The sequence below is a fragment of the Corynebacterium sp. HMSC071B10 genome (assembly GCF_001814825.1).
GTDB lineage: Bacteria > Actinomycetota > Actinomycetes > Mycobacteriales > Mycobacteriaceae > Corynebacterium.
Genome location: NZ_KV817997.1, coordinates 44,893 through 85,661, shown reverse-complemented (window position 1 = coordinate 85,661; position 40,769 = coordinate 44,893). Strand labels below are relative to the sequence as shown.

Sequence of the window (40,769 nt, the reverse complement as noted above, 5' to 3'; positions counted from 1 at the left end):
GGTGCCTCCGCCACCGTCGTCACCGGTGCCGAAGACGACGACTACTTCGACGAACGCACCGCCAACGACGACTTCGACCCCGAAAAGTGGCGCAACCTGCCCTAAACTACGATGGGCGTTTAACTTCGTCAGGTTGGAGGAGACCCTATTCATGCCCGCTTTCAGTGCCGAGCCCGGAATGCCCTACTGGCAGGACCTACTCACGCCGGATCAACAGAAGTCCACGTACTTCTACTCCAAGCTCCTCGGTTGGGAGACCACTGGCGAGACCTACCGGGTGGCTAAGAAGGAAGGCCTCCCAGTCGCCGGCATTGTCCCCGGGGAGCAGGCCGCGTGGGTGACATACTTCCTGGGTAACGCCGATGTGGAAAAGTTTGGCGGAAAAGTTGTCGCCTCCTCCGAGGTGTCGCTGGGCCGGATGCACGTGTGCCAGGATCCGGCTGGCGGCGTCTTCGGCCTGATCGAGCCCGCCGGCGAGGAACAGTTCGTCGCTGCCGGCGAGCCGGGGGTGCCGGTTTGGTACGAGTACAGCGCCCCGAACATGGAAGCAATCGACTTCTACGGCGACCTTTTCGACTGGGAAATCAAGGAGTCGGAGGGCTACTACCTCGCGATGGTGGAGGGTTCGCCTTTCCTCGGGATGCGCGTGGAGGAGAACCCGGCCGGCTGGCAGAGCTTTTTGGGAGTCCCGAATATTTCCGAGGCGCGCCAGCAGGTGGAGATGCTCGGCGGCAAGGTCCTCGCCGGCCCGGGGGACTCGCCCTTCGGCCCGATGCTCGCCATGCAGGACCCGACCGGCGCCCACGCCTTCCTCGTCGAGGCCCCCGAGCCCGCCCCGGAGGAGTTCAGCGAAGCGGACTCGGTCCTCGAGCTCTAGTTCCGGAAGAAGTCGGCGAGGTCGCGCACTTTTCGACGCGCCTCCGCCGGCGTCTGAATGTAGTGCGTCGAGTGGTAGGTCTCCGCGCCCTCGATTTTCGCGCCGATGGAATCTGCAGTTCCGACCTGGGTAAAGGTGGGCACATCCAGGGGCACAACTTTTGTGGGAAAAGTGAGGGCGACTTTGTCGGCACCATCCGGAATGTATTCGCACCCAGAGGAAAACGCCCACACGGCAACTGTCTTTGCGCCATTATCGCGGGCGAAAGTTACGGCGGAACTTGCGTCCTTAGCGTCATCCACGTCCAACACCGCGCACCCGGAAAGCTGCGCGAGTGCGGCTGCCTCCGGGCGGAAGAAGTGCTCCTTGGCCACCTTTGGTCCATCCCACAGGCTGATGATCCAGGATGTGGACTCGCCGAAGATCTCACCCAACTCGCAACTTTTCTGCGAAATGTTGTCCGTGTAGGCCACCCCGGGCATCGTGTGGTCGACCGCGGAGCCGAGCATGAGCATCGCCGCGTGTGTGATCCGGTCCGGTAGCAGGGCGAGGTACTGGGGAGACTCCGGATCGTAGGTGGACTCGATGTAGCTGCGTAGCTGCTCGAGTTGGAGGTCGTCGGGAAGCTGGCGGTCCACGCCGCCCACGTTGAAGTTCGGGTCGCCCTGGATGTTCTCCGGGTACTCGTCTACCAAATCCTCACCCGCTTCTCCGGGGCGATCCACATCTTGGAATCCGGCTCCACATCAAACGCCTCGTAGAACTCGGCGACGTTGGCTGCAATGACGTTGCAGCGGAACTCGTTCGGCGAGTGCGGGTCGATGGCCAGCAGCTGCGCAGCCATCTCCGGGCGGGTCTTCGAGCGCCAGACACGCGCCCAGGCGAGGAAGAGGCGCTGGAAGCCGGTGTACTCGCCGTCGAGGTCGCCGAAGGGGGCGAGTGGGCCGTCGTCAAGCGAACGCTCCTTGAGGTAACGCTCATAGGCCACGACGGCGATGCCGAGGCCGCCGAGGTCGCCGATGTTTTCGCCGAGGGTGAACTCGCCGTTGACACCGCGGGAGTCCTCGCCGAGCACGGACGGGACCAGGCCGTCGAACTGGTCGACGAGCTGCTTGGTCAGTGCCTCGAAGTTCGCGCGGTCCTCATCGGTCCACCAAGAGTTGAGGTTGCCCGCGCCGTCGTAGCGCGAGCCCTGGTCGTCGAAGCCGTGGCCGATCTCGTGGCCGATGACCGCGCCGATCGCGCCGAAGTTCTCGGCCGCGTCAGCTTCCGGGTCGAAGAACGGCGGCTGCAGGATCGCGGCGGGGAACGTGATGTCGTTGATCACCGGGTTGTAGAAGGCGTTGACCGTCTGCGGGGTGGTCACCCACTCGGAGCGGTCGGCGGGCTTGCCGATCTTGGACAGCTGGTAGTCGTGCTCGAAGGCGCTGCCGCGGCGAACATTGTCGACCAATTGTTCCGGGTCAAATTCCAAGCCCTCGAAGCTGCGCCAGCGGTCCGGGTAGCCGATCTTGGCCTGGAACTGGCCGAGCTTCTCCAGCGCGCGCTCGCGCGTGCCCTCGGTCATCCAGTCCAGCGCGCTGATGCGCTCGCGGTAGGCGGCGAGCAGGTAGTCCACCAGCTCGAGCATGTGCTGCTTGCTCGAGGGCGGGAAGTGCTTCTCGACGTACACCTGCCCAATCTCCTCGCCCACCAAAGACTCCGCGAGGCCCACGGCGCGCTTCCACCGGTCGCGCTGCTCGGTCGCCCCGGAGAGCTTCGTGCCGTAGAACTCGAAATTCGCCTGCCCAATCTCCTCGGTGAGCACGCCGGCGCGGGCGCGCAGGATGTTCCACGCGGCCCACAGCTGCCAATCTGCCAGGGTTTCGGGGCGCAGCATGGCGTCCAAGTCTTCGATGTAGGAGGGCATCATGGCGATGACTTTGCCGTCGATAAGCCCGGAGGCGCGCAGCAGCGCCTGGACGTTTGAGGGGAGCGCATCCAGCGTGGTCGGGTTGTAGGTGGCCATCGCGTCGCGGGAGCGGACCACGTCCCAGTGGCTGCCGGCGAGGCTGGACTCTAAGTTGACGATGCGCTCGGCGGCCGTCTTTGGATCCAGCCCCAGCAGGTACATCGGCGGCAGGAAACCAAGCATGCGCGCGACGTGTTCCTTGTACGCGGCGAGTGTTTCCGCGTGCTCCTCGGCGCGGTAGTAGGCCTCGTCCGGCAGGCCCAGACCCGATTGCACCAGGTAGGCGACGGCGTCCTCGGATTGCGAGTCCTTCTCCACCCAGTAGGTGAGCGGCGCACCGATGCCGACCCGTTCCAGATCCCCGAGCGCGCGGGCGAAGTCCTCCACACTTTTCACCGAAAGTTTGGTCAGGTCCGCATCCAGCGGAGATACACCGGCACCGTTGACGGTGTCGGTGTCCATGAAGGAGGCGTACAGGGTGGCGCCGAGACTGTCGCCTTGCTGCAGCAGGGCGCGGACGTCCTCCTCCGACTTGTCGCGCAGGGCGTAGAACGCCCCGTCGATACCGCGGTCGGCGGGAATCTCGTGCTCGCGCACCCAGTCGCCGTTGACTAGCTCAAATAAGTCATGCATGCCCCCACTCTAACGGGTTTAGGCGTGCGAGATAATCCAATCCGAGGCCTCGCGCTGGTCCCACAGCGTGTAGTGACCGTGCGCCCCCATCCCGCGGAACACGCCCAGGGAACCGAGCCCAAGAGAGCGGAACAGTTCGTTGAATTGCTGTGCTGGCAGCTGGCCGGCGCGCAGGTTCGTCTTCAGCGCGGGCGCAACCAGCGGGCGGTAGCTTTCCTGGGTGGAGCAGACGATGTCGGCGGAGTTGCAGATCTCAAGTACCCGCGGGCCGAGCTCGCCGTAGCCGCCCTTGAGCTCGCCGAGTGCGCCACGGGATGCAGGCGAGGTCACGCGGGAGAGCTCTGCCCCGTTGCCGCCCTGGTAGGGGTTGGCAAAGAGCGCTGCGGAGTCCACGTGATCCGGGTCAATCGGCCCGTGGCCGTGGGCAATATCGCGCAGCAGGCGCGCAGCGATGTCCGCGCCGAGCGAGTAGCCCGTGAAGCTGAAGGTGGCACCGGGGCAGGCATTCGACAGGCGGCGCACGGTGCGCACCGTCTCGTTGTAGCCGTCGGCAGACGAGGCATAGTAGTTGTTCGCTGCGAACGGGGTGGCGTGGTAGGACACCCACAGCGGCTGGACCTCCCCGCCCGTTCCCAGCTGGGTGAGGATGCCGGTGAGGAAGACGTTGCCGCCGTGCGGCATCGCGTTCGGGATACCGGGGGCGGTGTTCGCCCCGCCCGGCACAGCGATGAGGTACTTCTTGGTGCACCCCTGCTGCTCAACCAGCTGGTCCGCATTTTCGGAAGGTTGAATCGGGGCGGCGGTCGCTGCAGGTGCCGAGGTGAAGGCGAAAAGCGCAGCGGCGACCGCCGCTACCAGACGGGAACGGCGCATGGGTGTTTTTACTCTTCCGGATCGCGGATCTTCATCGGGCCCGGAGTCCACCAGCCCGATCGGACTACCTCATCGTAATCTATCTGCGCGTTTTCTGGGATATCGCCAACAGAGTTCGTACGGCGCTCGTACTTCGCGATCGAGCCCCAGTCACGCTGCCAGTCGGTCTTGAGGTAGCCCGGGATCTCGTAAGAGTAGTTCACGGCCTCCGCGGTCGACAGCGCGCCGCCGCCCAGGAAGTCCATGAAGTCCGAGAGCTGCTGCTTGCCGGGGGCGTCCGGCATGATGCGGTACTCGGGGATCTCGGTCACGCCCGCGTAGTGGCTAAACGTGCGCTGGCAGGGGTACTGGAAGGCGACGGACCAGTCGAGCAGGCCGGGGGTCTCGGCGTCGAAGCGCTCGCCCAGCGGTGCCAGCTGCGGGTTGCGCAGCGGAGTGACCGCCAGCCAGTCCTTCTCTGCCAGCGAGGTGTCCTCGGCGGCCAGGCGGACCACGTTGGCGTCTTCCGGCAGGTCTGCGAGCGGGTAGCGCAGGTTGCGCCACAGCGGGGTCGGGCCCTGGTCGAGCATCTCTGCCTCGCCAAGCTTTTCCACACCGCTGTCGGTCCGCTTGCCGTACTCCAGCTTCAGCTCGGTGCCCTCCTGCTCCACGCCGTTGATGTCGTGGTGGGCGATGCGCCCGGCGACCGAGGCGACGAGCAGCGGCGCGTTGTCGTTGGCTTCCGGCAGCTCGTACCAGGTGGTGGTGAGCTTGGCTCCGGCGGAAGGCTCGTCCTCAAAGGTGCCGAGCACCGGCACGCGCGTGTAGTCGAGGTTGAACGGCAGCCGCACGGTCGAGCCGTTCACACCGCGCATGGACTCGGGGCGGTTGCCCTGCGTGTTCGTGGTCGTCGTCGACTGCTTCTCTTCGCTCAAGTCGGCCTGCGTCGGCGCGTCGTCAGTGTCAGTGGAGCCATCGCTTGTCGACGCCTCCGTGTCCGCCAAATCCGAAGCGTTCGCATTCTCGCTCACGATGAAGGCAGGCACGCCGTCCGGGGTGAACCCGCGGGACTCGCTGCCTGCGTCGAGGGAGCGGCCGAGCGGGACGCCGTCGATAGGCGTGAGGAAGGAATCGTTCGTGTCCTCCTCCAGCAGGACCTCGTTGGCCAGGGCGCAGTGGTCGCCGGCAAAGCTCCGCACGTTGCCCATGCCCACCGAATACGCCGGTGCCTGGGAAGCAAACGCCTTGACGAAGGTGAGGCAGGAAAACGCGACCATGGCGATCGCCATCACCGCGATCGGCGCCGACATGACGCCGACCCACTTGCCGCCCACCTTGTACTCGGTCTGGTCCTTGCGGAAGGACTGGAACACACCCACCAGCGCGATGAGCAGGGAGATGGCGAGCATGATCGTGTTCGCCTCCACGCCCTTGAGCTGGACGGTCTTGTCCCACCACGGCACACCGAAGGAGGAGACGTACCACCAGGCGTTCCACCCGGCCAGGGTCATGGCCATGAGGAAGCACACCGCCGCAATGGCGAGGGTGCGGTTGCGCTTGGACTGTAGCGCGATGTGCGAGAGCACTACCGCACCCAGAGCCGCGACCGCGCCGCCCAGACCGGCGTAGATGCCGAAGTGGTGCGTCCACTTCGTGGGCGTGAACATGAGGAAGAAGGTGGCCAGGCCCACGATGTAGAGCATGCGGCCGGTGACGTCCTTGGTCACGCCCGGCACCTTGCCGAAGCGGGTGACCGCCCACCCGATGAGGATGAGGCAGAAGAGGAAGACGAACATGGGGAAGCGGCGCGTCATCGAGCCGTCGACAGACTGCTGGAACAGGGTGCCGTAGCGCACCCACTCCGAGTACCACTCGAGCGCCGGGCCGACCTCGGAGCGCACCGCGGTCGCCTCCAGCACGGTCGCCAGCGTCTGGTCCTTGAACACCGGCACGAACACGGCCAGCCCCGCGCCCAGGAAGACGGCGACGTACGCCAGGCCGGGCGCGATGTGGCGACGCGCGTTCATGATGCGGAAGACCTGCGGCAGACACACGAGGAACACGCCGACCGCGGCGAGGCCGGTCGGGCCGCACGCGAGCGTGATCGCCGCGGTGACCGTGCCCCACGCGGCGGGCGCGAGGCGATCAGTGGCGATGGTGCGCTCAAACAGTGCCCACGTGGCGATGATGCCGAGCGCGATGATCGGCTCCGGGCGCGTGCCGTTGTTGTAGGGCAGCCAGAAGGCCAGGAAGACGAAGGCGGCCGTCCAGTGCGCCATGCGGCGATCCGCCACCGCGGTGCCCAGACGCGGCAGGATCTCGCGCGAGAGGATCCACCAGGTCAGCAGGGCGGCGACAAGCGTTGGCAGGCGCATCCACATCGACGCGGTGGTCACGTACGAGAGCAGTGAGAGGATGTCGTAGAACGGAGAGCCGAAGGGGGCCTCCGGCACGCCGTACCAGCGGTAGTAGTTCGCCATGTAGTCCGACTCGGTGGCCACGCGCGCCATGGTGAGCAGGAAGCCGTCGTCGGAGGTGTTCGCGCCGAAGACGTGCCAGAAGCCGAGGATGGCGATAACGACGCCGTCGAGCGCGGTGAAGGTGCGCCAGCGGGAACCAAAGGCGGGCAGGTTGCGCCCGTCGTAGCGGTCCAGGCGGCGCAGCGACCACAGGCCGATCAGCGCGGCGATGAGCCCGCCGCACATCGCAAGCAGCTTGACCAGGGTGGGCGATGACGTGAATCGGGAGTTGATGTCGACGGAGGCGTTGAGGCCGGCGTCGATAAGCATGCCCGAGGCCTCGGGCTTGAGCTCGGTGTATAGGCCGGTGAACTGCGGGCGGTAGTCATCCTCGGACTCCTCCACGAAGGTGGTGCCCGGGATGGCGACGGTCATGCCCTCGTCGGTCTGGCGGACCTCAAGCACGGCCTCGCGCGGCAGGGCGCGGACCTCCTCGGCGCTGAGCTCGAAGACCACGTCATCCAGCGCGGAGACCACCAGGCCGCCGTCGGGGGAGGTGACAAAGAGGCCGCGGTAGGTCGCGTCCTCGGAGGATTCCGGCAGCGTCGACAGGATGGTCGACTGGCCGTCGCGCAGCTCATCGACGGCGCTGATCGGGATCGTCAGCGACACGTCCTGCGGGGCCAGCGAGATCAGCGGCGCGTTTACCGACGCCACCGTGTCATTCTGCGGCCAGGACACCTTGGACTGGACCTGGTTGACCGGCAGGAAAGGGGTGAGGACGAGCAGCGCGAAGGCGAGGATGCCCGACACAATCGCCGTGTTAATCAGCGACTGTGGAGCCTTGGATTGCACATCAGTAACAGTTGCCACGTGAAGTCACCTTACTGTGACTGGCCCGTTATGTACGCACCACTACCGCAAACGGGCCGATCTGTTCCACGTCCCACTCGTCGTTATCGAAGGCTTCCGCGTTGAAGAACAGGCCCTCGTAGCGCACGTTCGGCTCGTTGGGGAAAATGTCGTGCGCCACGTGCGTCTTGAACCCGTCGTCGGGCTCCTCGACGTCGCCGCGGAAGATGAAGGCGACGGGCGGGGCCCACTTGGACTCGTCGATGGCTTCCGTGAGCGCCTCCGGGTCGTCCCAGGACAGCTGCGACCAGGCGATGAGTTCTTCGTTGCGTAGCTCGAACTCGCCAAGCGGGTTGGCGTAGTGGCTGGTAAAGGCGTTGAAGCCGAAGTAGGGGTTATACGCCATGTAGTTGATCTCGTCGGTGTAGATCACCGCCTCGTTCGGCTCGTAGCCGTGGGATGTGAGCAGCTCGGTGATCTCGCCGTAGTACTGGGCGGCGTCGGGCGGGAAGCGGTCGGCGCGCTCGCCGTAGCCGTCCGTGTCGGCGTAGGCCTGGTCGATGTGGGACTCGTTTTCCGACGGGATCTGCTGCACGTAATGCAGGCAAGCGGACGTCACCACAATCGCGATGATCGCGATGATCGTCTGGTTCGCCGCCAGGTTGAAGCGGGAAGGGAAGAAGTAATCGATGCCCACCAGGATGATGTCGGACACCGCGAGGATGCCGGCGGTGATAAACAGCAAGATGATCAGCACCTCGACACGGAAGCCCAGCAGCGAGGTGCCGAGCAGCGTCGCCGCCATCGAGGCGAGGCACCACACGTAGCAGACGATCGCGCCCACGCCTAGCGACGCCACCTCACGCTCTCCGGCGCGCACCACGATAAAGATCAGGCCAAGCAGCGACAGCAGGCCGATGATGGAAAACGAGAAGAAGGGCAGCGGGTAGATGGTGCCCTCCTCCGGCAGGAAGTGGTTCGCTGTGGACTGGACCTCGTAGTTGCCGGAAAGCACCGCGAAAATATAGCGCCACCAGGTCAGCGCGGCAATGGCCAAAGAAGACACGCCGATGATCAGCAGGCGGACGATGGGGAGCGCATCGCTGGTGACCAGGAGAGCAACCAGGAACGCCATCGTCACCACAAACAGCGCCGCGATCGCGGTAAACAGCGTGTAGAAGCTGGCGGAGATGCCCAGGTAGAGCGCCATGAAGATGATCGCGTTGCGCGAGCCGAGCATCGCGCGGTACGTGATCACGGTGGCCGCAGGGAAGAACATGGCGACGATCGCCGCGTAGGGCTCATCCGGCGTCTCGGTCAGCACGACCGCGGTGGTGAAGGTGGCGATCGCGCAGGCGATCGGCAGCGAGCCCACAATCTTCTGCCACACCGGCACCAGCATCGCCGCGCCCGCCGCCAGCGTAATCAGCGCCCAGGGTTGGAAGACCTCCCAGCCCGGTACGCCGAGCACATCCGCCACGCGCCCGCCCAGCCAGAACCAGCCAATGGGGTAGAAGGACGGCAGGTCCACGTAGTTCATGTCCGCGTTGGCGGCAGTTTCCGTCATCCGCGACAGGAACTGGGTGCGGAAGCCCTGGTCCACCTGGATACCGTCGAGCCACAGGCGGGTCGCTGACAGCGGGATCCCCAGCGCGGTGACCACCCGGGCCGGGGCCGTGAGGTGCATGATGATGCCGTTGACCCATTTTCGGGTGCCCCGCAGCCAGAGGACCACGCAGATCAGGCTCACGATGAGCACGATCAGCGAGCCGGCAGAGGACAGCGCCCGGATCGCCATGGAGGTGTTGTAAGCGGGCAGGGAGACCGAGTGCAGCACGAACCAGACGAGCGTGGTGATAAGCGCACCGAGCCCGCCAGCAAGCAGCGTGCGAATGAGGGTCTGCTGCGCGGAAAGCGGATCCGGGGCGTAGCCGGTTGTGCGCAGACCCTCCTGGGTCTCCTCAACGGTTGCTGTCGTGGTCATGCCCTCTAGTTTCGCATAACTCAGTGCGTAACTAGTCCACACCTCGCTCGGAAAGGAACATCAGGATCGCGCGGACTCTCCGGTTGTCCTCGTCCGGGGTGAGCCCCAGCTTGGAGAAAATGCTAGAGACGTGCTTGGCCACCGCCGCCGACGAGAGGAAAAGTTTGGCCGAAATGTCGGCGTTGGATAAGCCTTCCGCCATCAGTTCGAGAACCTCGAGCTCCCGCGGGGAAAGTTCCCGCAGCCACGGGGCGCTCGTGTGCATGAGTGAGCTGGCCACCTCCGGGTCGATTACCACCCCGCCGCCGGCGACGTTCTCGCAGGTGGCGATGAAGTCGGCGACCTCGGCGACCCGGTCCTTGAGCAGGTAGCCGGTGCCCCCGCCAAAGTTTTGGCCGAAAAGTTCGCGAGCATAGGGCGCTGCCACGTATTGCGACAGGACCAGCACGTTTAAGCCCGGGTGGCGGGTGCGGAGCTCTAAAGCGGCCGTAAGTCCGTCGTCGCGCATGTGCGGGGGCATGCGGACATCGGTGATGAGGAGGTCGGGCAGCGGTGCGGCGTCGATAAGCGAGATGAGCTCATCGGCGCTTGAAGCCTCACCGACGATGTCGTGGCCGCGCCGGGTGAGCAGGCCGGCGACGCCTTCGCGCAGCAGGGCGGAATCGTCTGCAACCACGATCTTCATGCGCCCACCCCGCTTTCGCCGCGGAAGAGCAGCAGCGGGATGCGCGCGGCAACCGTGGTCGGGCCGCCGGCCGGCGAGTTCAGCTCGAGGGTGCCGCCGAACGCGGCGACGCGCTCGCGCATCCCGTCGAGGCCGCGGCCGGGGGTAAACTCCGCGCCCCCGTCGCCCTGGTCCGTGACCACGACGTTGAGCGTGTCGTCGCAGGTAATCAGGACGTGTACGGGGCAGCCTTCCGCATACTTCGCCGCGTTGGTGAGCGCCTCGGTGGTGAAGAAGTAGGCGGCGGCGAGCACGGACGCGTCGATCGCAGGCAGCAGGTGCGGTGCGCGGACCCGCACGTGCGGGCCGTATTGGGCGGCAGCCGTTTCCACCGCGGCGACGAGTCCCCGGTCGGTCAGCTCGGAAGGGTGGATGCCGTGGACGGTGCGGCGCAGGGTTTCGAGGCCACGCTTGAGGTCGGTGGCGGCGGCGTCGAGAAGCGCGAGTGTGTCGCCCTGAGCATCAAGCTTTGCCTCGCCCACCTTCATTGCGGCGGCGACGAAGTGCTGCTGCGCGCCGTCGTGCAGGTCGCGCTCGATGCGCAGCCGCTCCACCTCGTAGGCCTCGGCGATCTTGCGACGCGACGCCGTGAGCTGGTGCACGCGTTTCGCTGCACTCTCCTCGTGGTTGGCTCGTTTTCTCCACCTCATAGATGCATAGACTAGCGAGGTAGTGCTAGCACTACCCGTTTTCGGGCGCGAGCACCATGGTGAAACTTTTCGGCCAAAAGTTGAATGGAAGCATGCTTGAACTGCAAGACATCACGAAATCATTCACCCAACAACGCGTGCTCGAAGGCGTGAGCCTGAGCGTGCCCGCCGGCGAATCGCTCGCCGTGATGGGGCCGTCGGGTTCCGGCAAGTCGACGCTTCTGCACTGCATGTCCGGCGTGCTCACCCCAGATTCTGGGCAGGTACTTTTCGAGGGGCAAAACATCGCAGCGCTTGACGACGCCGCGCGTTCCTCACTCCGCCTCAACCACTTCGGCTTCATCTTTCAGGACGGACAGCTTTTGCCCGAGCTCACAGCCACCGAAAACGTCGCGCTGCCCCAGATCATGCGCGGCACCCCGAGGAAGGACGCGCACGAGCAGGCGAACGAGATGCTCACGAGGCTCGGTTTGGGGAACTTTGTGGGGCGCTTCCCAGGCCAACTTTCGGGCGGGCAGGTGCAGAGGGTCGCGATTGCACGAGCCTTGGCAGGACCGCCGAAAGTAGTCTTCGCCGACGAGCCGACCGCGGCGCTTGACCAGGCGACAGGGCACGAGGTGATGCAGGAGATCGTCGCGGTGGCGCAAAAGTTCGGCGTCACCCTGGTCTTGGTCACGCACGACCCGAAGATCGCGGCCTGGTGCAACCGGCGCATCGAGATCCGCGACGGCCTGATCCACTCGGAGGTGGCAGCATGAGCGCGACCACACTGATGACGGCAACGAGGGTGCGCTCCAAAGAGGCCTCTTCTCAAAGAGGGTCCGGCGAGCGCTGGGTGCGAAAGCTCTCCGTGGCCGCGCTAGCGGTGGCGACGTGGATGCTGTGCACACTCGCCGGCGGCACCTGGATGTTCGTGGAGCGCGACAGGCACTACCCGAACCTCGGCGGCGACATCGACATCCCGCTGCTCTACATCGGGCTCGCACTCTTCGCGTGCGCGCTGCTCATCCCCACCCTGCTCACCCTGCTCACACAGGCGGCGCGGGCGGACCTGAGCGGGCGCGAGCAACAGCTCGCGGTGCTAAGGCTCATCGGCGCGACCGCAGGCGAGGTGCGCGGCATGATGATCCTGCAGGCGCTACGCAGGGCCTTCGTCGGGTTGAGCATCGGCACGGCGGCGTACGTAGCGAGCGTGCCCGCCTGGTCAGCCCTTTCCTTTCAAGGGACGAAGATCGGCACCTGGGAAATGTTCACCTGGTGGGTCGTGCCGATCGCGTGGGCGGCCGTCGCGCTGCTCGCTGCGGGCTCCGTGTGGCGCGCGCTGCAGCAGGTGGCGGTCACACCGCTCGGCGTGACCAAGCGAGTGCCGCACCCCGGGCAGAAAGCAATCACGACTGTGTGCGCCGTCGCCGCAGCAATCGGTCTGTACATCTGGCTTGCTAGGCACCCGATCGCGCCGGAGGCCGATATCGCGGACGTCCTGGTTGCGCTCGTCGCCTTCACCGGGTTCTTGGTGGTGAATACGCTGATCGCCGTCGGGGTGATCCAGGTTGTGGCGCGCTTCAGCTACCGAATCCCGGGCGCGTACAACTACGTAGCGACGCGCCGGGTGAGCCGCGGCGCGAAGAACACGTGGCGCAGGTGCAGCGCGCTGTTCTTCGTCGCGTTCACCGCCGGGGTGGCCGGGGCATTCCAGAGCATCGCGGAAAGTGAGGTGGCTCCCGAGGAGGCGCTCATCGTGCAAGATCTGCCCAAGGGCATCGCCATCACGGTGCTCTTCGGCGCGATCCTGCTGGTGCTGTTCACCCTGCTGACGCAGACGCTTGCGGTGGTGGAGCAGAAGCAGCTGACCAAGTCGCTCCACTTCATCGGTGCGGCACCAACTTTTCACACAAAAGTTGCGGTGCGCGAAATTGGGGTGCCGATGGTGGTCGCAGCGCTGCTGGGATTTGGACAAGGCGCGCTCGTCGGCCTGGCCATGGTCGGGGCAACGCCCGACGGGATCGCAACCGTACTGTTCTTCGGCGCACTCATCGCACTCGCCCTGGTCGGCTGTCTGGCCGCTGTTGTTGCTTCCGGCCGGCTCCGCGAGAAAGTACTCGTGGAAACCGGCCGGTCAAACGACTAGAAGCTCAGCTTCCGCATGATCGGCGCCGGGATCGCCTTGAGTACCAGCGAGATCGGGCCGAAGAGCTTGTGGACGAACACGTTGGACTTGCCGCCCAGCGCGGCGTCCACCGCAGCCTGCGCGACCTCTTCCTTGTCCACGGTCAGCGGTGCCTCGTCGAGGCCCTCGGTCATCTTGGTGCGCACCTGGCCCGGGCGGACCACGGTGACGTTGACGCCATAATCCCGGAGCGCCTCGCCGAGCTGGAGATAGAAGCCGTCCATGCCGGCCTTGGAGGCACCGTAGACGAAGTTGGAGCGGCGGACCTTCTGGCCGGCCACCGAGCTCATCGCGATAATGGTGCCGTGACCTTGGGCTTTAAACTTTTGGCCCAAAAGTACGCCAACCGAGATCGGGGCCGTGTAGTTGGTCTGGGCGGAGGCGACGGCGGCGGCCTGGTCCTGCCAGAGCTGCTCCTGGTCGCCAAGCGTGCCGAAGGCTACGATCGCGACGTCGACGTCGCCGTCCTCGAAGGCGGCGTCGATCACGCCGGGGTGGGAGTCGAAGTCGGTGGCGTCAAAGTCGATAAGACGCACCTTGGAGGCACCGGCGGCGGAGACTTCCTGCACCGCGGCGTCGATACGCGGCGAGCCCTGGCGCGCGGCGAGGGTGACGGTGGGGTTGCCGCCGCGGGAGGCGAGTTCGGAGACGATGGCGAGGCCGATCTCCGAGGTGCCGCCGAGCAGCAAGATGTTCTGGGCTTGGCCAACTGCATTCAGCATTGGGGTTCCTTTCTAGTGCAGCTCGAGGCGGCGGGACATGTCGGAGGCGAAAACGCCGGTCGGGTCGATCTCGTTGCGGGTCTTCAGCCAGCCGGGAAGCTCCGGGTACATCTTGTGGAACTTCTCGGCGCTGGTGCGGGACTCCTTGGCCAGGTAGAGGCGGCCGCCGAACTCCATGACCTGGTCGTCCAGGCGGTCCAGGAAGGTGTTGAGCCCGTCGCGGATCGGGAAGTCCACGCACACGTTCCAGCCCTTCATCGGGTAGGACAGCGGCGCGCGGTTGCCCTCGCCGAACAGCTTGAACACATTCAGCGCCGTGTAGTGGCCCGAGGATTGGATCTGGTAGATGATGTCCTTGAACGGCTCGACCGCGTTCGTGGGCACCACGAACTGGTACTGCAGGAAGCCGGCGGAACCGTAGCCGCGGTTCCACTCGCCGATCAGGTCGAGCGGCTGGTAGAACTGCGTGAGGTTCAGGATGTCGTTCTTCGATGGGGAGCCCATCATGTAGTACGCCTCGCCGATCGCGGACAGCGTCAGCTTGTTCATGGTCCAGGACGGGAAGATGTCCGGCACCGTCATCAGCTGCGGGGCCTTGAACTTCAGCGGGTCCTTCGCCAGCTTCGGCGCGTACTCCTTGAGCTGGTCCAGGGTGGCCAGCGAGCCGCGGGAGATCGTGGAGCGGCCAGTCTTCGGCGGCGCGGAGATCGCGTCGAACCACGCCGAGGAGTAGGTGTAGCCCTCCTCCTGCCCGTGGGAGTGCTCCTCAATCGTCTCGTCGAGCGTGCTGGTGCGCACGGTATCGGAGATGAAGTAGGCGGTCTCCGTGAACGTCATCTGGATGCGGGCGCGCAGGATGATGCCGGTCAAGCCCATGCCGCCGACGGTGGCCCAGAAGAGCTCGGAGGTTTCGCCTTCTGGCTCGAGGTGGAGCACGCGCCCGTCGGCAACCAAAAGCTCCATGGAGAGCACGTGGTCGCCGAAGGAGCCGGCGGAGTGGTGGTTCTTGCCGTGGATGTCCGGGCCGATCGCGCCGCCGATGGTGACTTGGCGGGTGCCGGGCAGGACGGGGACCCACAGGCCGTAGGGCAGCGCGGCCTTCATCAGCTGGTCGAGGGTCACGCCCGCGTCGACGTCGACGATGCCGGTGTCCGGGTCGATGGAGTGGATCTGGTTGAGCGGCTGCATGTCGACGACGAGTCCGCCGCCGTTCTGCGCCGGGTCGCCGTAGGAGCGGCCCATGCCGCGGGCGATGACGCCGCGACCGCTCTCGGCCGCGACCTGCACGGCCTTCGCGATGGTGTCTACGTCTGGGGTGGACACGACGTGCGCCGTCGATGGGGCGGTGCGGCCCCAGCCGTAGAGGGATTTCAGTTCGGTGTGAAGTTCCATAGCTCCGCTTCTGATCAAACTAAAGGTGGAAAAGCTTCTTCGTGTTCGAGCCTACCCACAACGCTTGGAACTTCCGGTATTGAAAGGTGTGATCTTAGACAGATTTTTTAGAGGTCCATGATCTGCCTGATCTCCTCCGGCAGCTCCTCCTGCGAGGTGATGACGGGTTTACCTGCCTCTTTGTGCTCGCGCAGCAGCTCGTAGATGCGCCCGCGGCCCACCGAATCCACGAACGGCAGCTCCTCGACGAACAGCCGCACCATGAAATCCGACAGGGGCGCGTCGACGCGCTGGGCTGCCTCGTGGATTGCGTCCGGGTCGTCGCCTTTGTAGTGCTTCCTCATGCGACTCACCATAGCGCGCGCGAAAAACCTCTATTGTGGGCGCCATGGGCAGCACGCTGTACACGGAGCACCTGGCGCCGGTGATTCAACTTTCACCCGGCGCCACGCTCATGGTGCGTATTGCGCTTACCTCTGACGAGGAGGTCTACCGCTGGGTCGGCCTCGACTCGTCCACCACGATCGAGCAGTGCCGCGAGCTCGTCGCCGCCCTCTTCGGCATCACGGAGACGGTCGGCTCGCCAAGCCAGGGCCTGCTTGTCGACGTGCTTACGTCCCCCGGCGACACCGCCACCTTCACCTGGGGTCTGTGGCAGTTCACCATGCTGCTTGCCGACGTCTACCCCGGCGGTAGCGACGGCCCCGTCTGCGTCGCGGGCGACGGGTCCTTCGCCGGCAACGAGGTGGACCTGGACTTTATAGGAAGCACGGTGAGACCCGAGGTGCGCGACGTCATCAGGCGCGCCGAGTCCTTCGACTTCGTGCCGCTTCTGCAGGTGCTCGCGGATGGGGAGCGAACGCTGCCGGCGGGGGAGCGGGCGCGGTTGGCGGGGCTCGTTCCGGCGTCGAGAGGCAAAACGAGCGATGCTTTTTGGGTCCATGTGCTGGCGATGGCGTGTTTTGAGGATTGCCCGACGACGCGACGCCTCGTGCTCAGCCTCATGCGGGCCCTGGGCTGGGAGGACACCGATGCCGACGAGGTGTTCACGCTGAGCCGGGCGGGCGAGGCGTTCGTGGGAGATTTGTCGGCGGTGGATCGGCTGGAAATTCTGCGCGAGCTGCTCCACGGGTAGACTAAGCGGCCGTGTCTTCCTCTTCCGCAGTATTCAAGCAGCTCGTGCCGTTTTTAATCATCGGTATCGGCTGCGCGGTCATTGACTTTGGCATCACGTATTCGCTCACTGAGCTCGTCGGCACTCAGCGTGACATGGCCAAAGCCGTTGGCTGGGTCTTCGGCACGCTGATCGCCTACCTGCTCAACTCCAGGTTCGCCTTCCAGGCCGAGGTCAACGCCAAGAAGGCGGGCGCGGTCTTCTTCCTCTACGCGGTGACGTTTGTGGTGCAGATCCTGCTCTACCGCTGGACGGAGGGCCCGCTGATCGCCATGGGCATTGACACGAACCCGTGGAAGGACGGCATCTCCTTCGTCATCGCGCAGGGGGTGGCCACCGTGACCAACTTCGTGCTGCAGCGTCGCGTGATCTTTAGGAAAGAGACGAAGATCATCGCCGAGCAGGACCCGCGCTAGGAGCGGCGGAAGTCCTCGCGCGCCCCGCGGCGCAGCAGTTTGAGCCACTGGAAGAATTCCCGCGGGTTCTTGCGCTCGATGAGGAAGAACCAGCCGAAGCGGACTACCTCCTGCAGCTGCATCTTCTTCATCCCGCGCTGGTTAATGATGTAGCCGCGGTTGCGGTAGGTGAAGTAGCGCTTCGTGGGGTTATCCGGCCACTGCGCGTGCGCGCGCCCGCCCATGATCGGGTGGAACTCGCCGGAGCCGTCCGGGTGCAGGTAGCTGGTGGTCAGCGCCGTGCCGTACTTCAGCCCCGACTGTGCGAGGCGGCGGTGGTACTCCACCTCGTCGCCGCGGATAAACAGGCGGTAGTCCGGCACGCCGATGCGCTCCATGGCTTTCGCGCTGATCAGTGCGCCGTTAAACAGCGAGGCGTACTGGGGGAGGAAGTCGCCCTCCAGCTCGTCGACGCGCCGGTGCCACACCGTGCCTTGGCGCAGCGGGAAGGCGAGCTTCTCGGGGGCGTCGATATTCGCCACGATCGGGCTGACCTCGTGCAGTTCGTGTGCTTCGGCGACTCGGTAGAGCTCGGCGAGGACGTGCTCGTCGGCTGGGCGGCCGTCGTCATCCGCGCACCAGATCGCGTCCGCGCCGAGCGCGAGCGCGTGGAGGAAGCCGTAGGCGAAACCGCCCGCGCCGCCCAAGTTCGTGTGGCTGGGCAGGTAGACCCCGTTGTCCAGGGCAGTGACCATCTCCCTGACATGGTCTTCTGCGCCGTTATCCACCACGATTACCCAGTCAACCGGGTGCGTCTGCCCCGCCACCTGGTTGAGGGAGTGCCGCAACAACTCGGCCCGCTGATGCGTCACGATTACCGCCGCGGTCGTGCCATTCGGATCCAACAGTGCATTGTGCGCGTGCTTCATGCTGTGTATTGTGCCCTGTCTTTCCCGCAGCGAGGGAACCGGCGCGGGGTGCGCAACGTCTAACAAGGTATGAGGCGTTTGCACGATGGCATGGAGGTCGAGGTCAAAAGCGGTCTTCTGGGCGACATCAACCTGCCCTTGGCACAGATCACCGACCGCTTTGGCGTTCTCCTACGCGACGTTCTGCCGCCAGAGGAAGTTCGAGCCAACGCCGCCCGCCACCCCGAAAGGGTTGCCTACCCGGTCAGGGCGGTGCACCGCGCGCTGGCCTTCGCCATCGACCGCCCCGGCACCGTGGTGGTGGGGTTTGGGGCGCTCGCGTTGTACGGTTTGCCGTTCTTTGTCGAGGGGCAGGACACCGTGCTCATGGACAAAAACTGCCGCGAGCATCAGGCGGCGGGGGCGCACCGGCCGTCGATAGTTCGGCAAACTGGCGCGGTGGGCGAAGTCTGGGACCTGAGGCACAGCGGCTGGAAACTTCGCGCGAGTGAGCCGCATGCTGCGCTGGTGCAGTCGCTCAGGCTGTTGTGGCGGGAGGAGGTGGCGTGGCACGTGCAGGCTATCGAAGGACTCGACCGGCGCACGGTACGGGCTATCCAGCTTGTTGACGCCTCCCGGCGCCACCTGGGCCTCGACCCCGCAAGAGTCCTCCGTGCCGCAAGGAGCCAACTCAATCAACGCTGGATCTGCGATGTCCTGGCGCATTCGAGTCCCTACGCGGACTCGCCGAAGGAAACGGAACTCCGGTTGCTGCTCGGCGACGTCATCCAAAAATATGGCCTTACCCTGCAGGAACAGGTGGTTGTTCGGCGTGGGAAGGAGATCGTCACCACGTTGGACCTCGCCATCAAAGAACCCCGGATCGGCGTGATGTACGACGGCGCCCACCACGGTGAAGACCGCCAATGGAAGAAAGACGCCTACATCAACTCCATGCTCGTTGCCGAACAGTGGGCGCCCCTGAGGTTCACGAGCGTCTCATTGGCAACTGCGGCAGCGGTGGTTGAAGAAGTCGTCGTCAAGCGGCTCGGAATAACTTTGTAACGATTCCACCCGCTCCTGGGGAAACGCCACAAAATGGAATGATGTCGTCATAGATTGCCGGCAGCTTATCGACGGTCCCCGTGGAAACGCTCCACCAGCTCCGCGACGTACTCGCCGGTTTCCGGCCCCTCGTAGGCGCCCACTACGTCCGAGACCAGGCCCGCCTGCCGGATCTCGCCCTTGTCCACCCACAGGGCGGTGTTGCATAGCTGGGCGAGGAAGTCGTTGGAGTGCGAGGCGAACACCAGGATGCCGGAGCGCTCCACCATCTCTGCCAGCCGGACGCGTGCTTTGGCCATGAAGGCGGCGTCGACGGCGCCGATGCCCTCGTCGAGAAGCAAAATCTCGGGCTCGATGGAGGTGACCACGCCGAGCGCGAGGCGCACGCGCATGCCGGTGGAGTAGGTGCGCAGCGGCATGCTGAGGTAGTCGCCGAGCTCGGAAAACTCGGCGATCTCGTCCATCTTTGCCTTCATTTGTTTGCGGGTCTGGCCGAGGAAGAGGCCGCGGATGATGATGTTCTCGTAGCCGGAGATCTCCGGGTCCATGCCGACGCCCAGGTCGAAGACGGGCGCGACGCGGCCGCGGACGTCGGCAACCCCGCGGGTCGGCTCGTAGATGCCGGAGAGCAGGCGCAAAAGCGTGGACTTGCCGGCGCCATTGTGGCCGACGAGGCCGACGCGGTCGCCCTCGCGCAGGTGCAGGTTGATGTCCTTGAGCGCCTCGACGACCACGGTGTTGGAGGCGTTCTTGCCAATCTTGCCGCCGGCCGAGGACATGACGGCTTTCTTCAGCGAGCGGGACTTGGCGTCGAAGATGGGGAAGTCGACGCAGGCGTTGTAGGTGTCGATAGAAACCATTTGTGGACTCCTTCTTAGACCCAGTACGGCACGCGGAAGCGCATCTGGCGCATCGCCAGCAGGGTGATGCCCAGGCCGATGACGGTGCAGATGCCGACGATGCCCCAGTGGTAGGCGGCCACCGGCTGGTCGATCATGGGGGCGCGCACGATCTCCAAGTAGTGGTAGAGCGGGTTGATCTCTGCGAGCAGGGCGCGCTGGGCCACCTCACCGCCCTGCTCCTTGAGCGTCTGGGTGGTCCACACGATCGGAGTGACGTAGAAGAGCAGCTGCACGAGCGCCTCGAGCAGGGGTGCGACGTCGCGGAAGCGGGTGGCGATGATGCCGAAGAGCATGGTCACCCACACGCCGTTGAGCACGAGCAGCAGCATCGCGGGCACCGCGAGCAGCGTCTGCCAGGTCAGCGGGATGCGGAAGATGATGACCAGCAGCACCCAGATGACAATGTTGTGGGCGAAGAACAGCAGCTGGCGCCACACCAGGCGGTAAACATGCACGGAGAGGGCGGAGGGTAGCTGCTTGATCAGCCCCTCGTTCTCAATGAATACGTTCGCGCCGTCCTTGATACACCCGGAGATGAAGCCCCAGACGATGAAGCCGACGGTGACGTGCGGGAGGAACTCGCGGACCTCGATCTGGAAGAGCATGGAATACAGCAGGCCGAGCGCGAGCGCCATCACGCCGGTGGCGATGGTGATCCACAGCGGCCCGAGCGTGGAGCGGCGGTAGCGCTGCTTGATGTCCTGCCAGCCCAGCTGCAGCCAGAGCTCGTATTGGCCCCAGCCGCGAACGAGGTCGTGGAAGGCCATGCCCACCGTCTTCGACTTTGACGGTGGGGTGTCGTGGTCTGCGTCGCTGGTCATGCGCGTGACGTCCGCGCGGAGTTGTTGAAAGTCCTGCACCTTTCTCACCCTAGCGTCAACTGTCCGCTTTGCAGCTTTTCGCCCCGGAGCAGGCAGTGTGCGCGCCGGGGGACAACCGGGCATAATTGGGTGCGTTCTCATGCCGTCGATGCAAAGTAGAGGGGTGTGGCATGGCGTTCGATGTTGCGAGTGTGCGCGGGCTGTACACCTCGCTGGGTGACGGTTGGACCTACCTCAACGCCCATGATGCGCCGCAGATCCCGGAGCGGGTGTCCGCGGCGGTGGCCCGCTCGTTCCGCCTGTCTGCCTCGGTCGCGCCGCCGGAGCCGGGCTCGGGTTCGCATTCTCGGGTCTCGCTGGGGCGTCCGGAGGGCGAGTCCTACGTGCAGCAGGCGCGGTCTGCGGTCGCGGACTTGGTGGGGGCGACGCCGGGGCGCGTCGTCCTCGGCCCGAGCTTGCCTGCGCTGTATATGTCGCTGGCGGTGGCGCTCAAGCCCCTCTTCCGGCACGATTCGGCGCTCGTGCTCAACCGGGTGGACCGCCCGCAGTTGACGGAGGAACTGCGCCGTATTGGCGCGCCCACGAGGTTCGCGCAGGCCGACCTCGCCACGGGCGATTTGCCCGCCTGGCAGTTCGCCGAGCTTGTCGACGGCGCGACGCGCCTGGTCTCCGTACCCGCGGCGCACCCCGAGCTCGGCACCATCATCGGCGTGGGTGAGATCGTGGAGCGGGTGCGGGAGCGCTCGCGGGCCTGGGTGCTTGTCGACGTCACGTCCTACGCCCCCTACAAACCGATCACCTTCGACGCCTGGGGTGCGGACATCCTCGCCGTTGACCTCTCGGAGCTCGGCGGGCCGCAGCTGGGCGCGCTCGTCTTCCGTGACGAGGCGATGTTTGGGCGCCTTGACGCGGCGGCCCTCGACATGGAGGTCTCCGCGGGGCTTGCGGGCGGGGTGCCCGCGGTGGTGGAGCACTACGCCTCGCTGGTCGAAGGCGCTCAGGGAAGACCCACCCGCCGCAACCGCCTGACACATTCGATGGGGCAGACCGCCACCTACTTTGACCGGCTGCGCGAGGACCTGGATACGTTCTTGGGTACCCTGCCTGCCGTGCACATTGTCGGCGTGTCCGGCGAGGCGGCGGAAGGCTCGGCGATTGAGCGGATTCCCCGGTTGATGTTCGGGGTGCAGGGCGTGCCGTCGGCAATGGTGCACCAGCGGCTCTTGGCCCACGGGATCGTCTCGACCCTGGCTCGGCCGAGCCAGCTGCTCACCGACATGGGCGTCGACGAAATGGGCGGCGCGGTGACGATCGGGCTCGGCCCCTTCAACACCGAGACCGACATCGAGCAGCTCATCCGCACCGTCGCGTCGCTGGCCTAACTTTTCGGCGAAAAGTTACTCACCCACCGTGAGCACGACTTTTCCGGTGTGGGCGCCGGAATCGAGGTAGTCGTGGGCCTCAGATGCCTGGGCGAGCGGGAAGGTCTTGGTCACGTTTGGCGCGATCTTTCCGGACTCGATGAGCGGCCAGACGTGCTCGACGGTGTCGGCGACGATGCGCGCCTTCATCGGGCGCGGGCGGGCGCGCAGGGTGGTGGCGTGGACGGACTGGCGGCGCGGCATCATCCGCCCCAGCGACAGGGTCCCCTTGGGTCCGCCCTGCAGCGCGATGACGACGAGGCGGCCGTCGACAGCCAGCGACTTGATGTTCTGCTCCAGGTACGCGCCGCCGACCACGTCCAGGATGATGTCGGCCCAGCCTTTCAGCTCCTCCGCGAAGTCCTGGGTGCGGTAGTTGATCCCGATGTCGGCACCCAGCTCGCGGCAGTAGTCGAGCTTCTCCTCGCTGCCCGCGGTCACGGCGACCTCCGCGCCGAGCGCCTTGCACAGCTGGATGGCGAAGGAGCCAATGCCGCCGGCCCCGCCGTGGATGAGCACCTTGTCGCCCGCCTGAAGCCCAGCGACCATGCCCAGGTTGGACCACACGGTGCAGGCCACCTCGACCACGGCGGCGGTTTCTTCCAGGCTCAGGTTCTTGGGTTTCGGCGTGAGCTGGCCTTCCGGCACGGCCACGTACTCGGCGTAGCCGCCGCCGGCGAGCAGGCAGCCGACCTCTTCGCCTTGTTTGCGGTCCGTGGTGCCCGGGTCCACGATCACGCCGGCGCACTCCAGGCCGATGGTCTCCGGCTCGCCCTTCGGCGGTGGGTACTTGCCCTGCGCCTGGACGAGGTCGGCGCGGTTGACGCCGGCGGCGGTGACGCGGACGAGCACGGTGCCGTCGTCAAGCGAAGGCTCCGGCACGTCAGTCAGTGCGAGCGAGCGGGGATTATCTGGGTCTGTCAGTGCAATTGCTTTCATGCCCACCCAGGATAACGGAGTCTTTGGGCCCATACGGTAGACTTTGCACCCGTTGGAGACGTGGCAGAGCGGCCGAATGCACCGGTCTTGAAAACCGGCGAGGGTCACACCTCCAGGGGTTCAAATCCCCTCGTCTCCGCCAACTACTTTAAAGCGCGTCCAGCACGTCGATGAAGCGCTGGGCTGCGGCCTGCGGGTCGGCCCACTTATCCAGGCCGAACAGGCCGATGCGGAAGGTGGAAAAGTCCTCCGCCTCCCCAATCTTCAGTGGTACGCCCGAGGCGATCTGCAGGCCATGGGGTGTGAAGGCCGCGCCCGACTGCTGCTCGGGGGTGTTCGCGTACAGCACGACCACGCCGTTCGATTCGAAGCCGTCGGCTGCCACGGAGCGGTAGCCGCGCTCGTAGGCAGCCTCGCGGACCAGTCGGCCGAGTGTCTCCTGGTTCCTTGCCAGCGTGTCCAGGCCGACCTCAGTCGACTCCTTCATGACCTCCAGGTTGTGCAGGATCGTGTCGGTGGGCAGGGTGGAGTGGTAGCCGGCCTGGCCTGCGCGGTAGCCGTCGAAAATCGCGAGCCACTTCTTTAAGTCCAGGGTGAACGAGTCCGAGTCGCTGGAAAGCACCGCCTCGCGGCCGCGCTCCGAGAGCATGACGTAACCGGTGCCAGGGGAGCCGGACCACGATTTTTGCGGCGCGGAGACCAGCACGTCGATGTCCTGCGCCGCCATGTCGGGGAAGGCCGCGCCCGCCGCGATGCAGTCGAGCACGAACAGCGCGCCGTGCGCCTTCGCAATGCTTCCCAGGCCCGAGATGTAGTCGTCCGGCAGGCTCAGGCCCGCGGCGGTTTCCGTGTGCGCGGTGACAATCACGTCGGGGGCATGCTTATCGACGGCACGCTGCACCTCCTCCAACGCCGGAGGCGCAAAAGCAGGCTGCGCATCCTGGCTGGTCGGCTGCGCATTGAGCACGTGGACGGAATCAGTAAGTTTGCCCGCCTCGATGATCTGGCTCCAGCGGAAGGTAAACAGGCCGGAGCGTAGGATGAGCACCTTCTTGCCGCGGAAGAGCTGGCGCGCCACCGCCTCCATCGCGCCGGTGCCGCCCGCGGGGACAAGCGCGGCCGAATCGGCACCGTAGGTAGAAGTCAGTAGCGTGAGCATCTCCTGGGCGGCGGAGATGAACTTCTGCGACATGTGGTTCAGCGAGCGATCAGTAAAGACGACCGAGTACTCAAGCAGGCCGTCGGCGTCGATGTCAGGGCGGGGAAGATGTGTCATGCCCCACAGTGTAGCTGGGCTTAGAAGAGTTCCGGGGTGGTATGGAACTGGGGCGAGAGTTCTGTGTCACGCAGTGCGTCCTGCGCGCGCCTGACCGTTGCGCGCTCGACGCCAACGATGCACGCAACGTCGGAAAGTTTCAGTGGCGCGGTAGGGGTGACCGAAGCGTTGCCCGGGTGGCGCGGGTCCACCCCGTCCAGATCCGCGCCGGGGAACTGCCCGAGCGGGACGCCGAGGAGCAGCGTGCCTGCGTGCAGGCGCTCGGGTGCGGCGTGTTTGGGGGAGAGGTACAAGGGGGCGTCGAGAAGCAGGCGGGGCGAGAAGGACTCGATGTCGACGAGCGCCCACACGATCCAATCGGCGCGGTCAGCTGCGGCGGGTCCCAGGTCGCTGCGAGTAGCGACACCGGCTTTGAGGTCAGTGTTGAGCTTCATGCGGCCCACTATACGGGCCTTATTTGGAAGTCGCGGGCGCACTGGGTAGGATGAGCAAAGGCCTGGAGACGTGCCAGAGCGGCCGAATGGGGCTCCCTGCTAAGGAGTTGCCCTCTTTGCGGAGGGCCGCAGGTTCAAATCCTGTCGTCTCCGCCACCGCGCCCGTAGCTCAACGGATAGAGCATCTGACTACGGATCAGAAGGTTGGGGGTTCGAATCCCTCCGGGCGCACCAAACAAAAACCCCAGCTCACAGTGTTTGTGAGCTGGGGTTTGTCGTTTGTTCGACTACTGCTCCTCGGTGGGAGTAGCCTCTTCGGTCGTTTCAGTCGGCACAACCGGGGCAGGCTTTGCCGAGCCGAGAGAGACCGCGGCACTGTCGACGTTCGGGATGCAGTTGGCGCCGCCTGCGATCGCGACGATCGCAGCGAACAGGCCGAGCACACCGCCGCCGATGCCGGCGAGAGCCTCCGGGGTGGTGCCGGCGGCACGTGCGGCGTCGGTAAGCGCGCGGCTCAGCTGGTTGCCCACAGCGCCCAGGCCGGGAGTCGCGAGCTGGGTCGACAGCGCGAGCGGGATGATGGCCAGCAGCGGCAGGCCTACGCCGACCAGGGTGGCGACGCAGCGCGGGTCGGAAGAGCCGCGCTGCAGGCCCACGTTCGCGTCCACGGTCGGGCCGCCCTGACCTGCCTGACCGCCCGGCTTGGAGGAACCACCGGAGGAGCCCGGGATACCCTCGACCTGCACGTCGGGGTTGCCGTTGTTGTTGGCGTTGTCCTTGACGTCGACCTTCGCGTTGTCGGTGATGACAACGGTGGCCTTGGCATTGTCGGAGACCTTTACATCCGGGTTGCCGTTGTCCTTGATGTCGACTTTCGGGTTTGCATTGTCCGAGATCTTCACGTCCGGGTTGCCGTTGTTATTGGCGTTGTCCTTGATATCGACGTTTGCGTTGTCGGTGATGACGACGGTGGCCTTGGCGTTGTCGGAGATATTTACTTCCGGGTTGCCGTTGTCGTGCGGGTTGATGTTGTCCTTGATCTCGACGGTGGCCTTCGCGTTGTCAGAGATCTTGACGTTGTCCGAAATCTTGATGTCAGGGCTGCCGTTGTTGTTGGCATTGTCCTTGATCTCGACATTCGCGTTGTCGGTGACCACCGGGTTGAAGTTGTCGGAGATCTTGATGTCCGGGCTGCCGTTGTTGTTCCCGTTGTCGTGCGGGTTGAAGTTATTTGTAATCACCGGGTTGCCATTGTTGGAAAGGTTGTCCTTGATCTCGACGGTGGCCTTGGCGTTGTCCGTAATGATCGGGTTGCCGTTGTTGGACAGGTTGTCCTTGATCTCGGCCTTGGCGTTGTCCGTGATGATGATGTTCGGATTGCCGTTGTTGGACAGGATGTTCAGGCCACCGCCGCCCGCGCCGCCTGCGCCGCCGGTGAGCCCGCCGAGCAGACCGCCACCGACCTTGCCAATGAAATCGGCGACCTTGTCAGCAATTGTGCCGCTGGGCGTGGCCGGGTTCTTCGCGCTGATGCGCAGGGTGCGCTCGACTTCCGACTTGCCGTCTTTGAACACAACCGGAATGGTGAAGACGCCGGGGATGAAGTTATTCGGTGCCGTCACCTGGATCTTTCCACCTTGGGTTGCTACACCCCATCCCAGAGGGCTGAGCCCCTTCTTTTCCACCGACACGCCTTCTGGCAGATCAAAATCGTCGATGACCTTGGTGATGTTGCCCTCGAAGTCAACGTCGTAGACGCCGCCAAAGTCTGGCAAGTCGTTTTCCCACTTTGCCTTCGGCATCTCGTCAATCACCGAAAGGTTCAAGGTAGAGGTGTAGGAGGAACCGTCACCGCGGGTGATCTTGACGGGAATCGAAACGTCGCCCTTCTTAAAAGCTGCTGCGGACTGTGGGCGCTTCACTTTTAGGGTGCCGTTGTCGTTCACAAAGTTCCAGTTGAAGATGGTGTTTGCGGTGGGGGTAAAGGTGTAGTTCGGGTCAACCTGAAGCCCCTTGATCGCGGCGGTGTCCTCGTTCCAGAAGTTTTCCGTCTCGTAGCGACGCGCGAGGTCGGGATCTGTCCCCTGGGCGTCTGAAGCACGCTTAGCGACAGTGACCTTCAGTGTGTTCTTGATTTCCTTCCCACCAGGCAGCGTCACAGTGACAGCAACATCCTTTTCGCCTTCGGTGAAAGAAAGATCTGCGGATGGGCGCGACAGCGCCACTGAGCCGTCCTCATTTGCTTCAACCTGCCAGTTGAAAATAGTGGAGGTGTTTGCCGTGATAGTTGAGCCAGCAGGCAGCATGAAGCCTTCTACTACTGCCGGAGCATCGCCGGTAAAGGTTACGGCATGGCGCGAGTTCCAATCGATCACCGCCGGCTCGGAGGCCGGGCTGGTGGTAGTGGATGCACCTGTGGTGGTTTCTGTCGTCGTTGCGGCGGTGCTCAGATCCTCCGCAACGCCCTGCGGCACTACGATCGACGGAGCCACAAGGGCGAGAGTGAGGGCGCTTGCAGCAACGCCGCGAGAAAAAATGGCCATGTGACCTTCCTTTATGTGTAGGTGGGCAGCGAATGATGAGCTATTGCCAACGTCCGGTTTCGCTTACCCCAATGTTTCTATCACCTTCTTGCCAATTTCAGTAGGGTATCGCGAAAAATTTTCTGTCCCGGGCGCCTGGGTAGCGTCGCTGGGGTGACGGGTAAAAAGGTGGCTAAAAGTAGTGTTGCAATGGGGTTTTGGTGCTTGCGAGGTTGCGGTGTAAAGTATCTCTTCGTTGTCAACGCAGAGCTTTGATAACAAGCGCCCGTAGCTCAACGGATAGAGCATCTGACTACGGATCAGAAGGTTGGGGGTTCGAATCCCTCCGGGCGCACAGATCAGAAACCCCGCTCCGGCGGGGTTTTTGCATGTCGGGGGGCCTTGGGCGGCGAAAGCTATATTAGCGCAGCCTAAGAGTGGACTTAAGTCCAAAAGTTGGCATACGCCTGTCTACGGCATTAGAATCTATAAGAATTGTAAAGAGTTTTCCCAGCTCTCGTAAAAACCTAAGTGCAACCTTACGTATTGGAGACAACTATGCGCGGAACCCCCAAGCCATCACGCGGGCTGTTTTCCGGAATGAAAAGGACCGTCATCGCCTCGGCGACAGCGCTTTCGCTCGCAATTGGCGGCATGGCCGTCCCTGCACTTCCGACACCGGTAGGGGAGAGTGCTTTGCCTGTCGCGGAGGCCCAGGCGCAAGAGGGCACGACACTGCGTTACATCGCGGAGTTGGATAGGCTTCCGTTTAAACGCTGGACAAAAGCCGAGCGCAGAAGTGCGCCGGAGGTTCTGAAAAAACTCTATGATTCCGGGGTGAAGGGCTGGCGCGCACAGTTGCGTAACGACGGGACCCGGGACCTCTCTGTAAACACCATTACTTTAAAAAAGCCAGCCACGGGGGATTACAAAGACTTTGAGAAGTCGTATGAGTACTACGTGTGGGTGGAAAACATCTATCGGGGGACCTCTGTCTCTGGGGAGGTTTACAAGGTTGAAGGTAAGGGCGATGGCTCTTATATCACGCTGAACCTTCCTGGGGCATTAACACTGTCGGGGAGCCGTTATGGAACGGCGACAAGCCAGTTAGTGGTTTTCGGCGAGCGACTGAGTAATGCGCCGGAGCCAAGAATGTCGCATAAGGGGTACGGGACGCTTTCGGTAGCGCCACAGACGGGAACCGTCAACGCCTACGTGACTTCCGGCGGCTCCGGTGTTTCAGGTGCCGAAATTAAGATTGATGGGAAATCTTACGGTACGACCGGGAATGACGGTCGTCTTTCCATCCCCGACCTGAAGGAAGGTAGCTACACAGTCAAGGTCGGCGAAACCGACACGACGAGGAGTGGATCCACAACCGTCAAAGTCATCGCAGGTAAAAGCGCCGCTGCAGAAGTACAGGTAGCAGCAAAAACTGGCACCGTAACGGGCAAGCTGAACGCACCTGTGAGCTTTATCGGCGAGGCACGAGTTGAGCTCCAAGACGCAAACGGCAACTACCTTGAACATAGGTCCGTGCGTCGTGGTCAGACGTTTACTTTCGCAGACAAGCCAATCGGGGACTACAAGCTCAAAGTCCACGACACCGGCGGTTTCACCGGGCAGACCACTTCGACGTTCCCCCTGCGGAACAATACGGCTGAGCCCCACGACCTCACGTTGACTGCCCAGAAGGCGTCGGTGTACGGCTGGGTCAAGGACGAGGACGGGAACGCAGTTCGCAACGCCGAAGTAAGGATTCCGGGGGCCAACCTTGAGGGACGGACGAATTCCAATGGCTATTTCAGCATCACCAACATCCCTGACGGGCAGTACACCGTCGAGGTAGCGGCGACTGATCGGACTGTTGGCACCAATGCATCGGTGACCTTGAAGCCGGGTGACAACAAGAACCTGGATCAGATTTTTGTAAACCTTCACCGCCGCAACGCGACGGGCCGAGTGCTGGATGAGCAGAACAATCCAGTTAGCGGCGCGGAGCTGAAGCTCAGCGGTAATGGGCAGGCCGAAAAGACTGTGAAAACTGATGCGGAAGGCAACTACCGTTTCGAGGGTCTGAAGCCGGGTACCTACACCGTTGAGGTGAAGGGGTCTACGGCGTACGGATCCGGTGGCGGTCAGCTGAATGTCCAGCCGGAACGCGACGCCAATCAAGACTTCAAGGTAAGCAAGAACAAGGCGACCCTCTCTGGGTGGGGTTCCGTCGTAGGCTCCGATGAAAAACCTGCAAATGTCGAGCTTAAGCTTTGGGGTAAGGACGCGGACGGCAAGGAGAGGGTCGTCAGTACAGCGACGACCTCCGAGGACGGTACTTTCAGTTTTGCTGGCGTAGAGGCCGGAACGTACGCCATCGAAGTTGTCGAGAGCGACCGCTTCCAGGGCGGCCGGACAGACGCGAACATCGACGTCAAACCGGGTGAATCCAAGCGTTTCGGCCTGCAGATGGTCTACAAAACGGTGACGGCAACCGGCCTGGTGACGTTGGACAGGGAACAGCTCAAGAACGTCGACGTCACGGTGACGCAAAAGGCGACCGGGAAGACTTTCAGCACGAGGACCGATGGCCAGGGGCGCTTCACGATCATGGGCCTCGACCACGGTGCGTATACGGCTTCCATCGCAGCCAAGCCAGGTTCGTACAAGGAGAAGCAGTCCGCCGAGGTCAACATTGAGCCGGGCAAGACCGGCGACCTGAGCATCTCCCTGGCCAGCGAGCCTGGCAACGTAGAGGGCACGGTCACCGACAACTTTGGCAAGCCGGTTGCTGGCGCCAAGGTCACGGCGGGCAACAAGAGCGCGACCACTGGCAAGGACGGCAAGTACCGAATTGAGGGCCTGAGCAAGGGCAATGTGACGGTTACCGTCGCCCGCAGCGACCAGGAAAAGTACTCGAGTGCCTCGAAGTCAGTCGAGATCCAGCCTGAAAAGACTCGGACCGTCGACCTCCAGGTTGCTCGTGACAGCGGCACGATTATCGGCACCGTGAAGGACGATGGTGGCACGGTGCTTGCTGACGGCAAGGCCCGCGTCACCGGTCCCAACGGGTTCAACAAGGAAGTCACCATTTCCGGTGGCAAGTACGAGCTCGGCGACCTTGTCGCAGGCAAGTACACGGTGACGGTCGCGAAGACTGCGCTCACTGATGCGAAGAGCGAAGAGGTCAACGTTGCCCCGGGCCAGACGGCCACGAAGGACATCGAGGTGCGTCGCTTCCAGGGCGCATATCAGATCCGTGTCTTTGACGACCTGGGCAAACCCATCCAGGGTGCCACTGTCGAGGTCACTGGCAAGGGCTTCAAGCAGCAAAAGCAGACTAACGCCAACGGCGAGGTCAGCATAGAGAACGTCCCGCCGGGCCGCTACGCCTACAAGGTGCTCGCTGCCGACGAGTACGGCCAGGCATCCGGCGACCTCAACTCGATCGTGGAGGACAGCCGGGAAGCGCTGAACGTCGGCGTGCCGCCGACCGATGGCCGCGTCGAGGGCACTGTGCTTGACGACGCCGGCGCTCCGGTCGTTGGCGCGACCGTCAAGCTCGACGGCAACCGCCGCAGCGGTAACAAGGAAGTGTGGTCCGCAACCGCCACCACTGATGACAACGGTAAGTACGCTATTCCTGGGGTCCCACCGGGAACCTTCACTGCGAAGGTCGATGCGACCGATACTCGCGGTGGCGACTCCACCGAGGTGACGGTGCGTCCGAACGCAGCGTCGACAGGCGATCTGGAGCTGAAGCGCAACGACGGTTCCCTCGGTGGCCAAGTCACCGACGACACCGGCACGGCCGTTTCCGGCGCGAAGGTTGTGCTGAAGGACGCCGCAGGCAAGGAGATCGGCTCCACCGACACAAACGATGACGGCGTGTACGAGTTTGCGGGCATTCGCCCCGGCGAGTACCTCGTCGAGGTAGTCGGGACCGAGAAGTACGGTGCGGCGTCGGAAAACGCGCAGGTCGAACCTGCTGCGAAGGGTAACCGTGACCTCCGTGTCAGCCGCGCTGACGGCAGCGTGGAGGGCAAGGTTGTCGACGAAGAAGGTGTGGCTGTCGAAGGCGCGAGCGTGACCATCTACGGCGACGGCGTTGAGGAGAAGGTCACCACGAACGCTGAGGGCACCTTTACGGTTTCCAACCTGCGCCCGGGCAGCTACCGGGTCGAAGTTGCCCCGACCAAGGAGTACGGTGCCGCGGCCAGCGCGTTTACGGTCGAGCCGGGCGCGACGGCAACCGCGCAGCTCGAAGTGAACCGAAGCAAGAGCACGGTGACTGGCCAGGTGTCGGACGATGCCCACCAGGTCATCGAGGGCGTTGAGGTTAAAATCACCGACGCGCAGGGCACCGTAATTGCGACGGAGACCACGGGCGGGGACGGCACGTTCTCGGTGACGGATGTTAAGCCTGGCACGTACACCGCCGCCGTCGAGAAGACCGACACCCACGCAGGTGACTCCCAGGAATTCACGGTCGTGGCTGGCGAGTTCCCGGACCCGGTCACGCTGACCATGGGCCGCATGGCAGGCACGCTGCGCGGCCAAGTGGTGGATGCCGATACTGGCAAGGCCATCACCAACGCCACGCTGACGCTTGTCGCTGCCGGTGAGACAGAGGGCACGCCCCTTACGGTTAACGGCAAGGGCGAATTCCAGGTGTCGGTAGACGCAGGTGAACACACACTGCGCGTCCAGTCGCCGGAGTTCTACGAGCCGTACTCGGGCCAGATCTTCGAGGTTGGTGCGGCAGAGCGCGTCGACCTGGGCAAGATCGAGCTGACCTCCACCGTTGGCTCCATCGAGGGCACCGTGACCGATGGCGAAGGCAACGCGCTCGAGGGCGTCGAGCTGAGCATCCGCAACCTGGAAAATGGTGCGGAAACTCCCGCGACCACCAACGCAGAGGGTAAGTACCGCGCAGGTAACCGCACTGTTGGCCGCTACGAGGTCGCGGTGACCACGGTGCCGCAGGGCTACGACGCACCGGAGACGCAGGAGGTTCCTGTCGAGCGCAGCAAGACAGCAACCGCAGACTTTAAGGTCAACAAGACGCCGGAGGCACCGCAGGTCGGATCCGTGTCCGGTGCGGTGCTGGATACCGCCGGCGAGGTCGTCGACGGAGCGACGGTAGCGCTGAAGCACCGTGAGTCCGGCGAGGCCTACCCGGCGACCGTGAATGCGAAGGGGCGCTTCTCCGCGAAGGAGCTGCCCGCCGGCGAGTACTCCGTGATCGCCAGTGCTGACGGCTACAAGGCCGAAGGCCAGCCGCGCGTGAAGGTCGAGGTTGGAAAGAACCGCGACATTGGCCGGATCAACCTGGTCAAGGATGAGGCCCCACAGGGCACCTTCCGCGTGGTTGTCCGTTCCAAGGATCAGCAGAAGCCCGTCGCTAAGGCGGTCGTTGTGGTATCGCAGGGCGAGGATCAGCGCTCCTACGTCACGGACGAAAACGGTGAGGCCAGGGGCCAGCTGGCGGAGGGCACCTACTCGGTGCGCACCACGCCGCCTGCTGGTAGCGCCTTCATCGCACCGGAGCAGGACGCGACGGTCACGATCAAGCGCAACGAGCAGACGGATGCGTTTATTGACCTGGATCGACAGACAGACGCTCCGGAGGACGCGCCGACCGGGCGTGTCACCGGCAGCATCGCCGATGAAAACGGCGAGCCGGTAGAGGGCACGACCGCGAAGCTGCGCGGCGAGGACGGCACCATCATCGACATCAACGTTGATGAGAACGGCAACTTCGTCGTCGAGGACGTGCCGGAGGGCAAGTACACCCTCATCGTCACGCCTGGCGAGGGCCATCGCACCCCGCGTTACAAGACGGTTGAGGTCAACCGTGGTGAAACCACAGACGTCGGGCGCATTACGACCCCGTCGTCGGTGAAGAAGCTCGACGAGAGCGACAAGGGCGAGCCGGGCACGATCAACGGCTGGCTTGTCGACGAGAAGAACGAGCCGATCCCGGGCGCTACCGTGATCGTTCGCGGCAAGGGTACGGACACGGATCCGGACGGTAACCCGATCGATACCCTGCCTGCCGTGACCGTGGACGAGAACGGCCGCTTTACCACCGATGTGCTGCCGGAGGGCGACTACGAGATTGATCTCGAGCTGCCCGAGGGCTGGGACAAGCCGGAGGGCTGGCCGAAGAACGTCAACGTGACGAAGGACAAGCCGGAACACCAGGGCGTGATTAACGTCGTGGCTCCGCGCTCGGAGATCAAGGGTGCCGTCGTTGATGGCAACGGCAACCCGATCGATGGTGTGGTTGTCACGGTCACCGACTCCCACGGTGATACCAAGGAAGTCCCGGTGGACGAGAACGGCAACTACAAGCTCGACGTCATTCCGGGCGACGCTGTCGTCGAGGTCTTCACCCCGGAGGGCGTCCAAGAAGTGGATCCGATGTACATTCCGGTTCGCCCGAAGAACGACGTCGCACTGCCGACGGTGAACCTGACGGAGAAGACCCTGGACCTGAAGAAGCGTGTGCTGGGTTGGGACGCGGATACGCCGGAGGATGCTCCGGGGCTGCCGACGAACGAGGACCTGATCTACGGCTTCGTGGTGACCAACGATTCCGATGAGCCGGTGCACAACGTGAAGATTGAGGACCCCTTCGCGGGGCCTGCGATCAAGGCACCGGAGAACTGGGACGGTACGCTGCAGCCGGGCGAGACCAAGGTGTTCACTGCGGTGATGAAGCCGCCGTTCGGCAGTGGTGCGTTTGCAAACATCGCAGTCGCCCGTGGCTTCCTCAAGAACGAGGACGGGTCTGAAGGTGCCATGGTCGCCTCCACCCCGGACGAGGCATACCTCACCTTTATGGACATGTCGCTGATGAAGAAGGTCAACGCGCAGATCGCGAGCGACCCGAAGAAGGCCGTCCGCATGGCGGCTGAACGCAACCTCTACTTCACCTACGAGGTGGTCAACACCGGTTCCACCCGCATGGAGAACGTGAAGGTCACCGACATGATCTACGAGGGCGACAAGGATGACTTCGACCCGGACAACCCGGGCAAGGGCCGGCCGATGAAGATCATCCCGCCGAAGGGCTTCACCGGCACCCTGCTGCCGGGCGAGCGCGCCGTGTTCAAGGGCGTGCTGCCCCCGCTGAAGCCGGGCACCCGCCACCACAACGCGGCGGAGGCCTCCGGTGAGGCACCGCCGGCGCCGAAGCGCTCTCGGATCTTCGAGGAGGAGCCGGACTACGGCGACGATCCTTCCGGCCTGCTGGTGATCTCCCCGAAGGAGAACATCGACGGCAACGCTCACATCGTGGTCGAGGAAGGCGCGGCTCTGCCTGCGGTTTCCGATCTCCTGGGCAAGCTGTACATCGACTCCAACAAGAACGGCAAGCTCGATGACGGCGACGAACCGTACGGCGGCATGGATATCACCCTGCAGTCGCGCGACGGCCAGCCTGCGGTTGGCACCACGAGCCTGAGCGATGGCAGCTTCGAATTCAAGGGCGTGCGCGAGGGTGCCTACATCCTGCAGATGCGCAACCCGGGTGGTGTGATTCTTGCGGAACCGCTGGATCCGGAGAAGAACGACAACGGCATCGGCGCGCTGCTGGAGACGAAGGAACTCAAGATCAGCGGCGACAACGACACGGAGAACGTCGAGTACCTCCTGCTCGATCGCCCGCTTGAGTTCCCGGAGGAGTCGCCGGCCGACGGCAGCTCGCTAGGCAAGTGCATCAGCGAGACCTCCTCGGTGTCCAACCCGGCGACCTGGTTGATCCCGATCGGCATCCTGATCGCGGCGATGGGCGGCGCGGCAGTGCTGTTCGAGGACCAGTTCAACGCTGCGGCAGCCGAGTTCAACAAGGCGATGCCGAGCCTGAACATCCAGCGTCCGGCGTGGATGAACCAGATCTCCCGCCAGCTGGCGGAGATCGACCCGGCCGTCCCGGCCGCAGTGCTGGCAGTCGGCATCATCGGCCTCGGTGCCCTGGCGCTCGGCCTGACCTACGCCGCCTGCGAGTCCGGCAAGGACCTGAGCAGCAGCAAGGGTGGCGGCAGCTCGGACAAGGACAGCAAGGACAAGGATAAGGACGGCGAGAAGAGCCAGGAGCTGAAGACAGCGGCTGAGCCTTCCCCGGTCAACGCCTAGTCTGCGCCTACTCTCTGTCCAGCCAGGGAGCACGTCTGAAAGCCCGTCGCTAAGCGGCGGGCTTTTAGCGTTTGTACAGCTTGAAAATTGGCGGCGTTGTGTATTGAGAACAGCTGCCAACACGGATACATTAGTAATGGTTTGGGCTGGATGCGCCCGATTGAGCCGTGCAAGAAAATTGCAGATCGTTGAGAGGTACCACATGACATTGAGCAAGCACACCGGCAAGCTGAGTTGCGTCGCGCTCGCGGCGGCGGTCGCTGGCACGTTCGCCATCACCCCCGTCGCTACCGCGCAGCAGCCGTCGTTGCTCTCTCAACTGGCGGACCTCGCGCCGAAGTCCGCGCCGCAGGACCCGGCCGGTTCTGGCTCGTACGCCGCGCACTTCGCCTCGGCGGGCTGGGCGTACACTGCACTCGCGCTCAACCCGGTCAACGACCGCGTCTACGCCCTGTCCAAGGGCGGTGCCGGTAAGCCCGCCGGCCACCTGCTGCGCATCCACCCGATCACGGGTGAGCTGCGTGATTTGGGCAAGGTGCTTGTCGACGGGGCGCTGGACCCCTCCACCACCTCCGCCGCCTTCACCCGCACCGGCACCCTCGTGCTGGACGCTGGCGATACGCTGCACACGCTCGATCTGTCGAGGGACGCATCCGGTACCCCCTTCGACGGCCCACTGAAGTTCGACTCCCAGGAGCTTGCGGTCAACGGCAAGACCGATGCGGAGTTGCCGCGCGCATGGGGCTCGATTAGCGACGGCGACGCGGACACCCTCTACGCGGTCAGCTCCGACGAGGCTAAGGGCGAGCCTTACCTGTGGACCCTGGACGTCGATTCCGGCCGCATGAGTGCCGCCCCGCTGAAGGTGGCGCGCGGCGTGGACGCCTCCAAGCTGGGCGAGCTGCACTACGCCTACACCAACCGCGCAGGCAACCTCGTCTTCGCGGACGATCAGGCTGGCACCGTCGAGGTCAAGGACGTAGACACCAACCCGCTGCTCGTGGCTACGGCCAAGGGAAAGAGCATTACGGAGAACTACCTCAACCTCGCGGGTCTGCGCGCGGGTGCCTGGTACCGCCCGTCCTCGCAGCCGCAGACCACGACCGCGGAGGCGAAGACGCCTGCCGCAGAGCCGTCCAAGGCCGCTGAGCCGAAGTCTCCGAGCGTGCAGACCAAGCCCGCAGAGGCCACCGAGCCGAGCGTGCAGCAGGCACCTGCTGCGCCGGCCGCTCCCGTTGCGCCGGTTGAGACCACTGAGGCCACCGAGGATACAGAGACGACTGCGGCCGCAGCCCCGCGCGACGTGCTCGTCACCGTTGCCGACGAGGAAGGCCGCGCCGTGCGCGACTACGACGTCATCGTGGACGAGGATCCGTCCATCTACGCCAAGACGGACCGCGAGGGCCAGGCGCGCCTGTCCCTGCCTGCAGAGCTCGGCGACGTGCAGGTTGCCGCCGGCGGCGAGCTGCACCCGGTCAGCGCGGGCGAGACCACGCTGCGCGTGCAGTTCCACGCGGACGAGGAGGGGACGTCGACGGAGACGCCGACGGATTCCACCGAGACCACTGATCCAACTGAGCCCACTGAGCCGACCGAGCCGACTGGGGCAACGACCACCACCACAACGCCATCCGGGACAACCCCGCCCACCGCAACCGATCTCGCGGCCGTGAAAGTCAAGATCAAGCTGGTGGACGCGGACTTCAAGGACCTGCGTGGCATCGCCGTGATGGACCAGAACAACGACAAGATCGGCGAGACCAACAGCAAGGGCGAAGTGCGCCTGACTATTCCGGAGGGCGAAGAGTCCATCCGCGTGAAGGCGAATGAGAAGGACTTGCCGTCTGGTTACGAGGCCGCTTACTTCACCGTGGATCGCTCCATGGACGGTGAAGAGATCCGCCTGCGCAAGGAGACCTCCAACGCCACCGAGTACCCGCGGAAGGACGTGCGCATCACCGTCGTGACCGAAGGCGGTAGCCCGGTCGGAGGTGCGGTGCTGATGGCGGACAAGAAGATCATCGGCATCACGGATGCGGACGGTGTCGCCACCGCGGAGCTGCCGCAGAGCACGGACCGTTACGTCTCCATCACCCTGGAGGAGGCACCGGATGGCTACAACAACGGTCGCCTGGTGTTTGACCGTTCGAACAACTCCGGCGAGCTCGTGTTGGGCCGCTCCAATTCCAACAAGGAGAAGACGAAGCCGCAGCAGATCCTCGAGGTGATGAAGGAGGTCGAGCCGATGCTGAAGACGTTCCTCGGCCCGGTTGCCGCCCTCGCAGGTGCTGGTGGCGCGCTCGGCGGCGCAGCGAAACCGGGCGGTGCGAAGAGCACGGGCACCAGCACCAGCGCCACGTCCAGCACGCCTGGCCCGAGCTACAGCCGCGCCAACATGACCGGCGGCGTGTCCACCGGCCGTTCCACCAGCGCTGCGGCGAAGAAGTCTTCCGTGGTTAAGCGGACGGTGAGCAACAAGTCGGGCGGCTCGGACTCCACGTCCGAGTCCAGCCGCGATGGTGATCTCGCCGAGACCGGTACGCCGATGACCACGGTAATCACCCTGGGCATCCTGCTGCTGCTCGCCGGCGGCGCCTACATCTTCCTCGGCCGCCGCCGCGAGAACGAGTAGGTTAGAACACCTCGACGCGGCCGCCGAGCGACTCAATCTGCTTGAGCTGCTGCACCCACCCCGGTGCGCCGGGGTGCAGGCGCATTACCGGGCGCGAGGAGATCTTGATGGGGGAGACCGACTCGCGTCGCGCGCCCGAGCGGGCATTCATACGCGTGTAGGCGCGGTGCCCGTTCTCGGAAAGCTGCTTCATTGAAGGCGCCGGGCCGGAAAGGTCCTGGCGCGCGGTTTGAAGCAGGTCGATGTACTCGTCAAGCACACGGACCAGGGATTCGGCGTTGGTCTCGCACATGTTGCGCACCAGGGCTGGGTCGGTGCCCGCGACGCGGGTGGCGCTCTTGAAAGAACCCGCCGCCAACGACTGGGCGAGCGTGCCGCCCTTATCGCCAACTAACGCCAGCGACTCGGCGAGCACGTGCGGCAGGTGGGAAACCCGGGCAACGGCCTCGTCGTGGGGGGTGACACGCACCGGGACGGCCTCCGCGCCGGTGGCGGCGGCGAGCTTGCACACCTGGGCGAACAGCGCGGACCAGCAGTCGGGCACGCGGTCGACGTCCAGGGCGTAGTCGTAGGTGACTACCCACGCGGCGTGAGAAAACAGGCCCTCCTTGGAGGCGACCCAGCCGGAGTGCTCGGTGCCTGCCATCGGGTGGCCGCCCACGTAGCGCTCGCCCATGCCGCGGGCAAGCACGAGCTCGTAGACAGGCTTCTTCACCGAGACCACGTCGGTGATGCCGCAGTCAGGCGCGTGGAGCTGGATTGCGTCGAGGACCTCGGCGACCGCGTCGAAGGGGACGGCGATGACGATCAGGGCGTCGTCGGTTTGGGCGCGCGTAAGGACGTCGACAAGCGAATTGCTCGCGTCGAAGCCATCACGCTGCGCGGCGCGGGTGCCGTTGCGCGAGTGGGTGTAGCCGTAGGCGGTGTGCCCCTGGGCGACGAGATCGCGCAGCATGGAGCCGCCGATCAGCCCGAGGCCGATGATGCAGACTGGTTTGAGGCGGGTGCTTTGGTTCACACGCTTCATTCTAATGACATTGTCTCCGCGTGCCGACTACTGTGGGCGAGCATGAGCGAGGATTACGCGGGCGGCTGGGCCGTCACAGTGGCGCGGCGTGAGGGCGCGTGGCAGGTCCGGGAGTATGAGGACAGGTTTGGGGACGTGGGGGCGTCGATAAGCGCGGTGCGCGCCCTGCGCAACGAGGGGCCCGCGTTCGCGATGCTCAACGTGGAGGACGACTATCTGGTGGTGGTGCGGCCCGGGCCTGCGCGGGCGCTGGTGCTGCTTTCCGACGCCACGATGGCCGTCGACGACGACTTCGCCGAAGAAGTGCTCGCCGAGGCGGGCCTGGACGTGCCGGACATCGACCCGGACGAGCTGGACATGGTGGACGCGTGGGCCGACGGTGACTTCGACCTCTTTGAGGACCTCGGCCTGTCCAACGAGCGGCTCAGCGTGCTGCTTGATGAGGACGCCGACCCGGAGGACCTCGCCTTCATGCTGGCCGATGAGCTGGGCTTCGGCGACGAGCTGGCCGACGCGCTCGGCGATGACGACTAGCGCGCCGCAGCGCCGGGCCGAGACGCGCATGCGTGCCGCGCTCGAGCTGGCCGCCGAGACCCCGCCGGGCGATGTGCCGGTCGCCGCGCTCGTCTACGCCCCCGACGGCCGGGTGGTGGGCCGCGGCGTGAACCGGCGCGACGCAGACGGCGACCCCACCGCCCACGCGGAGGTCGAGGCGATCCGGGCGGCGGCGCGCGAGCTCGGCACGTGGCGCCTCGACGGCTGCGAGCTGGTGGTCACGCTCGAGCCGTGCACGATGTGCGCCGGGGCGATCCTCGGGGCGCGCGTGAAATCGCTGGTCTTCGGCGCGTGGGAGCCGAAAACGGGTGCCGTCGGCTCGCTTTTCGACGCCCTGCGCACCCCCCGCCACCTCCACACCGTCGAAGTCCGCGGCGGGGTGTTGGCAGATGAGGCTGCCACACTGCTCGGCGACTTCTTCGCCGAGCTGCGGTAATTACGGATGCCAAATCGTTACACACGGCGAGCGTTGGCGTAGGTAGGGTGGGGCAAAGAACGAACTTTCTAATGCAAAGGAGCATTGACATGGGTTTTGATGAGAAGGCAGACCAGCTCAAGGGCAAGGCCAAGGAGGCCGCAGGCGAGGTAACCGATAACGAGAAGCTCTCCAACGAGGGCAAGGCTGACCAGCTCTCCGGCGATGTCCGCGAGAAGCTCGAGGACGCAGGCGAGGCGGTCAAGGACAAGTTCAACGAGGTCGCTGGCAAGGTCCAGGACAAGCTGGACGAGGACAAGTAAACCGGCCAAGGATTTGGTGCCGGGCGCGCCTAACCGTTATTCTGTTTGGCGGTAGCGTGTCCGAGCGGCCGAAGGTACTCGCCTCGAAAGCGAGTGAGGGTAAAACCTCCGCGGGTTCAAATCCCGCCGCTACCGCCAAATGCAGTGGCGCACCCCGAATGCCCGGGGTGCGCCACTTTTTCTTTAGCCTGCGTGCGCCGCCCACTATGATGGGCCGAGTACCTGCACGTGTTTTTAAACCTCAACACTCGAAGGGCCGTGTGATCTGTGGCGAAGCTTCTCTTCCGTCTGGGACGATGGTCGTTCCTGCACAAGTGGCGGGTCATTGTGGCCTGGCTGCTCATCCTCGGTGCCACCGCGGGCGGAGCGCTCTCGCTCATGCGCCCCTTTACCTCCGAGTTTGCGATCTCCGGCACCCCGGCGATCTCCGCGCTCGACACCCTGGAGGAGAACTTCCCCGGTGAGGGCAACGTCGCGACCGCGCCGGGCGTGAACCTTGTGTTTGCCGCCCCGGACGGCCGCACGCTGGATGAGCCGGAGTACATGGAGGCGATGGATCAC

At 64.6% G+C, this 40,769-nt stretch carries 30 protein-coding genes, 5 tRNA genes and 2 pseudogenes; 19 read left to right on the top strand and 18 right to left on the bottom strand.

The window, feature by feature from the left end; genetic code table 11:
- Together HMPREF2990_RS13190 and HMPREF2990_RS04030 are read left to right on the top strand one after the other, a co-directional pair.
- Window positions 1–105 (top strand): annotated as a pseudogene (locus tag HMPREF2990_RS13190) (RNA-binding protein); the annotation flags it as partial.
- Window positions 106–151: 46 nt separating this feature from the next.
- Window positions 152–877: a VOC family protein gene (locus tag HMPREF2990_RS04030; RefSeq protein ID WP_070762818.1), complete on the top strand. Its 726-nt coding sequence runs from the start codon at window positions 152–154 to the stop codon at window positions 875–877.
- On the opposite strand, the gene HMPREF2990_RS04025 is transcribed toward HMPREF2990_RS04030, so the two are convergent.
- From HMPREF2990_RS04025 to HMPREF2990_RS03995, 7 genes are read right to left on the bottom strand one after another with little or no spacing between them, the layout of a single operon-like run.
- On the bottom strand, window positions 874–1,602 hold the full coding sequence (locus HMPREF2990_RS04025; protein ID WP_246817425.1) for an alpha/beta hydrolase: 729 nt from the start codon (window positions 1,600–1,602) through the stop codon (window positions 874–876). The genes HMPREF2990_RS04030 and HMPREF2990_RS04025 overlap by 4 nt on opposite strands.
- Window positions 1,566–3,461, bottom strand: coding sequence for a M13 family metallopeptidase (locus tag HMPREF2990_RS04020; protein ID WP_070762816.1), 1,896 nt, complete (start codon window positions 3,459–3,461; stop codon window positions 1,566–1,568). The genes HMPREF2990_RS04025 and HMPREF2990_RS04020 overlap by 37 nt, the downstream gene beginning before the upstream one ends.
- A gap of 18 nt (window positions 3,462–3,479) precedes the next feature.
- Window positions 3,480–4,334 carry a cutinase family protein gene (locus HMPREF2990_RS04015; RefSeq protein WP_070762815.1) on the bottom strand — a complete coding sequence of 285 codons (855 nt, stop codon included), beginning with the start codon at window positions 4,332–4,334 and terminating at the stop codon, window positions 3,480–3,482.
- 8 nt (window positions 4,335–4,342) lie between these two features.
- The gene (locus HMPREF2990_RS04010; RefSeq protein ID WP_070762814.1) at window positions 4,343–7,645 is read right to left on the bottom strand and encodes an arabinosyltransferase domain-containing protein; all 3,303 of its coding nucleotides are present in this window, start codon (window positions 7,643–7,645) and stop codon (window positions 4,343–4,345) included.
- A 28-nt stretch (window positions 7,646–7,673) separates the two neighbouring features.
- On the bottom strand, window positions 7,674–9,608 hold the full coding sequence (locus HMPREF2990_RS04005) for a galactan 5-O-arabinofuranosyltransferase (protein ID WP_070762813.1): 1,935 nt from the start codon (window positions 9,606–9,608) through the stop codon (window positions 7,674–7,676).
- Between the two features lie 31 nt (window positions 9,609–9,639).
- Window positions 9,640–10,293 (bottom strand): response regulator transcription factor, encoded by a 654-nt coding sequence (locus tag HMPREF2990_RS04000; RefSeq protein WP_070762812.1) that lies wholly within the window; start codon window positions 10,291–10,293, stop codon window positions 9,640–9,642.
- Window positions 10,290–10,934 (bottom strand): sensor histidine kinase, encoded by a 645-nt coding sequence (locus HMPREF2990_RS03995; RefSeq protein ID WP_366105686.1) that lies wholly within the window; start codon window positions 10,932–10,934, stop codon window positions 10,290–10,292. The genes HMPREF2990_RS04000 and HMPREF2990_RS03995 overlap by 4 nt, the downstream gene beginning before the upstream one ends.
- Before the next feature lie 140 nt (window positions 10,935–11,074).
- Between HMPREF2990_RS03995 and HMPREF2990_RS03990 the strand changes: the two genes are divergently transcribed.
- Together HMPREF2990_RS03990 and HMPREF2990_RS03985 are read left to right on the top strand one after the other, a co-directional pair.
- Entirely contained in the window at window positions 11,075–11,740 is a 666-nt protein-coding gene (locus HMPREF2990_RS03990) for an ABC transporter ATP-binding protein (protein ID WP_246817424.1), read from the top strand.
- The gene (locus HMPREF2990_RS03985; protein ID WP_083316998.1) at window positions 11,737–13,110 is read left to right on the top strand and encodes an FtsX-like permease family protein; all 1,374 of its coding nucleotides are present in this window, start codon (window positions 11,737–11,739) and stop codon (window positions 13,108–13,110) included. Before HMPREF2990_RS03990 ends, HMPREF2990_RS03985 begins: the two co-directional genes overlap by 4 nt.
- Here the strand turns inward: HMPREF2990_RS03985 and HMPREF2990_RS03980 are convergent.
- The 3 genes from HMPREF2990_RS03980 to HMPREF2990_RS03970 all read right to left on the bottom strand — a co-directional run bounded on the left by HMPREF2990_RS03980 (window position 13,107) and on the right by HMPREF2990_RS03970 (window position 15,607).
- On the bottom strand, window positions 13,107–13,871 hold the full coding sequence (locus HMPREF2990_RS03980; RefSeq protein WP_070762808.1) for a decaprenylphospho-beta-D-erythro-pentofuranosid-2-ulose 2-reductase: 765 nt from the start codon (window positions 13,869–13,871) through the stop codon (window positions 13,107–13,109). The two genes, HMPREF2990_RS03985 and HMPREF2990_RS03980, sit on opposite strands and share 4 nt — an antisense overlap.
- 12 nt (window positions 13,872–13,883) lie before the next feature.
- A complete protein-coding gene (locus HMPREF2990_RS03975) occupies window positions 13,884–15,263 on the bottom strand; it encodes a decaprenylphosphoryl-beta-D-ribose oxidase (RefSeq protein ID WP_070762807.1) in 1,380 nt (459 codons plus the stop codon).
- A gap of 107 nt (window positions 15,264–15,370) precedes the next feature.
- Window positions 15,371–15,607 carry a hypothetical protein gene (locus HMPREF2990_RS03970; protein WP_038587685.1) on the bottom strand — a complete coding sequence of 79 codons (237 nt, stop codon included), beginning with the start codon at window positions 15,605–15,607 and terminating at the stop codon, window positions 15,371–15,373.
- 44 nt (window positions 15,608–15,651) lie between these two features.
- On the opposite strand from HMPREF2990_RS03970, the gene HMPREF2990_RS03965 reads away from it, so the two are divergent.
- Window positions 15,652–16,398 carry a hypothetical protein gene (locus tag HMPREF2990_RS03965; protein ID WP_141757794.1) on the top strand — a complete coding sequence of 249 codons (747 nt, stop codon included), beginning with the start codon at window positions 15,652–15,654 and terminating at the stop codon, window positions 16,396–16,398.
- 11 nt (window positions 16,399–16,409) lie between these two features.
- Window positions 16,410–16,853: a GtrA family protein gene (locus HMPREF2990_RS03960; RefSeq protein ID WP_070762805.1), complete on the top strand. Its 444-nt coding sequence runs from the start codon at window positions 16,410–16,412 to the stop codon at window positions 16,851–16,853.
- Here the strand turns inward: HMPREF2990_RS03960 and HMPREF2990_RS03955 are convergent.
- Window positions 16,850–17,761, bottom strand: a complete 912-nt coding sequence (locus HMPREF2990_RS03955) for a galactofuranosyltransferase GlfT1 (RefSeq protein ID WP_070762804.1) — start codon at window positions 17,759–17,761, stop codon at window positions 16,850–16,852. The genes HMPREF2990_RS03960 and HMPREF2990_RS03955 overlap by 4 nt on opposite strands.
- Before the next feature lie 90 nt (window positions 17,762–17,851).
- On the opposite strand from HMPREF2990_RS03955, the gene HMPREF2990_RS03950 reads away from it, so the two are divergent.
- A complete protein-coding gene (locus tag HMPREF2990_RS03950) occupies window positions 17,852–18,805 on the top strand; it encodes a hypothetical protein (RefSeq protein ID WP_070762803.1) in 954 nt (317 codons plus the stop codon).
- A gap of 65 nt (window positions 18,806–18,870) precedes the next feature.
- Here HMPREF2990_RS03950 and HMPREF2990_RS03945 read toward each other — a convergent pair whose 3' ends face one another.
- Window positions 18,871–19,665 carry a galactan export ABC transporter ATP-binding subunit Wzt/RfbE gene (locus HMPREF2990_RS03945; protein WP_038587698.1) on the bottom strand — a complete coding sequence of 265 codons (795 nt, stop codon included), beginning with the start codon at window positions 19,663–19,665 and terminating at the stop codon, window positions 18,871–18,873.
- Window positions 19,666–19,679: 14 nt separating this feature from the next.
- A complete protein-coding gene (locus tag HMPREF2990_RS03940; RefSeq protein WP_070762882.1) occupies window positions 19,680–20,528 on the bottom strand; it encodes a galactan export ABC transporter permease subunit Wzm/RfbD in 849 nt (282 codons plus the stop codon).
- A gap of 170 nt (window positions 20,529–20,698) precedes the next feature.
- Between HMPREF2990_RS03940 and HMPREF2990_RS03935 the strand changes: the two genes are divergently transcribed.
- Window positions 20,699–21,910, top strand: a complete 1,212-nt coding sequence (locus tag HMPREF2990_RS03935; protein WP_070762802.1) for an aminotransferase class V-fold PLP-dependent enzyme — start codon at window positions 20,699–20,701, stop codon at window positions 21,908–21,910.
- Between the two features lie 15 nt (window positions 21,911–21,925).
- On the opposite strand, the gene HMPREF2990_RS03930 is transcribed toward HMPREF2990_RS03935, so the two are convergent.
- Window positions 21,926–22,888 (bottom strand): NAD(P)H-quinone oxidoreductase, encoded by a 963-nt coding sequence (locus tag HMPREF2990_RS03930; protein WP_070762801.1) that lies wholly within the window; start codon window positions 22,886–22,888, stop codon window positions 21,926–21,928.
- Between the two features lie 54 nt (window positions 22,889–22,942).
- On the opposite strand from HMPREF2990_RS03930, the gene HMPREF2990_RS03925 reads away from it, so the two are divergent.
- Window positions 22,943–23,030 (top strand) — tRNA-Ser (locus tag HMPREF2990_RS03925).
- A gap of 6 nt (window positions 23,031–23,036) precedes the next feature.
- Here HMPREF2990_RS03925 and HMPREF2990_RS03920 read toward each other — a convergent pair.
- Both HMPREF2990_RS03920 and HMPREF2990_RS03915 read right to left on the bottom strand, forming a co-directional pair.
- Window positions 23,037–24,164, bottom strand: a complete 1,128-nt coding sequence (locus HMPREF2990_RS03920) for an aminotransferase class V-fold PLP-dependent enzyme (protein ID WP_070762800.1) — start codon at window positions 24,162–24,164, stop codon at window positions 23,037–23,039.
- Window positions 24,165–24,184: 20 nt separating this feature from the next.
- On the bottom strand, window positions 24,185–24,598 hold the full coding sequence (locus HMPREF2990_RS03915) for a hypothetical protein (RefSeq protein WP_070762799.1): 414 nt from the start codon (window positions 24,596–24,598) through the stop codon (window positions 24,185–24,187).
- Between the two features lie 64 nt (window positions 24,599–24,662).
- Here HMPREF2990_RS03915 and HMPREF2990_RS03910 point away from each other — a divergent pair.
- Together HMPREF2990_RS03910 and HMPREF2990_RS03905 are read left to right on the top strand one after the other, a co-directional pair.
- A tRNA-Ser gene (locus HMPREF2990_RS03910) sits at window positions 24,663–24,754 on the top strand.
- A 2-nt stretch (window positions 24,755–24,756) separates the two neighbouring features.
- Window positions 24,757–24,832 (top strand) — tRNA-Arg (locus HMPREF2990_RS03905).
- A gap of 53 nt (window positions 24,833–24,885) precedes the next feature.
- On the opposite strand, the gene HMPREF2990_RS03900 is transcribed toward HMPREF2990_RS03905, so the two are convergent.
- Window positions 24,886–27,141 (bottom strand): hypothetical protein, encoded by a 2,256-nt coding sequence (locus tag HMPREF2990_RS03900; RefSeq protein WP_070762798.1) that lies wholly within the window; start codon window positions 27,139–27,141, stop codon window positions 24,886–24,888.
- 261 nt (window positions 27,142–27,402) lie between these two features.
- On the opposite strand from HMPREF2990_RS03900, the gene HMPREF2990_RS03895 reads away from it, so the two are divergent.
- The 3 genes from HMPREF2990_RS03895 to HMPREF2990_RS03885 all read left to right on the top strand — a co-directional run bounded on the left by HMPREF2990_RS03895 (window position 27,403) and on the right by HMPREF2990_RS03885 (window position 37,888).
- Window positions 27,403–27,475, top strand: a tRNA-Arg gene (locus tag HMPREF2990_RS03895).
- 797 nt (window positions 27,476–28,272) lie between these two features.
- On the top strand, window positions 28,273–35,256 hold the full coding sequence (locus tag HMPREF2990_RS03890) for a carboxypeptidase regulatory-like domain-containing protein (protein WP_168167121.1): 6,984 nt from the start codon (window positions 28,273–28,275) through the stop codon (window positions 35,254–35,256).
- 202 nt (window positions 35,257–35,458) lie between these two features.
- Complete coding sequence (locus HMPREF2990_RS03885) at window positions 35,459–37,888, top strand: LPXTG cell wall anchor domain-containing protein (RefSeq protein WP_168167120.1); 2,430 nt, start codon at window positions 35,459–35,461, stop codon at window positions 37,886–37,888.
- A gap of 1 nt (window position 37,889) precedes the next feature.
- On the opposite strand, the gene HMPREF2990_RS03880 is transcribed toward HMPREF2990_RS03885, so the two are convergent.
- Complete coding sequence (locus HMPREF2990_RS03880; protein WP_070762795.1) at window positions 37,890–38,915, bottom strand: prephenate dehydrogenase; 1,026 nt, start codon at window positions 38,913–38,915, stop codon at window positions 37,890–37,892.
- A gap of 42 nt (window positions 38,916–38,957) precedes the next feature.
- On the opposite strand from HMPREF2990_RS03880, the gene HMPREF2990_RS03875 reads away from it, so the two are divergent.
- The 5 genes and pseudogenes from HMPREF2990_RS03875 to HMPREF2990_RS03855 all read left to right on the top strand — a co-directional run.
- Window positions 38,958–39,449 carry a tRNA adenosine deaminase-associated protein gene (locus HMPREF2990_RS03875; protein WP_070762794.1) on the top strand — a complete coding sequence of 164 codons (492 nt, stop codon included), beginning with the start codon at window positions 38,958–38,960 and terminating at the stop codon, window positions 39,447–39,449.
- The gene (locus tag HMPREF2990_RS03870; protein WP_246817423.1) at window positions 39,439–39,906 is read left to right on the top strand and encodes a nucleoside deaminase; all 468 of its coding nucleotides are present in this window, start codon (window positions 39,439–39,441) and stop codon (window positions 39,904–39,906) included. Before HMPREF2990_RS03875 ends, HMPREF2990_RS03870 begins: the two co-directional genes overlap by 11 nt.
- Window positions 39,907–39,995: 89 nt before the next feature.
- Window positions 39,996–40,208, top strand: a complete 213-nt coding sequence (locus HMPREF2990_RS03865) for a CsbD family protein (protein WP_070762793.1) — start codon at window positions 39,996–39,998, stop codon at window positions 40,206–40,208.
- 50 nt (window positions 40,209–40,258) lie between these two features.
- Window positions 40,259–40,346: transfer RNA gene (locus HMPREF2990_RS03860), tRNA-Ser, on the top strand.
- A gap of 129 nt (window positions 40,347–40,475) precedes the next feature.
- A pseudogene (locus HMPREF2990_RS03855) lies at window positions 40,476–40,769 on the top strand (MMPL family transporter); the annotation flags it as partial.

Excerpts from the sequence above, each read along its gene's own strand:
- HMPREF2990_RS04030 (WP_070762818.1), top strand. The coding sequence starts at position 152 with ATGCCCGCTTTCAGTGCCGAGCCCGGAATGCCCTACTGGCAGGACCTA.
- HMPREF2990_RS04020 (WP_070762816.1), bottom strand. The coding sequence starts at position 3,461 with ATGCATGACTTATTTGAGCTAGTCAACGGCGACTGGGTGCGCGAGCAC.
- HMPREF2990_RS04015 (WP_070762815.1), bottom strand. The coding sequence starts at position 4,334 with ATGCGCCGTTCCCGTCTGGTAGCGGCGGTCGCCGCTGCGCTTTTCGCC.
- HMPREF2990_RS04005 (WP_070762813.1), bottom strand. The coding sequence starts at position 9,608 with ATGACCACGACAGCAACCGTTGAGGAGACCCAGGAGGGTCTGCGCACA.
- HMPREF2990_RS04000 (WP_070762812.1), bottom strand. The coding sequence starts at position 10,293 with ATGAAGATCGTGGTTGCAGACGATTCCGCCCTGCTGCGCGAAGGCGTC.
- HMPREF2990_RS03990 (WP_246817424.1), top strand. The coding sequence starts at position 11,075 with ATGCTTGAACTGCAAGACATCACGAAATCATTCACCCAACAACGCGTG.
- HMPREF2990_RS03985 (WP_083316998.1), top strand. The coding sequence starts at position 11,737 with ATGAGCGCGACCACACTGATGACGGCAACGAGGGTGCGCTCCAAAGAG.
- HMPREF2990_RS03980 (WP_070762808.1), bottom strand. The coding sequence starts at position 13,871 with ATGCTGAATGCAGTTGGCCAAGCCCAGAACATCTTGCTGCTCGGCGGC.
- HMPREF2990_RS03975 (WP_070762807.1), bottom strand. The coding sequence starts at position 15,263 with ATGGAACTTCACACCGAACTGAAATCCCTCTACGGCTGGGGCCGCACC.
- HMPREF2990_RS03970 (WP_038587685.1), bottom strand. The coding sequence starts at position 15,607 with ATGAGGAAGCACTACAAAGGCGACGACCCGGACGCAATCCACGAGGCA.
- HMPREF2990_RS03965 (WP_141757794.1), top strand. The coding sequence starts at position 15,652 with ATGGGCAGCACGCTGTACACGGAGCACCTGGCGCCGGTGATTCAACTT.
- HMPREF2990_RS03955 (WP_070762804.1), bottom strand. The coding sequence starts at position 17,761 with ATGAAGCACGCGCACAATGCACTGTTGGATCCGAATGGCACGACCGCG.
- HMPREF2990_RS03950 (WP_070762803.1), top strand. The coding sequence starts at position 17,852 with ATGGAGGTCGAGGTCAAAAGCGGTCTTCTGGGCGACATCAACCTGCCC.
- HMPREF2990_RS03945 (WP_038587698.1), bottom strand. The coding sequence starts at position 19,665 with ATGGTTTCTATCGACACCTACAACGCCTGCGTCGACTTCCCCATCTTC.
- HMPREF2990_RS03940 (WP_070762882.1), bottom strand. The coding sequence starts at position 20,528 with ATGACCAGCGACGCAGACCACGACACCCCACCGTCAAAGTCGAAGACG.
- HMPREF2990_RS03935 (WP_070762802.1), top strand. The coding sequence starts at position 20,699 with ATGGCGTTCGATGTTGCGAGTGTGCGCGGGCTGTACACCTCGCTGGGT.
- HMPREF2990_RS03930 (WP_070762801.1), bottom strand. The coding sequence starts at position 22,888 with ATGAAAGCAATTGCACTGACAGACCCAGATAATCCCCGCTCGCTCGCA.
- HMPREF2990_RS03920 (WP_070762800.1), bottom strand. The coding sequence starts at position 24,164 with ATGACACATCTTCCCCGCCCTGACATCGACGCCGACGGCCTGCTTGAG.
- HMPREF2990_RS03915 (WP_070762799.1), bottom strand. The coding sequence starts at position 24,598 with ATGAAGCTCAACACTGACCTCAAAGCCGGTGTCGCTACTCGCAGCGAC.
- HMPREF2990_RS03900 (WP_070762798.1), bottom strand. The coding sequence starts at position 27,141 with ATGGCCATTTTTTCTCGCGGCGTTGCTGCAAGCGCCCTCACTCTCGCC.
- HMPREF2990_RS03890 (WP_168167121.1), top strand. The coding sequence starts at position 28,273 with ATGTCGCATAAGGGGTACGGGACGCTTTCGGTAGCGCCACAGACGGGA.
- HMPREF2990_RS03885 (WP_168167120.1), top strand. The coding sequence starts at position 35,459 with ATGACATTGAGCAAGCACACCGGCAAGCTGAGTTGCGTCGCGCTCGCG.
- HMPREF2990_RS03880 (WP_070762795.1), bottom strand. The coding sequence starts at position 38,915 with ATGAAGCGTGTGAACCAAAGCACCCGCCTCAAACCAGTCTGCATCATC.
- HMPREF2990_RS03875 (WP_070762794.1), top strand. The coding sequence starts at position 38,958 with ATGAGCGAGGATTACGCGGGCGGCTGGGCCGTCACAGTGGCGCGGCGT.
- HMPREF2990_RS03870 (WP_246817423.1), top strand. The coding sequence starts at position 39,439 with ATGACGACTAGCGCGCCGCAGCGCCGGGCCGAGACGCGCATGCGTGCC.
- HMPREF2990_RS03865 (WP_070762793.1), top strand. The coding sequence starts at position 39,996 with ATGGGTTTTGATGAGAAGGCAGACCAGCTCAAGGGCAAGGCCAAGGAG.